Genomic DNA, 57,671 nt, shown 5'->3' with positions numbered 1-57,671 from the left:
TCCGGCGGGGGCCCGGATGTACCGCACGGGTGATCTGGTGCGGTGGCGTGCGGACGGCCGGCTGGACTACCTGGGGCGGGTCGACGACCAGGTCAAGGTGCGTGGTTTCCGGATCGAGCTGGGGGAGGTGGAGTCCGCGCTGCTCGCGCATCCGGGTGTGGAGCGGGCCGTCGCGGCGGTCCGCGAGGACGTGCCGGGTGACCGCAGGCTGGTCGGGTACGTGGTCGTGCGCCCGGGTACCGACCTCGCGGACCTGAGGCCCTTCCTGGCGGGCTCGCTGCCGGACTACATGGTGCCGGGGGTGGTGGTCGGGCTGGAGTCCGTCCCGTTGACGGGCTCGGGGAAGGTCGACCGGCGGGCGCTGCCCGCGCCGGTGGTCGCCGGGGGCGGCGGCCGGGGCCCGCGCACCGAGCGCGAGGAGGTGCTCTGCGGGTTGTTCGCCGAGGTCCTCGGTCTCGAACAGGTCGGCATCGACGACGACTTCTTCGACCTCGGCGGCCACTCCCTGCTCGCCACCGCGCTGGTCAGCCGGATCAGGACCGTCCTCCGCGCCGAGGTCGCCGTCCGGCAGCTGTTCGACGCGCCGACGGTCGCCGGGCTGGCCGCCGCGCTGGAGGGGGCCGGCCGGGCCCGCCCCGCGCTACTGGCGGGCGGACGGCCGGGGCGGATCCCGCTCTCCTACGCCCAGCAGCGGCTCTGGTTCCTCCACCAGCTCGACGGCCCCTCGCCGGTCTACACCATCCCGACCGCGTTGCGGCTCACCGGAGAGGTCGACGTGGCCGCGCTGGACGCCGCCCTCCAGGACCTCGCCGCCCGGCACGAGATCCTGCGCACCGTCATCGTCGCCGACGAGGAGGGCGCCCACCAGGTGGTGCGTCCCGACGCCAGGGTGCCGTTCACCGTGGCGCCCACCGCGGACCTGGGCCGGGACGTCGCCGAAGCGGTGCGGCAGCCCTTCGACCTGGAGGACGAGATCCCGGTCCGCGCCCGGCTCTTCCAGCCGGGCGGCGACGAGCACGTGGTCGTCCTGCTGATCCACCACATCGCCGGGGACGGCTGGTCGCTGCGGCTGGTCGCCCATGACCTGGTCGAGGCCTACCGGGCGCGAACCGCCGGCCGTGCGCCCGGCTGGGTGCCGCTGTCCGTCCAGTACGCAGACTTCACGCTCTGGCAGCGTGACCTGCTCGGCAGCGAGGACGACCCGGACAGCCTGATCAACCAGCAGATCGACTACTGGAGCGCGGCGTTGGCGGACCTCCCGGAGGACCTTCCGCTGCCCGCCCGGCGCCGACGCCCCGAACTCCCCTCGAACCGGGGCGAGACCGTCCCCTTCGACATCCCGGCCGAGCTGCACGCCCGGATCCGCGAGCTTGCCGTCGCCCACCACGCCACCCCGTTCATGGTGATCCAGGCGGCCCTGGCGGTCGTGCTGCGCGCCGCGGGGGCCGGTGACGACATCCCCGTCGGCACCGTGGTCGCCGGGCGGACCGACGAGGCGCTCGCGCCGCTGGTCGGCTTCTTCGTCAACTCCCTGGTCCTGCGCACCGACCTGTCCGGCGCGCCGAGCTTCGCCGAGCTGCTGGAACGGGTGCGCGAGCGCGATCTCGCCGCGTACGAGAACCAGGACCTGCCGTTCGAACGACTGGTCGAGGTGCTCAACCCCACTCGGTCCCGCGCGCGCCACCCGCTCTTCCAGGTCGAGATCGTCTGGGAGGACCAGCGGGCGGACACGGTCGGCACCGGCGCGGTGGACGGCCTGCGGCTCGCCGAGGAGCGCCCGGAGACCGGGACGGCACGGCTCGATCTGTCCTTCTCGCTGTTCGGCCGCCGTGACGCGGACGGTCGGCCCTCCGGCATCGCCGGCCGCCTGCTCCACAGCACCGACGCCTACGACCGGACGGCCGCCCGGCGGATCGTCGGCCAGTTGCTCACCGTCCTCGCCGACGCGGTCGAGCGTCCGGACGTCGTCGTGGACGAGCTGCGCACGGCCGATCCGCAGCAGGAGGCCGCGTCGCTGCTGGCCGGCGGCGGCCCCCGCCGCGTCCTGGCCGACCGCAGCCTCGCCGAGCAGTTCGAGGCGCGGGCCGCAGCCACCCCGGAGGCCGTCGCCGTGCTCGCCGGCCCCACCGCCATGAGCTACCGCGAACTGGACCAGCGCGCCGAGGACCTGGCCGCGCGGCTCCGGGCGGCCGGCGCCGGACCGGAGCGCTACGCGGCCGTCCTGCTGCCGCGCGGGGCGGACCCGGTCGTCGCGCTCGTGGCGATCCTCAAGTCCGGGGCCGCGTACGTGCCGCTGGACACCGCGCTGCCGCCGGAGCGCGTCGCCGTCATGCTGGCGGACCTCGACCCGGCGGTGGTCGTCACCGACGCCACCCTGCGGGCCGGCCTGCCAGCCGGCGCCGTACGGGTGCTCGACGTCGCGCGGCCGGACGAGGCCGAGGCCGCCCCGGTGCCCGAACGGCGGCGCCCCTCGGCACAGCACCCCGCGTACGTCATCTACACCTCGGGCTCCACCGGCCGTCCCAAGGGCATCGTGATGACCACCCTGGCCCTGCGGAACCTCCTGGACTGGCACGGCCGGGCCCTGCCCGCGGCCGGACCGCGCCGGATCGCCCAGTTCTCCGCCGTCGGCTTCGACGTGTCGGTCCAGGAACTGCTGGCGGCCCTGCTGCACGGCGACACCCTGGTGGTCTGCCCGGAGGACGTCCGACGCGATCCGGCCGCGCTCGCCGCCTGGCTGGCCGAGCACCGGATCGAGGAACTGCTCGCCCCGAACCTGGTCCTGGACGCGGTGTTCGAGGCGGCGGCCGAGCAGGGGGACGACCTGTCCGCGCTGCGCACCGTCGCCCAGGCCGGGGAGGCGCTCGACCCGGGCGAGGCCGTCCGGTCCTTCTTCGCCGCTCACCCGCGGGCCCGGTTGCACAACCACTACGGCCCGGCCGAGACCCACGTCGTCTCGGCGTGGACGCTGCCCGAGGCGGTGGACCAGTGGCCGGAGAGCGCGCCGGTCGGCCGTCCGCTCGACAACACGAGCCTGCGCGTGCTGGACGCCCGACTGCGCCCGGTGGCCCCCGGCGACCCGGGCGAGCTGTACGTCGGCGGGGCCGCCCTGGCCCGCGGCTACCACGCCCGGCCCGGCCTGACGGCCGAGCGCTTCGTCGCCGACCCGTACGGTCCGGCCGGTGCCCGGATGTACCGCACCGGGGACCTCGCCCGCTGGAACGGACAGGGCGAGCTGGAGTACCTCGGCCGGGTCGACGACCAGGTGAAGATCCGCGGCCAACGGGTCGAGCTCGGCGAGGTCCGGCACGCGCTGGCGGCCGGCGCCGGCGTGACCGCCACCGCCGCCCTGGTCCGCGAGGACGTACCGGGGGACCGGCGACTGGTCGGCTACGTCGTGGTCGAGCCCGGCGCCGCCCACGACCCGGCCGCCGAGCGTGAACGGCTGCGCCGGACCCTGCCGGACCACCTGGTGCCGTCGGCCGTCGTCCGCCTGGAGCGGCTGCCCCTCACCGGCACCGGCAAGCTGGACCGCCGGGCCCTGCCCGCCCCGGCCCACGACACGGACCGGATCCGCCGGGCGCCGCGCGGCGCGCAGGAGGAGATCCTCTGCGGACTGTTCGCCGAGGTGCTGAAGCTCCCGGCCGTCGGTGCGGACGACGGCTTCTTCGAGTACGGCGGTCATTCGATGCTCGCGGCGGCCCTGGTCGCCCGGGTCCGGGCGGTGCTGGGCGCGCCGATGACGGTGCGGATGCTGTTCGACGCGCCGACCCCGGCCGCGCTCGCGGACCTGCTCGCCGAGCACGCGCGCGGCGGGGAGGCGGCGAACGGGGGCGGCGGCACCATGCGCCACCTGCTGCCGCTGCGCACCCGCGGCACCCGTCCGCCGCTGTTCTGCTTCCACCCGGCCTCCGGCGCCGCCTGGTGCTACGCCGCGCTGCTCAGCCACCTCGACCCCGGTCAGCCGGTCTACGGTCTGCAGGCCCACGGCCTGGCGGACGCGCACGGCCGCCCGGCCGATGTCGAGGAGATGGCGGAGCGGTACGCCCGGACGATCCGCGAGACCCGGCCCGAGGGGCCCTACAGGCTGCTCGGCTGGTCCTTCGGCGGTCACGTCGCGCACGCGGTCGCCGCCCGGCTGGAGCGCGAGGGCGCCACCGTCGAACTGCTGGCCGTCCTGGACGCCCACCCGGAGGCCCCGGACAGCACGCCGCCCACCCGGGAGGAGGTGATCGCGGCGCAGATGCGGTCGGTCGGCTTCGACTTCGACCCTGCGGCGATCGCCCGCGGCGAGTTGCCCGTCGAGCAGTACCTGGCCTTCCTGCGCCGGGAGAACCCCTCGGTGCTGGGCCTCGGGGACGCCGAACTCGTGCGGATGATCGACACCTTCGTGGACAACGTCCGGATGATGCGCGGGCACCACCCGGCGGTCTTCGGCGGCGACCTCCTGTTCGTCTCCTCCGCCGCCAGCACGGCGGCCGGCGTCACTCCCGCGGCGTGGCAGCCGTACGTGCGCGGAGGCATCGCCGAGCACCGGGTGGCCGTGGAGCACGAGCGGATGCTCACCGACCCGGAGGCGGTCGCCCTGATCGGCGAGGTGCTGAGCGCGGCCGACCGGGGTGGGAGGCGATGACGGCGAAGGGGAGCGGCCCGCGGCGGATGAAGGCGAGGCATAGGAATGAGGCATAGGAATGCTGTAGAGCTCCGATCGAGAGTCGACGCATGACGGCGCCCACCGAATCCACCGCGCCGGTGCCGCTGCGCCGCAACCGCGACTTCCTGCTGCTCTGGACCGGGAACTGGCTCCAGTTCTTCGGCTCCCGGCTGAGCGGGGTCTGCTACCCACTGCTCGCGCTGGGCCTCTCCGGGGGCTCGGCGCGGGTGGCGGGCTACGCGGCGACCGCCGCCGTGCTGCCCTACCTGCTGTTCCAGCTGCCGGCCGGGGTTCTGGTCGACGGCTGGGACCGCCGCCGGGTGATGCAGCTCAGCGCGCTCGGCCGGCTCCTGGTGCTCACCACCGTGGGCGTCGCCCTGGTGCTGGACCGGTTGGACGTCCGGGCGCTGGTGGTGCTGATCGGTCTGGACGTGAGCTGCGCGCTCTTCTCCAGCCTGGCCGAGCGCGCCTCGATCCCCGTCATCGTGCCGGCCGGCCAGCTGCGTTCGGCGATGGCCCAGAACGAGGCCCGCGGCCGGGTGGCCGGTCTGGTCGGCGGACCGATCGGCACCGTGCTCTACACCTGGACGAAGTCCGCGCCGTACTTCGCGGCCGCGTTCGGTGCCGCCGTCGCCGCCGTCAACGTCCGGTTCATCCGGAGCGACTGCCGCCCGCCGGGCGCGGGAACCGGGCACCGGGACGTTCGACGGGAGTTGCTCGACGGCCTGGACTGGGTCCGTCGCCACCGCTTCCTGCGTGCGGCGATCCCGTTGGTGTCCGCGAGCAGCGGTCTGCTCCAGGTGGTCTCGCTCGCGTTGGTCGTCGTCCTGGTGAAGGAGCAGGGGCACGACCCCGACACGGTCGGTCTGCTGGTCGGCATCAGCGGCTGCGGCGGCGCGGTCGGGGCGCTCACCGCCCGCTGGTGGATGGGCCTGCTGCCGTTCCCGGTGCTGCTGGTCGGTGGCTTCGCCGTCTGGTCGGCGCTGATCGCGGGCATGGCCTTCGTGACCGGGCCGCTGGCGCTGGGCGTCCTGTTCGGCGCGATGAACCTGGTCGGCGCGGTCTTCGGGGTGGCCACGGCGGTGTACCAGCTGACCGCCACCCCGGCCCGGCTGCAGGGCCGGGTCGCCTCGATCGCCGGACTGCTCACCGCGGGCGGGCCGGCGCTCGGGGCCTTCGCCTCCGGCCATCTGCTGGACCGGTTCGACGGAGCCGGGACGATGCTGATCACCGCCGGTGGCATGGCCCTGGTCGCGCTCTGCGCGGCGGCCGTCCCCGCCGTCCGGCAGGCCCGCCCGGCCGCGCAGGCACCCGAACCCGACCCCGACCCCGACCCCGAACCCGGCCCCGAACCCGGCCCCGAACCCGGCCCCGAACCGGACTCCACGCCGGAACCGGAGCCGCAACCCGGCCCGGAGCCCGAACCCGGTCAGGCCACCGAACCCGGTCAGGCCACCGAACCCACGCGGGTCTGACGACCCGTCATCCCCCTTGCCAGCCCCTCTCGTCCGACCCGAGTGTCTGACCCGAACCGAAGGGACGGTTCATGGAACTGAGCCTGTTCTACTTCGCCCACGACAGCACGGCGCCCGGCCGGTCCGGCCGCTACGAGCTGCTGATCGAGGGCGCCAAGCTCGCCGACCAGGCCGGGCTCGCGGCCGTGTGGACCCCGGAGCGGCACTTCGACCCGTTCGGCGGTGCCTACCCCAACCCGTCCGTGCTCGGCGCGGCACTGGCCACCTGCACCCAGCGGATCGGCATCCGGGCCGGCAGCGTGGTCGCCCCCCTGCACCCGGCGGCGCGCATCGCCGAGGAGTGGTCGGTGGTGGACAACCTGTCGGGCGGCCGGGTCGGGGTCGCCTTCGCCTCCGGCTGGAACGCGGTGGACTTCGCGCTGCGCCCGGAGAGCTACGCCGATCGCCGGGGCCTCGTCCAGGAGACCGCGGAGGAGGTGCGCCGGCTGTGGCGCGGCGAGTCGCTGAGCACGACCGACGGCCTGGGCCGGCCGGTCGAGGTGCGCGCCTACCCGCCCGCCGTCCAGCCGGAGCTGCCGATCTGGATGACCTCCGCGGGCGGCGTGGACACCTTCCGGGCGGCCGGCCGGATGCGCGCCGGTGTGCTGACCCACCTGCTGGGCCAGAACCTGGAGGAGCTCGCCGGGAAGATCGCCGAGTACCGCAGGGTGGCCGCCGCCGAGCACGACGGCTGGAGCGGCCACGTCGTTCTGATGCTGCACACCCTGCTCGGCGACGACCTGGACACGGTCCGCGAGCAGGTCCGCGGGCCGTTCACCGCGTACCTGAAGAGCTCCGCCAACCTGACGGCCAAGAACTTCCTCGGCAAGGACGTCGACCTCTCCACGCTCCAGGCGGCCGACATGGACTACCTCGCGGCGCGGGCCTTCGACCGCTACTTCGACACGGGGGGCTTGTTCGGCGGCGTCGACCGCGCCGCCGAACTCCTGCCGCACATCCGGGCGCTGGGCGTGGACGAGATCGGCTGCCTGGTGGACTTCGGGGTGGAGTCGCGGGCGGTCATGGAAGGCATCGAGAAGCTCGGCAAGCTGAACGAACTCGCCACCCGATGAACCGGATCACCTTCCACCGAGAGGAGTCGCGATGACCACCGAAGTCCGGACCGAGCAGGCATGGGCCCCGCACGAGATCACCACGGAGGCTGCGGGCGCGCGTGACCTGGCCGACTGGCTCACCGACCTGGGTACCGAGGGGCTGACCGCGCTGCTGACCGAGCGGAAGGCGCTGGTGTTCCGCGGCTTCGGCGTCCCGCCGGAGGGCGTCGAGCCGGTGCTCGACCGGCTGCTGCCCAACCGCCTGCCCTACGTGCACGGAAACTCGCCGCGGACCAGGGTGCGCGGCAACCTCTACACCTCCACCGAGTACCCCCAGCGGCTCACCATCTCGATGCACAACGAGCTGAACTACGCCCGCAGCTGGCCCTCGCGGCTGGCGTTCTACTGCCAGACGGCGGCCGAGAGCGGCGGAGCGACCCCGGTGCTGGACGGCGAGCTCTGGCTGGCCTCGCTGGACGCCGAGGTGCGCGAGGCCTTCGCCGGCGGGATCCGCTACGTGCAGAACCTGCACGACGGCTACGGCCTCGGCAAGAGCTGGCAGGACACCTTCGAGACCGACGACCGCGCGGCGGTCGAGGAGTTCCTCGCCCGCTCGGAGGCCGAGTGGGAATGGGGGCCGGACGGCATCCGGGTGAGCCAGCTGCGCCGCGCCACCACCACGCATCCGGTGACCGGCGCCGAGGTCTGGTTCAACCAGGCCGACCAGTGGCACCCGGCGGGACTGGGTGACGACACGGCGGCCGAGCTCTACCAGATCCTGGAGCCGGCCGAGTTCCCGCAGTACGTGACCCTCGCCGACGGCACGCCGATCCCGGACGAGTACATCCTGCAGATCCGGGACCGGGGCCTGGAGCACGCCGTCGACGTGGACTGGCACCCCGGGGACTTCCTGCTGATCGACAACGTGCTGACCGCGCACGGCCGCCGCCCCTTCGAGGGGAGCCGCAGGATCCTGGTCGCCATGTCCGACTGAGCGGGGATCGCCCGTTCGGCGGCGGAACGCGCGCCGGTGCTCCGTCCCCCCGGGGGCGGAGCACCGGCGCGCGGCCGTCAGCAGGACGCGGAAACCGCGCCGCAGAACTCCTCGTCCCGGCCCTCGGGTTCGTCCTCCAGCGGCTCCTCCAGCGGTTCCTCCAGCGGCTCCTTCGACGCCTCCGCCCGGGACAGTTCGGCGGCGATCAGCCGGGTGAGGGAGGCGAAGCGGAACCGCAGCCGGCCCTGGTCGTCGATGGACGACGGGGAGATCAGCCAGGCGTCGGCCAGCTGCTCCAACTGCTGTTCGAGGGCCGGCTCGTCGGCGGCGGTGCGGGCCAGGGTCTCCGCCCCGAACTCGAACCCGGTGATCCGCCCGAGCCGGGGCAGGAGCGAACGCGCGCCCTCCGGAAGCTGGTTGACCGACGACATCAGCGCGGCCCGGATGCTCTGCGGGCCGTACGACAGCTCGTCCAGCCGGCGCCGCGGGTTCGCCAGCCGGGCCGCCAGGTCACCGATGGTCAGCATCGGCCGGGCCGCCAGCCTGGCCCCCATCAGCCGCAGGGCGAGCGGGAGTCCGTCGCAGATCTCCACGACCGCTCTGGCGGCGGACGGGTCCTCCAGCACCTTCCGCTGGCCGCCGATCGCGGCCAGCAGTTCCACCCCGTCCCGCGGCGGGAGCGGGCCGAGCGCGATGGTGTCGGCATGGGTGACGGTCGGCAGCCGGCTGCGGCTGGTCATGACGACCGCCGCGTAGGGGCTGTCCGGGATGACCGGCTGGATGTCCTGCTCGGGGGTGATGCCGTCCAGGACGACCAGCAGCCGGCGCCCGTGGGACAGGACGCGGTAGCGCTGGGCGACCTCCTCGGAACCCTGGACGGACCCGGTCGGTTCGCCCATGGCGTCGAGCAGCCGGGTGAGGACGCTCTCGGTGTCGCGCGGTGTGCCGTCGGGTTCGACAGCCTCGACGAACAGCACGCCGTCGGGGAACAGTTCGGCGCAGTTGTGGGCCGCGCGCACCGCGAGGGCCGTCTTCCCGGAGCCGGTCGGTCCGGTCACCAGCAGCCGGGCCGGAGCGGCCCTTGGTGAGGAAGCGGCCGCGGCGGCGGTCACCCCGCCCTCCACCGCGACGAGTTCGGCCGTACGGCCGACCAGCGGCCGGATGTCGGGTGGCAGGACGACGGTCGGCCGGCCCCGGCGGGGGGGATCCGCCGGAACGGTTCGTGCGGGAAGCACGGTGGAGGGCAGATCACTTGAGAGGACGGCTTGATAGGCCTCGGAGAGTTCCGGTCCCGGATCCACGCCCAGTTGGTCGGCGAGCAGCCGGCGGCCGTCGTGATAGGTCATCAGGGCGTCGGCCTGGCGGTTGCTGCGCCCCAGGGCGGTGACCAGTTGGGCACGGAACAGCTCGCGAAGGGGGTAGCGGCTGACGAGTCCGGTCAACTCGGATATCAGCGCGGCGTGTTGGCCCAGGAGGAGGTCGGCGGCGATGCGCTGTTCGGTAGCCGCGGCGAATGCCTCGTCCAGAGCGGGCCGTTCGATTTCGGCCAGATGCTCGGTGACGTTGACCAGGGCCGGGCCGGACCAGAGTTCCAGTCCGCCCCTGAGGGCGACCGCCGCGGTGTGGTGGTCACCCTCGGCGAGGGCCCGCCGACCGGTCTCGGTGAGCTGTTCGAACTCGGCCAGGTCGAACGGGGAATCGCCGATGTCTAAGCGGTAGCCGCGGTGTTGGCGGGTGAGTTCGACGGCATCCCCCAGCTGCTTTCGAAGCTTGTGGATGTAGGTGTAGATCTGCGCGTGCATCGACGACGGTGGGGACCAGCCCCACAGCCGGGTGCTCAGTTGCTCGTAGGTCACGGACCTGCCGCGGGCGAGGAGAAGCGTGCTGAGCACCGTGTGGATCTTGGAGCCGGAGAGCTTGATGGGGTGGCCGTTCGACAGTACTTCGACCGGACCGAGGACGTGGAACTCCAGTTGCGGTCCTCTTCCGTCGACTGTCTCGGGGATCTGATGGTTCGTCAGAGATGAAGGCGTGGTCAACGCTGGTTTCCTTGCCTGCTTGTGGCATGCGCGGCTTCCGGGCAGCGCAAGGCATGGCTTCGCCCGGGAAGCGGACGGAAGGCCATGGGGAGCGCTGAAGCCGCAGGTGAGGGAGGGACGGGGCGGAGCCCGGGCTCACATTCCTGCGCAGGGCGGATGGAGACGGTGGGCGAACGGCCCGATCTGCTGCTCGGCCGGCGGCTGTGGCCGCGGTGAGCGCAAGAAGGAACAACCGACGGAGCGTGTTCCGAATCGGTTGATCGAGGAGCGAACTGAACAGTTCGTCATCAAATAAACCCCCGTTTGAATGATCTATGGCTAGATCCGGCGATTGCGCGTGCCGTTGGATCCTTTCGAGTGTTGCTGTCGAGCGGTTGGCCGATTCTGACCTCTCGTGGCGGAATCGGTTCTATCGATGGTCACGCCTGGAGGAAACGCAGAACCGCCAGAACGCGGCGGTGTCCATCGACGTCGACCGGCAGATCCAGCTTGGTGAAGATATTACCAATATGCTTGTTGACAGCAGCATCGCTGATGAAAAGCTCTGCGGCAAGACTCGCATTCGACCGGCCCTGCGCCATCAGGCTCAGTACCTCCTTCTCGCGCGCGCTGAGCCGCTCCAGCGGATCCTGACGCAGTCGCACCAGTTGGTGGATCACCTCCGGGTCCACCACGGTGCCGCCGTGCGCCACCCGGTCCAGCGTCGTCATGAAGTCACTGACGGCACCGATCCGCTCCTTCAGCAGATAGCCGACCGAATCGCCGCCGTCCGAGTCCAGCAGACGAATCGCGTACGACTGCTCGACATACTGGCTCAGCACCACCACCGGCAGCCGCGGGTACGCCCGGCGCAGCGTCACGGCCGCGCGCAGCCCGTCGTCGCTGTTCGACGGCGGCATCCGGACGTCCGTGACGATCAGGTCCGGCTGCTCGGTGTGCACGGCCTCGATCAGGGCGTCCGCATCGCCGACGGCGGCGATGGTGGTGTGCCCGAAGCGTTGCAGCAGGCCGACCAGGCCTTCCCGCAGGAGGACGGCGTCCTCGGCGACGATCACCCGAAGTGGCATGGGATCTCCACGTGAAGCAGGGTCGGGCCGCCCACCGGGCTGGAGACGCGCATGCGCCCGTCGACGGCGGTGAGGCGGTCGGCGAGTCCGGTCATGCCGGTGCCGAGGGACGGGTCGGCCCCGCCGCAGCCGTCGTCCGAGATCTCCAGGACCAGCAGGTCGGCGTGGTACCGGCCGGACACGCTGGCGTTCGCGGCACCGCTGTGGCGGGCGATGTTGGTCATGGCCTCGCTGATCAGGTAGTAGACGTTGGTCTCGACGTGCCAGGGAAGCCGCCCGGGCAGGTGCAGGTCCAGCTCGACCGGGATCGGGAAGCGGCTGGCCTGCTCCCGTACGGCCGCGACCAGTCCGTGGTCCGCCAGCACCGGAGGGTTCAGACCGCGCACCAGGCTGCGCAGCTCCTCGTGCGCGGCCGAGAGCTGCTCCTGCGCCTGGGCCAGCTGCGCACTCAGCGACGATCCCGGCGGGACGTCCAACTGCAGCAGGCCGAGCGTCATTCCCAGCGTGATGAGCCGCTGCTGCGCGCCGTCGTGCAGGTCCCGCTCGATCCGCACCCGCTCGGCGTCGAAGGCGTCTATCAGCCGGACCCGGGAGGCGTGCACCTCCTTCAGGGCGATGCCGAGCTCCTCGTCGCGCGGGGCGAGCAGGGTCCGGGCGAGTGCCGCGCGGGCGCCGGCCCAGGAGGTCACCGTGTACGGCGAGGCCAGCAGCACCGAGGTCCCGAAGACGGCCCACGGCCAGGTGACGCCGTCGACCGCCTCGAAACAGAGCGCGGGCACGCCGAAGGAGAAGGCCAGGACCAGCAGGTCCAGCCACCACAGCGCGGCGGCCGAGACCAAGGTGAAGCCCAGCTCGCGCCAGGTCACCGGCTCCTTCAACCGGGTGGCGACCCAGGCGCGCAGGCCCGGAGCGCTCGGTTTCTGGTGCGGGTCCGGGGTGTCGTCGAGGTCGACCAGCCGCAGCCGGCGCCGTTCGATGGCCGCCACCGTCCCGGAGGAGAGGACGACACCCACCAGCGGCGCCACACCGACCACGACCACCAGCAGCAGCAGACCGACCACCAGGCCGGCCGCCAGCACCGCCACCGCGGCGGCGCCCACCACCACGCCGCTCGCGAGGTAGGCCACCGAGCGCCACGGCCAACTCGACGTGAGGAAGCTCAACGGGCGTTGGGCCATCGCCTGCCAGGCCGTTTTGGGACGCATACCAAGAACATTAACCCGGGGGCGCACGGAGCAGGGTAGTGCTGGCAATACCTTTGAAGTAGAGCCCGGATCAATGCCGATGGCGCGCCGAATGGGTGGAATGCTCCATGTGACAACTACGAAGCAGGCGTCCGCCGCGGACGCGGTCCAGCTCTATACCGTTCGCAAGGTCTACGGCTCGGGCGAGCAGGCCGTGATCGCGCTGGACGGTGTGTCGCTCGGCTTTCCGCGCGGAACCCTCACCGCGATCATGGGACCCTCCGGTTCCGGGAAGTCCACCCTCCTCCAGTGCGCCGCCGGTCTCGACGAGCCGACGGACGGCAAGGTGATGGTGGCAGGAGTCGACATCAGCGCGCAGAACGAGCGCGAGCGCACCAAGTTGAGGCGCGACCACATCGGGTTCGTCTTCCAGGCCTTCAACCTGGTCGAGTCGCTGACCGCCGCGCAGAACGTCGAACTGCCCTCCCGCTTCGCCGGCCGCAAGGTCAGCCGCTCCCAGGTCGCCGCCGCACTGAGCGCGGTCGGGCTGGCCGAGCGGGCCGGGCACCGGCCGAGCCAGCTCTCCGGCGGCCAGCAGCAGCGCGTCGCCCTCGCCCGCGCCCTGGTGACCCGCCCCGACGTGCTCTTCGCCGACGAGCCCACCGGCGCGCTGGACACCAAGACCTCCCGCGAGGTGCTCCAGCTGCTGCGCCGGCTGGTCGACCAGGAGGCGCAGACCACGATCATGGTCACCCACGACCCGGTGGCCGCCGCGATCGCCGACACCGTCGTCTTCCTCAAGGACGGCCGGATCGCCGACCGGGTGGTCCTCGGCCGGGAGTCCACCGCAAGCAACGCCGCGGCCATTTCGGCCCACATGACCCGACTGGAGTCCTGATGCTGGTCCTCGCCAACGTGCGCGAGCGCTGGAGCAGCTTCCTCGCCTCGTTCGTGGCGGTCCTGGTCGGCGTCGCGTTGATCTCGACCACCCTCGTCATCTACGACTCCGCCATGCCGACCGTCCAGCCCCGACTGGAGGGCACCGCCGCGCTGGTGCTGCCGCCGCAGGCCAACGACCGCACCGGCAGCCCCGAGGACCGGGTCCCGTGGAACAGGGCCGAGGCGGACGCACTCGTCGCCAAGCTGCGCGCGGTGCCCGGCGTGGACGCCGCCGTGGTCGACCGCACCTTCTACGCCCAGGCGTTCCAGGACGGCCGGCCGGTCACCGACGAAGGCGCGGCCGAGGCCGGCCACGGCTTCTCCAGCACCCGGCTGGCCCCGTACAACCTGGTCTCCGGCCGGGCACCGGGCGCCGCCGACGAGGTCGTCGTCGACCGGTCGCTGGGCGTGGCGGCCGGCCAGCGGCTGACCGTGAACCTCACCGCCGGGCGAACGGAGTTCACGGTGGTCGGCACGGTCGACGGACCGGGCTACTACTTCAGCGACGACTCCGCCGCCCAGCGCGACCCCGGGGCCCGGGTGATCGCCCTGGTGGGTGGCGCCGGCGCCGCCGCCGGAGCGATCGCCGAGGCGGCCCGCACCGCCGTCGGGGACCAGGGCAGCGTGGTGACCGGCACCGGCCGCTCCACGATCCAGGCCCAGTACCTCGACCACAAGCGCTTCCTCGGCACCCAGCTGATCGCCGCCATGGCCACCCTGGGCCTGTTCACCACGTCCTTCGTGGTCGCCTCCATGCTGGTCCTCGCGACCGGCCTGCGGCGCCGCGAGATCGGCCTGCTCCGGACGATCGGCGCCAGTGGCAGGCAGGTGCGCCGGATGGTCCTGGGCGAGGCCGCCACCGTCGGCGTGCTCGGTTCGCTGGCGGGCTGCCTGCTCGGCGTCGCGGCCGCACCGCTGCTTCGCGACATCCTGGTGAACCTGGACGTCGCCCCGTCGGACCTCGCGGTGAAGGTGGACGCGTGGCCGCTGCTCACCGCCACCCTGATCGGCGTCGGCGTCAGCGTGATCGGCGCCTGGGCGGCGAGCCGGCTGGCCGCCAAGGTGGCCCCGCTGGAGGCGCTGCTGGAGAGCCGTTCCGGCAAGCGGTCGATGAGCCGGTCCCGGCTGATCTCCGGCCTGGTGGTGCTCGGCCTCGGGGTGGTGTTCGCGGTGATGACCGCCACCGCCGCCGCGGACAACCGGGTCAACATGGCGATCGCGGCGACCATGGTGCTGATCGTGGCGGCCGCGCTGCTCGCCCCGGTCTTCGTCGGACCGGTGGGCCGGGCGGCGACCAGCCCGTTCAACCGCGGGGGCTCGGCCGGGCCGATGCTCATCCGGGCCGAGATCACGGCGAGTGCGCGCCGCGCCGCGTCCATGGCGGCCCCGGTGATCGCGGCCGTCGGGTTCGCCGTGCTGCTCAGCGGCATGGTCGAGACGATGCGGGTGGCCTATCCCGCGGGCGACGCGCTGAAGCTCGCCGGCCAGGTGATCATCACCAACGACGGGACCCCCGGCAACACCGACGAGGTGGTCGGCGCCAATCCGGTGGGCAAGGCCTCCCTGCCCACCCGTGCCTTCGTCCACAAGGCGGACGGCTCGACCGTGGTGGTCGACGCGCTCGGCTCCCGGGACCCGAAGTGGGACCGCCCGGGTCAGGCGGTGCTCGGCGAGTCCATCGCGACCTGGCTGGGCGTCAAGACCGGGGACCAGTACCCGGTGCGCTTCGCCGACGGTGCGACCGTCCAGCTGCGGATCGCCGAGGTCCTGCCCGACGACCCGGCCCGGGGCGAGTTCGTGATGTCCCGCGGGCTGGTCCGCGGCCACGACCCGGCCGCGCTCAACGACGACATCTTCGTCCCCGAGCAGACGAAGCCGGTCGCGGTTCCCGGCACCGCCGTGCACGACGCGGTCCAGTACGCCCTGGACGACTACAACACCGATGCCCGGCTGACCAACAGCCTGGCCGCGATGCTGATCGTCATCGCCGTCGGCTACAGCGGGATCGCCGTCGCCAACAGCATGGCGATGACCGCGCACGGACGGCGCCGCGACTTCGCGGTGATGAAGTCGGCGGGCGGCACGGTCCGGCAGCTGCTGGCCATCTCCGTCGGGGAGACCACCCTGGTGGTCGGCATCGGCGCGGCGCTCGGCATCCTGGTGACGCTGCCGCCGCTGGCCGGCATGGCCTCCGGGCTCTCCCAGGTCACCAAGGCCGACGTCGGGCTGAACCTGAACTTCTCCATGCTGGCCGCAGTGATCCTCGGATCGCTCGTCCTGGCGATCGCCGCGAGCGCGGCGGTCACCTGGAAGACCCTGCGCCGCGCGGAGATCTGAGGCGGGCGCTGCTCCGGGACACCCCCGACCCGGAGCAGCGTTCTGTGACGGGCGCTGCTCCGGGACACCCCCGACCCGGAGCAGCGCTCCTTCGCGTTCCACCCCGGGACGCCCACCGATCTGTCGCCGCCCTATAGAAGGCCGTCGCGGCTGTTATAGAAGCCTGATAGCGACGCCGATTGTGCTGTGCGGGAGCACCATGGGAGGCGATCACAGTGACTGTTCCCGGCCCGACCCGCACCCGGTGGCTCCGGGCGTGCAACCAGGTCGTCCGGCCGCGCTGCCGCATCGTGTGCGCCCCGCACGCGGGCGGCACCGCCCAGGCCTACCGCGGCTGGCCGCGGGGGCTGCCGCACGATGTCGAGGTCCACGCGGTGCAGTACCCGGGCCGGCAGGACCGGCTGGCGGAGGACCCGGTCGAGAGCATGCCGGAGATCGTCCGGTCGACGGCGGACGCCCTGGAGCCGTTCCTGGGCGAGCCGCTGGTGCTGTTCGGCCACAGCATGGGCGCCGGCGTCGTCTACGAGGTGGCGCTGGAACTGGAGCGCCGCCACGGCCGCCCGGCCGATCTGGTGATCGTCTCCGGCTCCCGGGCCCCGCACCACCGCGACCCGCGCGACCGCGACGACCTCGACGACCGGACGCTGATCGAGGAGGTGCGCCGGCTCAACCGGTCCTTCGAGGAACTGGCGGCCGCACCGGAACTCCTGGAGCTGGTCATGCCCTCGATCCGGGCGGACTTCAAGCTCGCCGCCCGCTACTTCCGCTCCCCGCCGGTCGCGCTCCGCGCGCCGCTGCTGGCCCTGGGCGGAATCGCCGACCCGGACGTCAGCCCGGAGGACCTCGCCGAATGGCGGGCCTGCACCACCGGCCGGTTCGCCGCGCGGACCCTGCCCGGCGACCACTTCTACCTCGTCGACGAGGGGCCGGTGCTCGACACCATCGCACCCTGGCTGCCCGGTACCCGGCGCACGGCCCGCGGCGTCGCCTGAGGGCCGGGCCCGCCGACCGCACCTACCCCGATCTGGAGAACCCGAGCATGGTGGACCTCATCAGCGCGACCAGCGTCAGCGCAGTCTTCACGGAGCGTGCCCGGAAGACCGGCGCCGAACAGGCTGTCGCCATCGTCTCCGACCCCGCGGACCCGGCGTCCGCCGAGTGGCTCACCTTCGCCGAACTCGACCACGCGGCCCGGGTCTTCGCGCAGGAGCTGGGCCGGACCTGTGAGTCGGGCGCCCGGGTGCTGCTGCTCTACCCGACCTCCAAGGAGTTCGTGGCCGCCGTCCTCGGCTGCCTCTACGCGGGCATGGTCGCCGTGCCCTCCTCGATGCCCGGCCGCTACCGGCACGACCAGCGCAGGGTCCTCGGCATCGCCCGGGACGCCGAGGCCGCGTGCGTGCTCACCTCCGCCGGCGACCACGCCGAGGTCGCCGGCTGGGCCGCGCAGGAGGGCTTCGAGGTGCCCGTGCTCTGCCCGGAGATCGACCCGACCCGCGACGTGACCGACGTCCGGGAGCTGCCGGCCGACCGGGACACCCTGGCGCTGCTGCAGTACACCTCGGGTTCCACCTCGGACCCGAAGGGCAGCATGGTCACCCACGGCAACCTGCTGGCCAACGCCGCCACCACCGCCGAGGCCTTCCGCTTCGAGGAGGGCCAGCGCTTCGGCGGCTGGCTGCCGAACTACCACGACATGGGGCTGATGGGGCTGCTGCTCTCGCCGCTGCTCGGCGGCACCAGCACCGTCCTGATGAGCCCGGCCGCCTTCCTGCGGCGCCCGAGCGCCTGGCTCCAGATGTTCGGCAACTTCGGGGTCACCCTCTCGGCGGCGCCCAACTTCGCCTACGAGCTGTGCACCGCGCGGGTGCGTGACGAGGAGCTGGCCGGGCTGGACCTCTCCGGCTGGCGCTACGCCGTCAACGGGTCCGAGCCGGTCAAGTCCCGGGTGCTGGCCGACTTCGCCGAGAGGTTCGCTCCGGCGGGCTTCCGGCCGGACACCTTCGCGCCGTGCTTCGGCATGGCCGAGGCCACCCTGCTGGTCTCCACCACCCCGAGCCGCGAGCCCGTGGTGCTGAGCTGCGACGCGGCCGCCCTGGAGCAGGACGTCGTCCGCCCGGCCGCCGACGGGCCGGTCCGCACCCTGGTCAGCTGCGGCGCTCCCCGTGACCTGGACGTCCGGATCGTCGACCCGGCGACCCAGGACGAGCTGGCGGCCGGGCAGGTCGGCGAGATCTGGCTGAGCGGCCCCTCCGTGGTGCGCGGCTACTGGCGCAACGAGGCGGCCACCCGCGAGACCTTCGGACGGACCGTCGGCACGGTGGGCGGATTCCTGCGCACCGGGGACCTCGGCACGCTCGTCGACGGGGAGCTGTACGTCACCGGCCGGATCAAGGAGATGATGATCATCCGCGGCCGCAACATCTACCCGCACGACATCGAGCACGAACTGCGCCGGCAGCACGAGCAGCTGCGCGACACCGTCGGTGCCGTGGTGACGGTCCCCGGCGAGGGGGAGGGCGAGGACCGCCTGGTGCTGATCCACGAGATCCGCCGGCTCGCCCCGGAGCCGGATCTCGCCGACCTCGTCGGCAAGGTGCGCACCACGGTGTCCAAGGAGTTCGGCCTGCGCGCGCACGCCGTGCTGCTGATGCGCCGGGGCGGTGTCCAGCGCACCACCAGCGGCAAGGTCCGCCGTGCCGAGATGCGCGCCCAGTACCTCGACGGGGAGCTGCGGCCGGTCTTCGCCGACGGCTACCGGGCCCGCGCCGAGGCGGCCGCGGAGGAGTCCCGATGACCCCGGTGGACCACGCGCCCGGCCTGGCGTCCGAGATCGAACGCTGGTCGGAACCGGGCGGCCCCTTCGACCCGGACCTGCTGGCCCGTCACGACGAGGCCGGGTCCTTCCCGGCCGAGGCCTGTGCCGCCCTGGACGGCCGCGGGCTGCCCGCGCAGTACGTCCCGGTCCGCCACGGCGGCCGGCTGGAGCGCCTGGACCGGCTGCAGGCGGAGCTGCGCGAGGTCGCCGCCCGGGACGTCACGGTCGCGGTGGCCCACGGCAAGACCTTCCTCGGCGCCGTCTCGGTGTGGATCGGCGGCGACCCGGCCCAGGCCGGAGGTCTCGCCCGGCACGTCCTCGCGGGCGAGGCCGTCTCCTGGGGCCTCACCGAACCGGACCACGGCAGCGACCTGCTGTCCGGCGAGCTCACGGCCGTCAGGGACGGCGCGGGCTGGCGGCTGAACGGGCGGAAGTGGCCGGTGAACAACGCCACCCGGGGCCGGTTCCTGTGCGTCCTCGCCCGGACCGAGGAGGCCGGTGGCCCGCGGGGCTTCAGCGTCTTCCTGGTGGACAAGCGGGAACTCGCCGGCGGCGCCGTCCTCCCGCTGCCCAAGCTGCCGACCCACGGCATCCGAGGCGCGGACATCAGCGGGGCCGAGTTCGTCGACGCCCTGGTGCCCGGTCACGCGCTGATCGGTGCCGAGGGGCACGGCATCGAACTCTCTCTCAAGTCCCTCCAGTTGACGCGCACCGCGTGCGTGGCCCTGTCGCTCGGCGCGGGTGACCACGGACTGCGGCTCCTGCGCCGCTTCCTGGGCGAGCGGATGCTGCACGGCCGCCAGCTCGCCGACCTCCCGCACGCCAGGGTGGTGGCCGGAAGGGCGGTCGCCCGGCTGATGCTGGCCGAGTCGCTGGCCGCCGCCTCCACCGCCGTCGCGCACGAGGCGCCCGGCGAACTGGCCGCCGTCTCGGCGATCGCCAAGGCGCTCGCCCCCACCCTCGTCCAAGGACAACTCCGCCTCATCGGCGATTTGTTGGGCGCCCGCAGCTTCCTGCGGGACGTCGGGGGCTACGGGGCGTTCGGCAAGCTGGACCGCGACCACCAGATCGTCTCGATCTTCGACGGCAGCACCTGGGTGAACCGCAGCGCACTCGCCGCCCACCTGCCGCTGCTGGCCCGGACCCCGGCGACCGCCCCCGGTTCGGGCCGCGTCGCCGACTGGCTGCGCGCCGACCGCACCCCCGCGCCGCTCGACACGGACGCCCTGCTCTCGCTCAGCCGGGGCGACACCGTGCTCGGCGCCCTGGACGCGCTGGCCGCCGGCGTCGACCCCGAGCGCTCCGGGGGCGCCGACCGGCCGGCACGGGCGCTCGCCGCCGCGAAGCGCGAACTGCTCGACGCGGTGCGCACGCTGCGCCCGGCCGCCGGAGCGCCCGCCACCGCGACCATGCGGCTCGCCGAGACGTACGAGTGGTGCTGGGCCGGCGCCGCCGCCCTGGCCCTCTGGACGGCCAACCCCGACCGCGCCGAGGACGACTGGTGGCGCGGCGGCAGCTGGCTGCGCGGCTGCCTGGCCCTCGTGCTCGAACAGGTCGGGGACGGGACCGGCGAGCGACCGGACGCCGTCTTCGACGAACTCGGGCGCCTCCTGCTCTCCGATGCCGGAGCGCACGCCTCCCTGCTCCGTCAACCGTTGGAGGACCTCCGGTGACCGCCGCCGTCCGCCCCGATCCACGCCCGGTCCCGGCCGCCGACGCCCTCGCCGAGGCCGGCGTCGACGCCCGCATCGCGCTCCTCGAAGACCGGTTCGGCGACCCGTGGGACGCCGACAACCCGGCGGGCTTCGCGGCCGTGGTGGCGGCCGACGAGGCCGAACGCACCCCGGAGGGCGGTGAACGCGCCCTGGACGACTTCGGTGTGCTCGCCGAGTTCGTCCCCGAGCGTCTCGGCGGACGACTGCGCCGCGCCGACCACCTGGTCGACCTCATGCGCTCGGTCTACCGGCGCGACCCGAGCCTGGGCCTCGGCCACTGCGCCAGCTCGCTGCTCGGCGCCGTCAACCTCTGGACGGCGGGCTCCGGGTCCCAGCAGCGGCAGGTGGCCGACCTCCTGCTCGGCGGCGGCAAGCTCTCCTGCGCCTTCCACGAACTCGCCCACGGCAATGACATCGGCTCGATCGACTTCGCCGCCGTCCCGACCGCCGGAGGCCACCGGCTCAACGGCCGCAAGGAGAGCATCTCGAACCTGGACCGGGCCCATGGCGTGGTGTTCCTGGCCCGCACCGACCCGGCCGGAGGCCCTCGGGGCTGCTCCCAGTTCTACCTCCCGGTCACCGCCTTCGATCCCGCCAGGGTGACCCGACTGGCGCGCTTCCGGTCGGTCGGCATGCGCGGGGTCCTCCTCGGCGGCATCCGGGTGGAGGACCTCCCGGTCACCCCCGACGACCTCGTCGGCGCCCCCGGGACAGGCCTGGAGACCGCGGCCCGCGCGTTCCAGCTCACCCGGATCGCACTGCCCGGGATGAGCACCGCGATCCTCGACACCGCCCTGCGCGTCACCCTGCACCACGTCCGCCGCCGCCGGCTGTACGGCCGCACTGCCGCCGACATCCCGATGGTGCGCAGCACCCTCGCCAATGCCTTCGCCGACCTGCTGCTCTGCGAGGCCTTCGCCACGGTGGCCGCCCGGTCGCTGCACGTGCGACCGGAGTCGGGCAGTGCGTACGCGCCGGCGGTGAAGTACCTGCTGGCCGGCCTGCTGCTGGACGCCGTGGAACAGCTGTCGCTGGTGATGGGCTCGGAGTTCTACCGCCGCGACGGCGAGCACGCCGTGTTCCAGAAGATGGCGCGGGACGTCAAGCCGGTCGGCTTCGGGCACATCGCCCGAGCCGCCTGTCTGTCCGCGCTGCTGCCCCAGCTGCCCTCGCTGGCCCGTCGCTCCTGGCGCGAGAGCGCCCCGGCCCCGGCCGAACTGTTCACCGCCGACGGTGAACTCCCGCCGCTCGACCTCCCCGGGCTGCGGGTCTCCGCGGGCGGCCGGGACGTGCTCGCCGCCGCGCTCAACGCCGCCCCCGAGGACGGGTCCCTGCCGGCGGAGCTGCGGCCGCTCGCCGAACGGAGCGCCGCCCGCCTGCGCACCCTGGCGGAGGCCTGCGCGGGGCTGCGGCCCGCGGACCTCTCCATCGCCGCGCCCGTGGCGGTGCGTGAGCTCGGCGCGGAGTACGCGGCGCTGCTCGCGGCCTCCGCCTGTCTGGGAATCCAACGGCACGCGCCGGCCGACACCTTCCTCGCCCGGCCGCCCTGGCTGGTCGCCGCGCTCACCCGACTGGCGCCCGCTGCCTCCGGCCGACCGGCGGACCTGCCCGGCGAGGTCGAGGACGCGTTGATCGAGGAGCTGTTCGAGCGGGACGACGAGGTCCGCGGCTTCGGGCTGTCGGACCGCCGCTATCGATGAGGCCTGCGGCCCGACCGTTCAGGCCCGACCATTCACCGATCAAGGAGGACACTGCAGATGGACAAGCCCGGCACCGCTTCGGCGACCGTCGAGGAACTGGTGGACTGGCTGGTGGCTCGTGTCGGCGAGTACCTGCCGGAACTGGCGGAACCCGTTTCCCCCGACCGTGAGCTCGGCGAGTACGGGTTGGACTCGATCGCCGTGCTGGCGTTCGCCGCCGACGTCGAGGAACGGCTCGCGATCCCGGTCGACCCCACCGTGGTCTGGGACCACCCGACCATCGAGCAGCTCGCCACCTTCCTCGTGGCCGAGACGGAGGGCCGGCACGGGGCGGAGTGACCCAGCCCCCTGGCCGGGCCCGCGCGAGCGGGGCCCGGCCAGGGGGCTTCCGGCTGTGGAAACAGCGCAGAGGCCGCGGGGTCGACCGCGGCCTCTGCGCTGTTCGGTGCTGCCGGTGGTGCCGGTGGTTCGGCGGGTCGGCCTTCGTCAGACCGTGTCGCCCGCCATCTCACGGACCAGGCTCAGCGGGCGCATGTCCGTCCAGTTCTGCTCCACGTACTCCAGGCACGCCGTGCGGGTGTCCTCGCCGTGCGCCACCTGCCAGCCGGCCGGAACCTCGGCGAACGTCGGCCACAACGAGTGCTGGCCCTCGTCGTTGACCAGGACGAAGTACGGCGCATCGTCGTTCTCGAACGGGTTGGCCACGGTGAAACACCTCACTTGTGCGCGCGGAAAGGCTGTCCCCCCGAGCCTGTGGCGCCGCTCTACAGGTTTCCTACGGCCCCCCGCCCGGGCCCGCATAGCCGATCTGTAGGCCCGGGGGCCAGCGTGACGCCGACGGCGCGAGGGCGCCCGACCGGACATCAGCCAGGACACCTGTGGGGGAAGCCTTGAACACGGCGGCGATCGACATTGTCTGCCCGGCCTGGAACCGCTCGCAGGCCATCCGGCCGACGATCGACAGCGTCCTCGCCCAGACGTTCACCGACTGGCGGCTGCTGGTGGTCTCCGACGGCAGCACCGACGACACCGACGACGTCGTCCGCTCCTACGGCGACCCCAGGATCAGCCTCATCCGGACGTCGCACCACGGCCACCCGGGCGGCCCCCGCAACATCGGGCTCGCCGCCTCCACCGCCCCCGCCATCGCGTACCTGGACAGCGACGACCGCTGGCTGCCGGGCCATCTCGCCGCCCTGCAGGGGGCGTTCGCCGACGGCGCCCGCCTGGTGGTGACGGCGAGCAGCGGCTTCAACCAGCAGGACGAGGAGCAGTACCAGTCGGACCTGCTGAACGCGGTGTGGCACCCCGACCTCCAGCTGCTGTGGGCGTTCTTCGAGCCCTCCCGGGTCGGTCACCTGCGGGGTCTGCCGGAGAGCGTCGGCGGCTGGACGGTCGAGCACACGGGCATGGAGGACTGGGACCTCTGGCTGCGTCTCACCGACGCCGGGGAACGGTTCACCACGCTCTCCGCCCGGACCGTGCAGATGTACCTGAGCGACACCTCCCGACGCCGCACCATGGAGCTGCGTCACCGACTGGTCCTGGGTGTCCTGCCCGACCGGGAAGCCTGCGGCGCCCTCCTCGACCGCTGCCGCACTCCGGAGGTCCAGGACGAGATGCGTGCCGCCTTCGCCGAGGAGATGCTGCGCTTCTACCGCACCAAGGCCGAGGCGGGCGAGCTGGTCGTGCCGGCCGGTGTGGGCACCGACGAGGTCGTCGCGAGGGTCGAGCAGTTCGTCACGGACCCGCAGGTCCCGATGCTCCGCGAGCTCTCCTTCGTCCCCCAGGGAGAGGAGTACGCGGTCGTGCTGCCCCTGCAGTGCAGCAGCGAGCAGCATGCGGACCGCCTGCGCGCATTCCTGCTCGCCCATGACTCCGGTCGGCACGCGGTCGTACGCCGGCTGTTGCGCGAGTCCGAGCGCCGGGGATAGGGCGCGGGTCCGCGGTGGTGTCGAGGGGGTTGTCCGGTCCAGGTGGGAATGGGGTGTCGGCGGGTCAATTGGGTGCTGTGGTGAGGTGGTTGTTGAGTCTCCCTTAAGCTTCGCGTTCATAAAGGCGGATCATCGCCTGAACGATGAGAGCGGGAATGACAGCTACAAGTGAAGAGATGAACGGCGCGCCGCGCGGGCCGGGCCGGTGGCGGTCGGTGGGGCGGGCCGTGGTGCTCGCCGTGGGGATCGGCAGTTGTTCGATGCTGGCGGCTCCGGCGGCGTATCCGCAGGTGGAGGACGGGTCGGTGACGGTCCGGGTGGTGCGGGCGGTCGACACCACCGGGGTGTGGACTCCGGTGCTGGAGCCGGGGATCGGCGGTGTCACGGTGACGCTCACCGATGACGGCGGCGTGGCGGTCAGCGGGGTGACGGCCGCGGACGGCACGGTCACGCTGGCTCCGGGGGCGGCGCGGTCCGCCAGTGGCAGGTACCGGGTCCAGGTGGTGAATCCGAAGCCGGGGGTGCTGTTCCCGGCGTTCGCGTCGCGGGAGGGGCTGGACGGCGGGCCGAACCGGCTGAGCAGCAACGAGGAGTTCGTCGACCTCGGCGGCGGCAAGGACGTGGCGTACACCACGGGTCTGTGGAATCCCGGCGACTACTGCCAGAAGAACGCGCCGCTGGTCACGGCCTGCCAGCCCGCGACGAGCGAGCCGAAGAACCCGCGCACGCTGGTGACGTTCCCCTACGGTGCGCGCGGGGACAAGACGGACACGACCGACCTGGCCACGAACGCCGAGACCGGCACCGTCTACGGCATCGGGTGGAGCAAGCCCGGTAAACGGCTGTTCAGTTCGGCGCTGGCCAAACGGGACTCCACGTACGGGCCCGGGGGCGCCGGCGCGATCTACGTCACCGACGTGGCGAACCGGACGACGTCGCTGTTCACCACCGTCCCGGACGCCGGAGCGTCGGTGCACGGGGTCGGCGCCGCCGACGACGCCTTCCTCTCGGCGGCGGGCAAGGAGAGCCTGGGCGCCCTGAAGGTCTCCGAGGACGGCCGCGACCTGTTCGTCGTCAACCTCGGCAACCGCAGGCTGTACCGCTACGACGCCACCCGGGCGACCGCGGCGGCGCCGGAGGCCTCCTACGCCGTTCCGGACCCGGGCTGCCCGTCGTCGGGGGACTGGCGCCCGTTCGGGCTGGGCCTGCAGGACGGCGTCGGGTACCTCGGCGGTGTCTGTTCGGGCGAGTCGACCGGGAAGGTCTCGGACCTGCGCGCGGTCGTCCTGCCCTTCGACCCGGCGACGGGGGCCTTCGGCAAGGCGGTGCTGGACCAGCCCCTGGACTACCCGCGGGCGATCACGGCCAAGGGGCTCTGCCCCGGGGCCGGCTGGTTCCCGTGGACGGACACGATCCCCGCGGAGCAGAACGGCAAGGCGTGCACCGGCACCGGCTTCTACGCCAACCCCGAGCCGGAGCTGGCCGAGATCGCCTTCGAGACCGACGGCTCGATGCTGCTGGCGTTCCGCGACCGGCACACCGACAAGGCGACGGCGTTCCAGCGGTCCGGGGACCCCGCGACGTACCACAGCTTCGCTTCCGGCGGCGACCTGAACAAGGCGTGCCTGTCGGGCGGCGTGTACGTGATGGACGTGAACCTCGGTTGCGGGACGACGGTGCGGGGGACCAGGTTCTTCAGCGTGGGCACCTTCCAGGGCAACCATCCGAACGCGGCCTACGCCGGCATGGCGCTGTCGAAGGTGGAGGACTCCATCGCGATCTCGGCCGTGGACCCCACCGACGTCATGTGGACCGTCGGCACGATGTTCACCGGGCGCGACGGGACGCGGACCCCGGGCTCCGGCCTGGGCCTGAACCCCTCGACCGCCAGGCCCGCCTTCGGGAAGGGTGCTTCGATGGGCGACCTGGAGGTGCTCTGCGACCAGGCGCCGCTGCAGATCGGCAACCGGGTCTGGTACGACGCCGAGCGCAAGGGCGTCCAGAGCCCGAGCCAGCGCCCGGTCCCCGGTGCCACCGTCAACCTCTACGACGAGTCGGGCAAGCCGGTCGCGTCGACGACGACGTCGCCGCGCGGCGAGTACTACTTCGACGACGCGAACGTGCCCGGCGGTCTGAAGCCGAGGACCACGTACACGATCAGGATGGACAATCCGGCGGACTACGCGCCGGGCGGGCCGCTGTACCGGTGGGTGCCGACCGAGGCGGGCGTCGGCGACAACCGCTTCGTCGACTCCAAGGGCACCGTCCCGGAGGGCGCCCGCTACCCGGAGCGGAGGCTGACCACCGGCGGGCCGGGCCAGAACGACCACACCTTCGACCTCGGCTTCCGCCGGCAGGAGGGCGCGGTGCGCCTGGTCAAGCACGACCAGGACGGCAAGCCGCTGGCGGGGGCGACGTTCGCGCTGTGGCGGGAGAGCAATGGCACCGGCGGGCCGCAGACCTCCGGGGCGGCGCCGGACACACGGGTCGGCGAGCCCTGTACCACCGGGGCCGACGGAGTCTGCACGTCCACGGCCGAACCGGGGACCTACTACTGGCAGGAGGTCGACCCGCCCCGGGGCTACGCGGCGCCGGACGACCCGGTGTCCGGCCCGCTGGTGCTGGACTCCGAGAACCTCGATGACGGCGTCTCCGCGACCGTGGTCAACCGCCTGCTGCCCGCTCCCACACCGAGCACGCCGACCGCGTCGGGCACGGGCACGCCGACCACCCCGGCGCCGGTGGCGCCGGTGAGTCCGGTGGTGGCGGCGACACCGACAGCGGCGGTGACACCGGCAACGCCGCGCACACCAGGTGCGCCGAGTCCGGCACCCGGGTCACAGCTGGCGAGCACCGGCCAGGACCGGGTCGTACCGATGGCCGTCGCGGCCGCGGCGTTCACCGCCCTCGGCGGGGCGCTCGTGGAGCTCCGGAGGCGCAGGGCCCGGCGCCCGTAGCGCGCGCCCGATCCGGACGACCGCAGGCCGTGGGCCGCTTCCGCTTCCGGCGGGAGCGGCCTTCCTGCGCTGCGGCCGCCGGGCTCAGGGCTTGAGGAGTCGGTCGAACTCCGTCACCTGCGTGCCGTGGCGCGTTCTCGTGTTCTCCAGGACGGCGGCTCTCAGGACGTCGGTGTGCACGTCGGCGAGGGTGCGGGGGGAGGGGAGGTCGGGTGTGTGCTCGTAGTTCCAGACGACGGCGTCGAGGAAGACCGGTGCCGTGAAGCGCCAGCCCTGTAGCAGGATCGCCTGGGAGATCGCCGGGTAGGGGGTGTGGACCGGGTTGCCGAGCCAGCTGAGCAGGGCGGGGCGGGGGACGCTGAAGTCCACGCCGGCCCTGGCGAGTGCCCGCAGGACGGCGGGGGCGAGGGACGGGGCGTTGCGGTCGGGGGCCAGGGCGATGAGGTCGGACCACAGCCGTACCGCGTCCGCGACGGCCGCCCGGGCTTCCTGCGGCCGGTCCTCCTGGTCGAAGGCCTCGGCGGCGGCGAAGAGCTCCCGTGCGCGGTCGACCGAGGTCGGCGGGGTGCTGTCGGCCGTGTGCCGGTCGCACGTGTCCCGCCCGAGGACGTGGGCCGACGCCGCCGCCGCGGGGAGCAGCACCGCGGCCAGGACGGCCAGCAGGGCGCGTCGGTGGGGCGTTCGCGCGCGCTTCCGGCTCGACGGCGTGTCGGTGGGGGCGGTCGGCGTGCCGACGGGGGCGGCCGGTGCCTCGGGCGGCGGCGGTGTCGCCGTGGAGTCGGCCGCCGGGGGAGGCGGGGGCGCGGTGCGGTGCGGGGAAGGGCGGGGCCTGACGGCGCGCGGTGCCGGCTCGGCCTCTCCCGATGGGGGCGGATCCCCGATCAGGACGGTCCGGTAGAGGGTCTGGAGCTCCTTGCCGGGGCCGGCGCCCAGTTCTTCGGCCAGCCGTCGCCGGACGGCGCCGTAGCGGTCGAGGGCCTCCGCTCCCCGCCCGGCCGCGTGCAGCGCCTGGATCAGGACGTACTCCAGGGGTTCGGCCAGCGGGTACTCGGCGGTGAGGTCGGGCACCGCGGAGACGACCGCCGTGGGACGGCCGAGCCGGAGCTCCGCCTGCGCCCACCGCACGGCCGCGTCCGACCGCCGCTGGTGCCAGCTCGCCCGGACCCGCGCGGCCCACTCGCCGGAGAGACCGGCCAGGGGCTCGCCGCGCCACAGCTCCAGGGCCTCGGCGAGGGCCGCGGCCCGGGCCTCGTCGTCACGCTGCCGGTCGTCGCTCCGCTCGACCAGCCGGCGGAACCGGTGGAGGTCCACCAGTTCGGGGTCGATGTCCAGCACGTAGCCGGCGTGACGGCGCTCGATGCGCGCCGGGGTCCGGTCCCCGGGGGCGGCCGCCTGTCGCAGCAGCCCCCGGATCCTGCTCAGGTGCGCGTACAGCACGGGCCGGGGGTTGGCGGGCGGGGCGTGGCCCCAGACCCGGTCGACGAGTGCCTCGATCGTGATCGGTCGTCGGGCGTCGACGAGCAGCGCGGCCAGGACCACCTGCTGCCGCGGCGTCCCCACGTCGAGGAGCCGGCCCGCCGACCGCATCTCGACCTCGCCCAACAGCCGGAAGTCCACATGTCCCCCCATGTGATCAACAGCGCATGCGAAACGTCCCGGCCCCCCATGCTGGCTGGCCCGCAAGGCGGCCGCAAGGTCGGTGCACAGGCCGCGGCGCCAGGGTGGGGGGCGTCCCGGGCCGGCCGGCCCGGGCACGCGAACCCGCGGAGGGAAGACAGCATGCGGATACCCCTGCCCCGACGGCCCGACCGCCCCGGCGCGACCACGGCACCGGCCGTTCCGCCGGCGCCGGCCGGGCGCGGACGGTCCCGACTCACTCCGGCGGCCCTGGTGGCGGCCCTGGCGTTCGCGGTCTTCGCGGCACTCGGCTCCACGCCCGCCCAGGCGGCGGGGCCCGCCCGCTACGAGATCGTGAACGTCCGGACCGGGCTGCGCGCCGACGTCATGTGGGCGTCGACCGCCGCGTACACCGGCGTCTTCCTGTGGCCGAACAACGCCAGCGCCTCCCAGGAGTTCGAGCTGCTCGACAGCGGGAACGGGTACTTCCGGATCAAGGCCCGGCACTCCGGCCAGTGCCTCATGCTCGACTGGCGTTCGGGGACCTACTCGAACGGCACCGGCGTCCTCCAGTACCCGTACTGCGACGCCGGCTACGCGCCGGCCGAATGGACCACGGCCTGGGTGGGGCACACCTGTATGTGCTTCCCCACGACGATGATCCTGAGGAACCGGGCCACCGGTCGGTGCCTGGACTCGGAGGCCCCGTCCGGCACGCCCGGCGAGCAGGCCCGCTTGCAGCAGTGGGACTGCATCACCACCGACGAGGCGTGGAACACGGGGAACCAGAGCTGGAACCTCCTCCAGCTCGGCTGAACGGCTGAACGGCTGAACGGCTGAACGGCTGAGCGGCGCAGGACCGGGGCCGCGGCCCGGATCGGGACCCCTGTCCCGGCCCGGGCCGCGGTGCTCGGCTACGCCGTCCCGGTGTCCGTGCGGACCTCCGGGCGGCCGGGCTCGGCCCAGCGCGTGTGGTAGCTGCCCTCGCGGTCGGTGCGGTGGTAGGTGTGGGCGCCGAAGAAGTCGCGCTGCCCCTGGATCAGCGCGGCGGGCAGGTGCTCGCCGCGCAGCGTGTCGTAGTACGCCAGCGCGGCGGAGAAGGCCGGCACCGGGATCCCGCGCAGGGCGGCCGTGGCCACGACCGAGCGCCAGGACGGCAGCGCGTCGGCGATCTCGGCGGCGAACCGCTCCTCGGCGAGCAGGCTGACCAGGCTGGGGTCGGCGGCGTGGGCGGCGCGGATCCGGTCGAGGAACGCGGCCCGGATGATGCAGCCGCCGCGCCAGATCTTCGCCACCGCCCCGAGGTCGATGTCCCAGCCGTACTCGGCCGCCGCGTCGCGGATCATGGTCCACCCCTGGTCGTAGGCGATGACCTTCGAGGCGTAGAGGGCCCGTTCGATGTCGAGGACGCCGTGCCCCAGCTCGTGCGGGATCACCTCCGGGCTCTCGGCGGCCAGCGGCCGGTAGACCGCCCGCAGCTCGGACCGGGAGGAGGCGACCCGGGCGAAGGTGGCCTGGGCGATGGCGGTGACCGGGGAGCCGAGGTCGAGCGCGGTCTGCACGGTCCAGCGCCCCGTGCCCTTCTGTTCGGCGGCGTCCCGGACGATGTCGACGAAGGGCCGGCCGGTGGCGGCGTCGGTGTGGGAGAGCACCTCGGCGGTGATCTCGATCAGGTAGGAGTCGAGCCGCCCCTTGTTCCACGTCCGGAAGACCTCGGCGATCTCGGCCGGGGTGTACCCCCCGACCTCCCGCAGCAGCTGGTAGGCCTCGGCGATGAGCTGCATGTCGGCGTACTCGATGCCGTTGTGCACCATCTTCACGAAGTGGCCGGCCCCGTCGGTGCCGATGTGGGTGCAGCACGGCTCGCCGTCCACATGGGCGCTGATCTTCTCCAGCACGGGGCCGAGCACGGCGTAGGACTCGGGGGAGCCGCCGGGCATGACCGAGGGGCCGTGCAGCGCGCCCTCCTCCCCGCCGGAGACGCCCGTCCCGACGAAGTGGAGGCCGCGTTCGCGCAGCGCCCGCTCGCGGCGGCGGGTGTCGGCGAAGTGCGCGTTGCCGCCGTCGACGATCATGTCGCCCGCCTCCAGCAGCGGGGCGAACTCCTCGATGACCTCGTCGGTGGCCTGCCCGGCCTTCACCATGATCAGGATCCTGCGGGGCCGTTCCAGCACGGCCACCAGCTCCTGCGGCGAGTGCGCCGGGACGAACGCGCCCTCGTGGCCGAACTCCTCGACCAGCGCCCGGGTCCGCCCCGGCGTGCGGTTGTGCACCGCGACCGTGTAGCCGTTGCGGGCGAGGTTCCGGGCGAGGTTGCGGCCCATCACCGCGAGCCCCGTCACGCCGATCTGTGCGGACGCCTCCATGACGGCTGCTCCTCTCTCGAAGGGCCGCAGGTGCCCGGCGGGCGCCTCGGGCAGCCGGAACCAGGATTGCCACCGGAGGGCGGGGGTGCGCGGGGGGTTAGCCCGCCCGGGCGTTTCCGCCGCACACCCGGCGCTCACCGGGGCGGCGTCGAAGACGGTTTCGAGGAACCGGAGAGCCCTGCGGGCTGACGCCCGGCCGAAGCGGCGGTTCACGTCGCTTCGGCCGGCCTCCTCCCGCTGTCCGTCGTCAGAGGCGGGACCGCAGGTGGGTGGTGACGGCGGTGGCCACGGATGCTTCGGTCGGCCGGTCCGAGAGGTAGAAGTGACCGCCCGGGAAGACCTGGAGGTCGAAGCCGGCCGAGGTGTGCTCGCTCCACGCGGCGCTCTCCTCGACGTCGACCCGGGGGTCGGAGCCGCCGATCAGGGCGACGATCGGGGTACTGAGGGGAGTCGCGTCGGGCGACAGGCGGTAGGTCTCGATCGCGCGGTAGTCGCTGCGGATGGCCGGGAGGACCATGCGCACCAGTTCGTCGTCCAGGAGGAGGTCGGCGGACGTGCCGCTGAGGGCCTGGATCTCGGCGACGACCTGGTCGTCGTCGAGGAGGTGGACCTGCTCGCCGCCGGCCCGGGAGGGCGCCCGGCGCGCGGAGGCGAAGAGCACCACCGGCGTGCGCTCCCCGTCGCGCTCCAGCCGCCGCGCCACCTCGAAGGCCACCACCGCCCCCAGGCTGTGCCCGAAGAAGGCATAGGGCAGCCCCTCCGGCGGCCGGAAGGCCTCGTGGATCCGGTCCGCCAGGAGGCCGATGTCCTCCAGGGCCGGTTCCGCCCGGCGGTCCTGGCGCCCCGGGTACTGGACGGCCTGCACGTCGACGTCGGCGTCGAACCGGCCCGCCAGCGGCCGGAAGAAGCTGGCCGAGCCGCCCGCGTGCGGAAAGCACAGGAGTCGGACCCGGGCGTTCGCCGGGTTCGGCGCCGGCCGCAGGGGCCGGAGCCAGAGGCTGCTGTCGATCGTCAGTTCTGCCATCTGATGGTCTCTCTTCCATGGTGTGCACCGGGCGCCGGGCGGGGGAGCGACCCCCGCCCGGCACCCGGACGGCCGGTCGGTGCTGGTCAGCCGGCGCCGAGTTCGTTGTCGATGAAGGCGAAGATCTCGTCGTCGGACGCGCTGCCGATCTGGTCGAGGACGCCGTCCCCGCCCCCGGTGCCGTTCAGCGACGCGAGCAGGGCCTGGAGCCGCACCGACAGCCCCGCGCGGACCTCGTCCGCGGACTGCTTCTGCGCGAAGGCCGCCTCGAACCGGTCGAGTTCCGCCAGCAGCGCGTCGGCCGGATCCGGCACCGCCTGCGCCAGCAGGTAGGACGCCAGGGCGGCGGGAGTCGGGTGGTCGAACACCAGCGTCGCCCCCAGCCGCAGCCCGGTGGTGCTGATGAGCAGGTTGCGCAGCTCGACCGCGGTGAGCGAGTCGAAGCCCATGTCGAGGAAGCCGCGATCGAGGTCCAGGCCGCCGACGTTCGAGTGCCCCAGCACCGTGCCCACGCACTGGCCCACGAGATCGAAGACGATCCGCCGCTGCTCCTCCTCGCCGAGACCGGCGAGCCTGGCGGTGAGGGGTGTCCCGCCCGCGCCGGTCCTCGCGGCCCTGGTGCCGCCGGCCGCCGCGGCCCCTGCCGACGGACGTCGGCGCCGGGCCGGGGCCAGGCCGTGCAGGACGGGCGAGGCGTTGTCGTCGATCGCGCTCAGGTCGAGGTGGACGGGGGCGAGGGTGGGGTGGTTGGTGGTGAGGGCGGTGTCGAAGAGGTGGAGTCCTTGGTGGGTGGTGAGGGGGGCGATGCCGGAGCGGGCGATGCGGGCGAGGTCGGCGGTGGAGAGTTCGTCGGCCATGCCGCTGGTGTCGCCGCCCCAGAGGCCCCAGGCGAGGGAGGTGGCGGGGAGGTGGTGGGTGTGGCGGTGGTGGGCGAGGGCGTCGAGGTAGGTGTTGGCGGCGGCGTAGTTGGCTTGGCCGGCGTTGCCGATGATGCCGGTGATGGAGGAGAAGAGGACGAAGGCGGAGAGGTCGAGGTGCTGGGTGAGGTGGTGGAGGTTCCAGGCGGCGTCGACCTTGGGGCGCAGGACGTCGGCGAGGCGTTCGGGGGTGAGGCCGGTGAGGAGGGTGTCGGCGAGGACGCCGGCGGTGTGGATGACGGCGGTGAGGGGGTGTTCGGCGGGCACCGTGTCGAGGAGTCGCTCCACGGCCTCGCGGTCTGCGGTGTCGCAGGCGGCGAGGGTGATGTCGGCGCCGAGGGCGGTGAGTTCGGCGGCGAGGTCGGCGGCGCCGGGGGCGTCGGCTCCGCGTCGGCTGACGAGGAGGAGGTGCTTCGCCCCGTACGCGGTGACCAGGTGGCGGGCGAAGAGGGTGCCGAGGGTGCCGGTGGCGCCGGTGATGAGGACGGTGCCGTCCGGGTTGAGGACGGTGGTGGTGCTGTCTCCGGTGGTGGGGGTGAGGTGGGGGGTGTGGGGGGTGTTGTTGCGGTGGGCGGTCTGGTCGTGCCCACTGCCCAGGGTGTCGGCCGCGAGGGGCTGGTCGTCGAGGTCGAGGAGGGAGATGCGGTGGGGGTGTTCGGTCTGGGCGGTGCGGGCCAGGCCCCAGATCGCGGCGGCGGTCAGGTCCGGTGCCGGGTCACCCGGGCCGGTGGTGACCGCGTGGCGGGTCACGATGGTCAGATGGCCGTCGGTGTGGTCGGGGTGGGCCAGCCACGCTTGGAGGGTGGTGAGGGTTCGGGTGAGGACGTGGTGGGTGTGGGCGGGGTCGGTGGTAGTGGAGGGTTCGATGGTGAGCAGCACATGGGCGTGTGCGGGCACGGTGTCGAGTTCGGTGTGGACGGGGGCGTCGAGGCCGAAGGTCTCGGTGCCGAGGACGACCGGATCACCAGCGAGGGTGGACTCGGTGGCCTTGGCGGTCGGCGTCCAGGTGAGCTGGTAGAGATCGTTGGCGGTCGGGGTTGAGATGGCGAGCTGGTCCGGGCTGAGTTCGCGGACGGTCAGCGCCTCCACACCGATCACCGGGGTGTCGGCGGGGTCGGTGGCGGTGAGGGCGTAGGTGTTCTCACCGGTCGACTTCCAGTGGACGCGCAGGGCGGTGGCGCCCGTCGCGTGCAGGGACACGCCGCTCCACGCGAACGGCAGCACCACGCGGTCCTCCGACTGCTCCACCAGGAGGGTGTGGAGGGCGGCGTCGAGGAGGGCCGGGTGGAGGCCGAAGCCGTCGGTGTCGTCCTGCGGAAGGGTGATCTCCGCGAACAGGTCACCGTCCTGGCGCCAGGCGGTGTGCAGGCCCTGGAACAGCGGGCCGTAGGCGTAACCACGGTCGGCGAGACGCTCGTAGAGCCCGTCCAGGTCGATCCGCTCGGCGCTGGCCGGCGGCCAGACTGCGGCCGCTATGGAGGGTTCGGTGATGTCGGAGGTGAGACGGCCGCTGGCGTGGCGGGTCCAGACGCCTTCGCCGTTCTCGGGGCGGGAGTGGACCACGAGGGTGTAGCCGTCGTTGTCGTCGGGGGTGAGGGTGATCTGGAGGTGGACACCCTCGCCTTCTCCGATGGTCAGCGGTGCGTGGAGGGTGAGGTCTTCGAGGTGTCCGGCGCCGAGGTGGTCTCCGGCGGCGATGGCGAGGTCCACGAACGCGGTGCCCGGGAGGAGGACGCTGCCCAGAACGGCATGCTCGGCGAGCCACGGATGCGTGGCGTGGGAGAGGCGTCCGGTGAAGACGGCGCCGCCCTCGCCTGCGAGGTCGACAGCGGCCGCGAGCAGGGCGTGCGAGGTGATGCTCTGCCCCAGACCCGACGCGTCCCCCGCGACAGCAGGCGCGTCGAGCCAGTACCGCTCACGCTGGAAGGCGTAGGTCGGCAGCTCGACCGTGCGGCCCCCGGCCAGGGTTGAGACCTTCTCCCAGGCGATCGGGGTGCCGGTGGTCCAGAGGTGGGCGAGGGCGGTGAGGAAGGTCTCGTCCTCCGCCTTGTCCTTGCGCAGGACCGCGACCGCGATGGTGTCGGTCTCCGCGAGGGTGGTGCGGGTCATCGCCGTCAGGACGGGGTCGGGGCCCAGTTCCAGGAACGCGGTGATGCCCTGGTCGGTGTGGAGGTGCTGGACGCCCTGGTGGAAGCGGACGGTGCCGCGGATGTGTGCGGCCCAGTAGGCGGGCGACGTCAACTGCTCGGTCGTGGCCAGGGTTCCGGTGACGTTGGAGAGCACCGGGATCGTGGGTGCGTTGAACGTCAACGCGGCGATCTCGCTCGTGAACTCCTCCAGCACGCCCTCCATGTGGGGGGAGTGGAAGGCGTGGGAGACGCTGAGGCGGCGGGTGCGCCGGCCCAGGGCGCTGAAGTGCGCGGCGACCTCCTCGGCGAGAACCGTGTCGCCGGAGATCACGACGGAGGCGGGGCCGTTGACGGCGGCGATCGACACCTCGCTGTCCCGGCCGTCGAGGAGCGGCAGGACCTCGTCCTCGGTGGCCTCGACGGCGATCATCGCGCCGTCCGCCCGGGCGGCCTGCATCAGCCGGCCCCGCGCGGTCACCAGACGCGCCGCGTCCGCCAGGGACAGGACACCGGCGACGTGGGCGGCGGTGACCTCGCCGATCGAGTGCCCGCCCACCACCTGCGGCTCCACGCCGTGGGCCTTCGCAAGGTGGAACAGCGCGGTCTCGACGGCGAACAGCGCCGCCTGCGTGTACAGCGTCTGGTCGAGGTCGGCGTCGCCCTCCGCGAACACCACGTCCTTCAACGCGCGCGGCAGGAACACGTCCAACGCGGCAGCGGCCTCGTCGAACGCCGCCCGGAACACCGGCTGCGTCTCGTACAGCTCGGCGCCCATGCGAGCACGCTGCGAGCCCTGCCCGGTGAACAGCACCGCCACCCGGCCACCCGGGACAGCGCGACCCCGCACCACACCCGGAGCCTCAACACCCTCCGCCAGCGCGGCGAGTGCGGCGGATCCGCCCAGCACCACAGCGCGGTCCTCGAACACCGCCCGCGACGACACCAACGACACAGCGACGTCAGCGGACGACAAGCCGTCCACGGTCGTCAGCAGTCGTGCGGCCTGGCCCTCCAGGGCGTTCGTGCCGCGACCCGACAGGATCCACGGCACCACACCCGGAACCGGAGGCACCTCCGCAGGAACGTCCTCGACAACCGGCGCCTGCTCAAGGATTACGTGCGCGTTCGTCCCACTGATGCCGAACGAGGAGACGGCACTACGGCGCGGGCGGCCGGTGTCCGCCCACTCGCGGGCCTCGGTGAGCAGTTCGACGGCGCCCGAGTCCCATTCGACATACGGCGACGCGTCATTGGCGTGGAGGGTCTGCGGCAGAACTCCGTGGCGCATGGCCATCACCATCTTGATGATGCCCGCGACGCCGGCGGCGGCCTGGGTGTGGCCGATGTTGGACTTGATGGAGCCGAGCCGGAGCGGCTGGTCGGCGTCGCGCCCCTGGCCGTACGTGGCGAGCAGCGCCTGCGCCTCGATCGGATCACCCAGACGCGTGCCGGTCCCGTGGGCCTCCACCACGTCCACGTCCGCCGTCGACAGACCGGCGTTCGCCAGCGCCTGCCGGATGACGCGCTCCTGCGACGGACCGTTGGGAGCGGTGAGGCCGTTGGAGGCGCCGTCCTGGTTCACCGCCGAACCACGGACCACCGCGAGCACCGGGTGCCCCAGTCGCTGCGCGTCCGACAGCCGCTCGACGAGCAGCACGCCGACGCCCTCGCCCCAGCCGGTGCCGTCGGCGTCGGCCGAGAAGGCCTTGCAGCGACCGTCCGCCGACAGGCCGCGCTGGCGGCTGAACTCCACAAAGGTGGTCGGCGTCGACATCACGGTGACGCCGCCGACGACGGCGAGGGTGCACTCGCCCTGGCGCAGCGACTGCGCGGCCAGGTGGAGCGCGACCAGCGAGGAGGAGCACGCCGTGTCCACCGTCACCGCCGGGCCCTCCAGCCCGAAGGTGTAGGCGAGTCGGCCGGAGATGACGCTGGACGCGTTGCCCGTCAGCAGGAAGCCCTCGAAGTTCTCGGGAGCCTTCGGCAGGCGGGAGCTGTAGTCGTTGTACATGACGCCCGCGAAGACACCGCCCCGCGAGCCGCGCACGGTGGCGGGGTCGATGCCGGCCCGCTCGAACGCCTCCCAGGCCGTCTCCAGCAGCAGCCGCTGCTGCGGATCGCTGGCGGTGGCTTCGCGGGGGCTGATGCCGAAGAACTCGGCGTCGAAGAGATCGGCGTCGTGGAGGAATCCGCCGTGGCGGGTGTAGGAGGTGCCGATGCGGAGCGGGTCGGGGTCGTAGAGGGCGTCCGTGTCCCAGCCCCGATTGGTCGGGAAGAGGGAGATGGCGTCGGATCCCTCGGCCACCAGCTTCCACAGGTCCTCGGGGGAGGAAACGTCGCCGGGGTAGCGGCAGGCCATGCCGACGATGGCGAGTGGTTCGTCCGCCGCGGCCGGTCCGGTGGCCACCTCGACGGCGGTGGGCTGCTGGGCACCGGAGATCTCGGCCAGCAGGTACGCCGCCACCGCATCCGGCGTCGGATAGTCGAACGCGATGGTCGTCGGCAGACGCAGGCCGGTGACCGCCTTGAGACGGTTGCGGAACTCGACACCCGTCAGGGAGTCGAAGCCGAGCTCCTTGAACGCGTGGCTCGTGTCGATGCCCGTGGTCTCCGAGTAGCCGAGGACAACGGCCGCCGTTGAGCGGACCAACTCCGAGAGCCGGAGCAGGCGTTCGGCTTCGCCGAGACCCGCCATCTCCAGTTCCCAGGTCGAGCCGGACCCGGCCGTGGAACGCTGGGCGCGGGCGACGCTCCGCTTGGGGCGGTTGCTGACAAGGCGGCTGTAGAGGTCGGGGAGCAGCCCGGCGGCCTGGAGGTCTTCGAGCGCGGGGACGTTCACCCGGGCCGGCACCAGGACCGGACGGTCGCTGAGGAGAGCGGCGTCGAACAGTTCCAGGCCCTGCTGCGTGGTCAGCGCCGGGAGGCCGTTGCGGTCCCAGCGCGCGAGGTCCGCCTCGCTGAGGCCGCCTGCCATGCCACCGGTCTCCGTGCCCCAGAGGCCCCAGGCGAGGGAGGTGGCGGGGAGGTGGTGAGAACGGCGGTGGTGGGCGAGGGCGTCGAGGTAGGTGTTGGCGGCGGCGTAGTTGGCCTGGCCGGCGTTGCCGATGATGCCGGTGATGGAGGAGAAGAGGACGAAGGCGGACAGGTCCCGGCCCTCGGTGAGCTTGTGCAGGTTCCACGCCGCGTCGACCTTCGGCCGCAGGACGTCCGCCAGTTGCTCGGGGGTGAGGCCTTCGATGAGGGTGTCGGCGAGGACGCCGGCGGTGTGGATGACGGCGGTGAGGGGGTGCTCGGCGGGGACGCCTGCCAGGAGGTCGGCGGTGGCGTCCCGGTCGGCCAGGTCGCGGGCGGCGAAGGCCACTTGGGCGCCGAGGGCGGTGAGTTCGGCGGCGAGGTCGGCGGCGCCGGGGGCGTCGGCGCCGCGTCGGCTGACGAGGAGCAGGTGCTTCGCCCCGTACGCGGTGACGAGGTGGCGGGCGAACAGCGTGCCGAGCGTGCCGGTCGCGCCGGTGATGAGGACGGTGCCGTCCGGGTCGAGGGCGGTGCCGCTGGTGCCGTTGTCGGTGGTGGCGGGGGTGAGGTGGGGGGTGTGGGGGGTGTTGTTGCGGTGGGCGGTCTGGGGGTGTCCGTTGCTCAGGGTGTCGGGGGTGAGGGGTTGGTCGTCGAGGTCGAGGAGGGTGATGCGGTGGGGGTGTTCGGTCTGGGCGGTGCGGGCGAGGCCCCAGATGGCGGCGGCGGTGAGGTCCGGTGCCGGGTCGGCGGGGTGGGTGGTGACGGCGTGGCGGGTGACGAGGGTGAGGTGGCCGTCGGTGTGGTCGGGGTGGGCGAGCCAGGCTTGGAGGGTGGTGAGGGTTCGGGTCAGGACGTCGTGGGTGTGGGCGGGGTCGGTGGTGGTGGAGGGTTCGACGGTGAGGACGACGTGGGCGTGCGCGGGCACGGTGTCCAGCTCGGTGTGGAGCGGTGCGTCGAGGCCGAAGGTCTCGGTGCCGAGGATCACCAGGTCACCGGTGATGGTGAGCGCGCTGGCCTTGGTGGTCGGGGTCCACGTCAGCTGGTAGAGGTCGTTGGTGGTGGGGGTGGTGAGTTGGGTGGTGGTTGTGGGCAGGAGGGTGAGGGCGTCGATGGTGACGACGGGGGTGCCGGTGGGGTCGGTGGCGGTGAGGGTGTAGGTGTTGTCGCCGGTCGACTTCCAGTGGACGCGCAGGGCGGTGGCGCCGGTCGCGTGGAGGGTGACGCCGCTCCAGGCGAACGGGAGCACCACGAGGTCGTCTGTCTGGTCTGCCAGGAGAACGTGGAGGGCGGCGTCGAGGAGGGCCGGGTGGAGGCCGAAGCCGGTGGTGTCGGTGTCGTCCTGCGGGAGGGTGATCTCCGCGAACAGGTCTCCGTCGGTGTGGCGCCAGGCGGTGTGCAGGCCCTGGAACAGCGGGCCGTAGGCGTAGCCGCGGTCGGCGAGACGCTCGTAGAGGCCGTCCAGGTCGATGCGCTCGGTGCCGGCCGGAGGCCAGGCGCCCTCGGCAGTGGCGGGGTTGATGACCTCGGCGGTGAGCCGGCCACTGGCGTGCTGGGTCCACCCTGAGTTGCCGTTCTCGGGGCGGGAGTGGACCGCGAGCGTGTAGCCGTCGTTGTCGTCGGGGGTGAGGGTGATCTGGAGGTGGACGCCCCCGGTGATGGTCAGGGGTGCGTGGAGGGTGAGGTCTTCGAGGTGTCCGGCGCCGAGGTGGTCGCCGGCGGCGATGGCGAGGTCGACGAACGCGGTGCCCGGGAGGAGGACGCTGCCCAGGACGGTGTGGCCGCTGAGCCAGGGCTGCGCGGTGAGGGAGAGGCGTCCGGTGAAGACGGCGCCGCCTTCGCCGGCGAGGTCGACGGTCGCGCCCAGCAGTTCGTGACCGGCCACCCGCAGGCCCAGACCCGACGCGTCCCCCGCGACAGCAGGCGCGTCGAGCCAGTACCGCTCGCGCTGGAAGGCGTAGGTGGGCAGGTCGACGGTGCGGCCGCCGGCCAGGGTGGTGGTCTGGTTCCAGGTGATGGGGGTGCCGGTGGTCCAGAGGTGGGCGAGGGCGGTGAGGAAGGTTTCGTCCTCGGCCTTGTCCTTGCGCAGGGCCGCCACCGCGATGGTGTCGGTCTCCACGAGGGTGGTGCGGGTCATCGCCGTCAGGACCGGATCGGGGCCCAACTCCAGGAACGCGGTGATGCCCTGCTCCGTGTGGAGGTGCTGGACGCCCTGGTGGAAGCGGACGGTGCCGCGGATGTGTGCGGCCCAGTAGGCGGGTGAGGTGAGCTGCTCGGTCGTGGCCAGGGTTCCGGTGACGTTGGAGAGCACCGGGATCGTGGGCGCGTTGAACGTCAGCCCGGCGATCTCGCTCGTGAACTCCTCCAGCACGCCTTCCATGTGGGGGGAGTGGAAGGCGTGGGAGACGCTGAGGCGGCGGGTGCGCCGGCCGAGGGCGCTGAAGTGCGCGGCGACCTCCTCGGCGAGGACGGTGTCACCGGAGATGACGACGGAGGTGGGGCCGTTGACGGCGGCGATCGACACCGTGTCCTGGTGGCCGTCGAGGAGCGGCAGGACCTCGTCCTCGGTGGCTTCGACGGCGATCATCGCGCCATCGGCCCGGGCGGCCTGCATCAGCCGGCCCCGCGCGGTCACCAGACGCGCCGCGTCCGCCAGGGACAGGACACCGGCGACGTGGGCGGCGGTGACCTCGCCGATCGAGTGCCCGCCCACCACCTGCGGCTCCACGCCATGGGCCTTGGTGAGGTGGAACAGGGCGGTTTCGACGGCGAACAGCGCCGCCTGCGTGTAGAGGGTCTGGTCGAGGTCGGTGTCGTTGTCGGCGAACACCACGTCCTTCAGCGCGCGCGGCAGGAAGGCGTCCAGCGCGGTGGCGGCCTCGTCGAACGCCGCCCGGAACACCGGCTGCGTCTCGTAGAGTTCGGCGCCCATGCGGGCGCGCTGCGAACCCTGGCCGGTGAACAGCACCGCCACCCGGCCACCCGGGACAGCGCGACCCCGCACCACACCCGGAGCCTCAACACCCTCGGCGAGTGCGGCGAGTGCGGCGGACCCGCCCAGCACCACAGCGCGGTCCTCGAACACCGCCCGCGACGACACCAACGACACAGCGACGTCAGCGGAAGACAAGCCGTCCACGGCTGTCAACAGCCGCGCCGCCTGGCCTTCCAGGGCGTTCGTGCCGCGACCTGACAGGATCCACGGCACTACGCCCGGAACCGGTGGCACCTCCGCAGGAACGTCCTCGACAACCGGCGCCTGCTCAAGGATCACGTGCGCGTTCGTCCCACTGATGCCGAACGAGGAGACGGCACTACGGCGCGGGCGCCCGGTGTCCTCCCACTCGCGGGCCTCGGAGAGCAGTTCGACGGCACCCGATTCCCATTCCACATACGGCGAAGCCTCATCCGCGTGCAGCGTGCGCGGCATGATGCCGTGGCGCATGGCCATCACCATCTTGATGATGCCCGCGACACCCGCCGCCGCCTGGGTGTGGCCGATGTTGGACTTGATGGAGCCGAGCCGGAGCGGCTGGTCCGCCGGCCGGTCCTGCCCGTACGTGGCCAGCAGCGCCTGCGCCTCGATCGGGTCACCCAGCCGCGTGCCCGTCCCGTGCGCCTCGACCACGTCCACGTCCGCCGTCGTGAGACGGGCGTTCGCCAGCGCCTGCCGGATCATGCTCTCCTGGGCGAGGCCGTTGGGAGCGGTCAGGCCGTTGGAGGCGCCGTCCTGGTTGACGGCGGAGCCCCGGAAGACCGCGAGCACGGGGTGGCCGAGCCGCTGCGCGTCCGAGAGCCGTTCGACGAGCAGTACGCCGACGCCCTCGCCCCAGCCGGTGCCGTCGGCGTCGGCGGAGAAGGCCTTGCAGCGGCCGTCGGCCGACAGGCCGCGCTGGCGGCTGAACTCCAGGAACATCCCGGGGCTGGACATCACGGTGACGCCACCGGCCACGGCGAGGGTGCACTCGCCCTGGCGCAGCGACTGCGCGGCCAGGTGGAGCGCGACCAGTGAGGAGGAGCACGCCGTGTCCACCGTCACCGCCGGGCCCTCCAGCCCGAAGGTGTACGCGATGCGGCCGGAGGCGATGCTCGTCGTGCTACCGGTCAGCAGGAACCCGCTGAGACCTTCGGGAGCCTGGTGCAGGGGCGGGCCGTAGTCGAGGGACGTGGCGCCGACGAAGACGCCGGTGCGGCTGCCGCGCACGGTGGCGGGGTCGATGCCGGCCCGCTCGAACGCCTCCCACGTGGTCTCCAGGAGGAGGCGTTGCTGCGGGTCGCTGGCGGTGGCTTCGCGGGGGCTGATGCCGAAGAACTCGGCGTCGAAGAGGTCGGCGTCGTGGAGGAATCCGCCGTGGCGGGTGTAGGAGGTGCCGATGCGGTGGGGGTCGGGGTCGTAGAGGGCGTCGGTGTCCCAGCCTCGGTTGGTGGGGAAGGTGGAGATGGCGTCGGAGCCTTCGGCCACCAGCTTCCACAGGTCCTCGGGGGAGGAGACATCGCCGGGGTAGCGGCAGGCCATGCCGACGATGGCGAGTGGTTCGTCCGCCGCGGCCGGTCCGGTGGCCACCTCGACGGCGGTGGGCTGCTGGGCACCGGAGATCTCGGCCAGCAGGTACGCCGCCACCGCATCCGGCGTGGGATGCGCGAAGGTCAGGGTGGTGGGGATCGACAGGCCGGTCGCGGAGACGAGCCTGTTGCGGAACTCGACGGCCCCGAGGGAATCGAAGCCGAGCGCGGAGAAGGCGCGCGTGCCGTCGACCGTCTCCGAGGTGACGTGGCCGAGCACGATCGCCACATTGGTGCGGACGAGTTCGAACAGAGCCTGTTCCCGTTCGGCGGCCGGGAGCTGGGCGAGGCGGCTCGCGAAGCTGTCGGCCGGCGTGATCGCCTCGGTGGGCTCCTCGTCTCCGGGAAGGAAGGTCGCCGGGATCGGCTGCTTCACACGGTTCGTGACGTCCGGCCAGTAGCGGTCGCGCTGGAAGGCGTAGGTCGGCAGGTCAACCGTGCGGCCCCCGGCCAGGGTGGTGGTCTGGTTCCAGGTGATGGGGGTGCCGGTGGTCCAGAGGTGGGCGAGGGCGGTGAGGAAGGTCTCGTCCTCGGCCTTGTCCTTGCGCAGGGCCGCGACCGCGATGGTGTCGGTCTCCGCGAGGGTGGTGCGGGTCATCGCCGTCAGGACGGGGTCGGGGCCCAGTTCCAGGAACGCGGTGATGCCCTGGTCGGTGTGGAGGTGCTGGACGCCCTGGTGGAAGCGGACGGTGCCGCGGATGTGTGCGGCCCAGTAGGCGGGCGACGTCAACTGCTCGGTCGTCGCCAGGGTTCCGGTGACGTTGGACAGCACCGGGATCGTGGGCGCGTTGAACGTCAGCCCGGCGATCTCGCTCGTGAACTCCTCCAGCACGCCCTCCATGTGGGGGGAGTGGAAGGCGTGGGAGACGCTGAGGCGCCGGGTGCGCCGGCCCAGGGCGCTGAAGTGCGCGGCGACCTCCTCGGCGAGGACGGTGTCACCGGAGATGACGACGGAGGCGGGGCCGTTGACCGCGGCGATCGACACCTCGCTGTCCCGGCCGTCCAGGAGCGGCAGGACCTCGTCCTCGGTGGCTTCGACGGCGATCATCGCGCCATCGGCCCGGGCGGCCTGCATCAGCCGGCCGCGCGCGGTCACCAGACGCGCCGCGTCCGTCAGGGAGAGGACACCGGCGACGTGGGCGGCGGTGACCTCGCCGATCGAGTGCCCGCCGACGACGTGTGGCTCCACGCCGTGGGCCTTGGCGAGGTGGAACAGCGCGGTTTCGACGGCGAACAGCGCCGCCTGCGTGTAGAGGGTCTGGTCGAGGTCGGTGTCGTTGTCGGCGAACACCACGTCCTTCAGCGCGCGCGGCAGGAAGGCGTCCAGCGCGTCGGCGGCCTCGTCGAACGCCGCCCGGAACACCGGCTGCGTCGCATACAGCTCCGCGCCCATCCGGGCCCGCTGCGAACCCTGCCCGGTGAACAGCACCGCCACCCGGCCACCCGCAACAGCCCGACCCCGCACCACACCCGGAGCCTCAACACCCTCCGCCAGCGAAGCCAGCGCGACCGACCCGCCCAGCACCACCGCACGGTCCTCGAACACCGCCCGCGACGACACCAACGACACACCCACGTCAGCAGGCGACAAACCGTCCACAGCCGTCAACAGCCGCGCCGCCTGACCCTCCAGGGCGTTCGCACCACGACCCGACAACACCCACGGCACCACACCCGGCACCTCCACCGCCGGCGGAGCCGCCTCCACAACCGGCGCCTCCGCCAGCACCACGTGGCAGTTCGTCCCGCCCATGCCGAACGAGCTGACACCGGCGACCAGCCGCCGTTCGGGCTCCGGCCAGTCGGACAGCTCCTGCTGCACCGCCAGCCGGAGTTCGTCCAGCGGGATGTCGGGGTTGGGGCTCTCGTAGTTCAGGCTGGCGGGCAGCTCGCGGTGGCCGATGCTCAGGACCGTCTTGATCAGGCCGACGATGCCCGCCGCGCCCTCCAGGTGACCGACGTTCGTCTTGGCGGAGCCGACCCGCAGCGGCCGGTCCGCCGCGCGGGCGGATCCGAGCGCGGCGCCGAGGGCGCGCGCCTCCAGCGGGTCGCCGATCCTGGTGCCGGTGCCGTGCAGTTCGACGTACTGGACGGTCTCGGGGCCGATGCCGGCGTGCTCGTAGGCGAGCCGGATGACCTGCTCCTGGGCGCGGGAGCTCGGGACGGTCAGGCCGGGCGTGGTGCCGTCGTTGTTGACGGCGCTGCCCTGGATGACGCAGTGGACGCGGTCGCCGTCGGCGAGCGCGCGGGAGAGCGGCTTGAGGACGACGGCGCCGCCGCCCTCGCCGCGCACGTAGCCGTTGGCCCGCGCGTCGAAGGTGTAGCAGCGGCCGTCGGGGGAGAGGCCGCCGAACTTGGTGACGGCGACGGTGCTTTCGGGGATGAGGTTGAGGTTGACGCCGCCGGCGATGGCGAGCGTGGACTCGCCCTTGCGCAGGCTCTCGCAGGCCAGGTGCACGGCGACGAGCGCCGAGGACTGCGCGGAGTCGACGACGAGGCTGGGGCCGTGGATGCCGAGGAGGTAGGAGAGGCGGTTGGCGATGATGCCGCGCTCGGTGCCGGTGAGGGAGTGCCGGGTGATGCCGGACGCGCCCCCGTACTGCTGGAGCAGGGTGGCGTAGTCGTCCATGATGGCGCCGACGAAGACGCCGGTGCGGGTGCCGGCGATGCCGTCGGGCGCGATGCGCGCGTTCTCCAGGGCCTCCCAGCCCAGTTCCAGCATGAGCCGCTGCTGCGGGTCCGTCGCGACGGCCTCCTTGGGCGAGATGCCGAAGAAGTCCGCGTCGAAGCCGTCGACCTGGTCGAGGTAGGCGCCGAGCCTGGTGACGGCCTTGCCCGGGGCGTCACGGTCGGGGTGGTAGAGCTCGTCCGCGTCCCAGCGCCCGGCGGGGGTCTCCGTGACGGCGTGCTCGCCGGTGCGCAGCAGCCGCCAGAAGGCGTCGGGGTCGGCGGCGCCGGGGAGCCGGCAGGCCAGGCCGATGACGGCGATGGCCTCGGTGGTCGGCGTCGCCGTCGACGCGGTGCCGGTCGGGGTGCGGTCAGTGCTCATGGTGCTGCTTACCTCTCGTCGTCATCAGCGCCCGTCGGCGTCAGCGCTCGTTCCTCGTCCGCGGGCCGTCGGCGCCCGGGGTCGTCGCGTTCGGGGGTCGTCGCGCCCGTGTCGTTGTGCGTGGCCCCCGTGCGCGGTCGTCAGGTGCGTCCGCCGACGTCGGCGCGGGCCGGCTGTCCGTGGCCGGCCCGCGCCGCTGTCGGGGCGATCGGGTGATCAGGAGGCCGCCGACCTCCGCGCGGGGGCCAGGACGTCGCCGAGACTCCGCTGCAGGAGGTCCAGGAACTCCGTGGTGGAGTCGCGGGTGAAGAAGTGGCCGCCGGGGAGTCGGTGGACCCGGAAGCCGGCCCGCGTGTGGTCGAGCCAGCGTTCCGGTTCGGCGCCCTGCATCAGCGGGTCGGAGCGCCCGGTGAAGACCTCGATCGGGAACGGGAGGCGGGGCAGGAAGCCGCGGTCGTGGCTGCGGCAGACCCGCAGGTCGTCGCGGACCATGTCGAGCGCCGCGGTGAGCCACTCCGGGTAGGCCAGGATGCTCTCGGACATGCCGCCCAGGTCGAGCAGGACCCGGGTGAGCTCGTCGTCGGGCAGCTCCGGCAGCTCGCCGAGCGCCGGCGGGCGGTGCGGTGCGGGGTAGGCGCCGACGAGCAGGGCCTCCGGGAGCGGGCCGCCGGTCCGGTAGAGCCGCCGGGCGAGGTTGTACGCGACCAGCGCGCCCATGCTGTGCCCGTAGAAGGCGAACGGCTGGTCGAGGACGCCGTCGAGCTCCGCGACGAGTTCGTCGATCAGTGGTTCCATCGTCCGGAACCGCGGTTCGCCGTTGCGGGTCTCCCGGCCGGGGAGCTGGACCGGTACCACCGCGACGTCGCCGCCGAGCCCCTGGTGCCAGCCGGCGTACGCGGAGGCGCCGCCGCCCGCGTGGTGGAAGCAGAAGAGGCGGATCCGGGCGTGCCGGGCGGGTTCCCGGGCCAGGTAGCGCGAGTGCAGCGGGAGCGGGGTGCTCACGGCAGCGTCACCAGGTCGAAGACCCGCTGCAGGCTGGGGGCCTCCAGGAGGTCGGGCAGCGAGACGCGGCGCGCGGTCTCGCGCTCCAGGACGACCACCAGGGACAGCATGTGCACCGAGTCCCAGCCCGGCACCCGGTCGAAGGGCAGTCCGACGTTCTCCGTCGTCACGTCGAGGCCGAGCTCGTCCTGGAGGAGGGTCACGAAGTCGTCGAGGGTGTTCAAGAGGGCTCTCCATGAAGGGCTCCGGCGCCGTCGGGGCTGCCGGACGAGTGGTCGGACGTGGGGTCGGAGGAGCGGTCGTCCGGGGCGGACCGGGCGGACCGGTCGGACCCGCCGGGGAGTTCGGCGTGCAGGAGGACGTACGGCGGCGGCGCCGGGATCTCGGCGAGGTCGTGGCGGAACACCGCGGTGGTGCCGTCGTCCGAGACCTCGGTGAAGCCGACCAGCGGGTAGAGACCGCGCACCTTGCCGTTCTTGGCGGTGCGCCGGTAGGTGCCGAGGACCTCCGCGGCCCCGGCGTCCTTGAAGTGCCGGAGCAGGGCGCTCAGGCAGGCCTGCTCGATGCCCCGGGAGAACACCCGGCAGCTGAGCAGGAAGTTGTCGATCGTCGCCGTGCCGCCCTCCTGCCGGGCGAGGACCGCCCCGACCAGGCCGTTCTCGCCGAAGCGGTCGCGGGAGTGGACGGTCAGGACGAGCGCGTCGGGGTCGGCGCGCAGCGCCTGGACGTCGGACTGCTGGAGCCGCTCGGTGGTGAGGTTGAACTGGTTGGTCCGCTGGGTGATCTGCGCCAGGCGGGGGACGTCCCGGTCCTCGGCGGCGGCGAAGCGGACGGTCACGTCGAGCTCGCGCAGGTAGTCGTCCAGCGAGTCGAAGGTGTCCAGGAAGTCCTTGCGCTCCAGCTCCTCCCGGTAGGTGGTGGCGCGGGAGCGGTCCTCGGCGGTGAGCTCCAGGACGTCGAACCAGCCGTCGCGCAGCAGCTTCTCGATGTGCAGGGCCGGCTCGGAGTCCAGCCGGAGGACGGCGACGCCCGGCAGCTCGCGGCGCACCAGCCCGCACTCGTACGGGCTGTCGTCCGCGAAGACGAAGGAGTCGACGCCGAGGTTGAGGTCGGCGGCGAGTTCCCCGAGGTTCTCGTGCTTGGGGCGCCAGTTGGCGACGACCCGCACGAAGTCGCCCTCCCGCAGCACCATCTGCGGGTGGGTGCCGAGGACCTCGCGGACCGGGTCGAGGTCGTTCTTGCTGACGGCGGCCAGCAGGACGCCCTGCGAGGTGACCTGCTTGACGACCTTCTGGAAGGCGCGGAACGCCTCGCCCCGGTAGGTCTCGGCGACCTCGATGCCGTCGAAGCCGTCCTCACCGAGGATCCCGCCCCACACCGTCTCGTCCAGGTCGAGGACCAGGGCCTTCTTGGTGCGGCCGACCAGCGTGCGGGCCAGGTGCCCGATCTCGCGGGCGTAGCGGGCGAGCAGGGGCGAGGAGAGGTGGGCCTTGGTGTAGAGGCTCAGCCGCGGGTCGGCGACGGTGATGCCCTCGGCCACCAGCGGGTCCAGGTCCACCACCACGACCCCCGGCCGGCTCGCGCCGAGGCGCAGCAGGCGGGCGTTGGCCTCGCGCCAGAGCGCCCCGACCAGGGCGCGGGAGCGGTGGTCGACGACCTGGGCGGTCAGGGCGCGGGTCAGCGGCAGGGTGTTGAGGACGAGGGTGCCGCGTCCCGTGGCGGTGAAGCGCTCGGCCAGCCGCTCGATCAGCCCGGTCTTCTCGGCGAGCACCCGCTCGACGTCCGCCGGGCCCCAGGGGCTCGGCAGCTCGTCGAGGACGATCCTCGGGTCGAGGACGCACAGGACGAGGTCGGGCTCGGCCGCGTACAGGTCGCTGCCGGGGTCGGTCAGGTCGAAGACGTAGCTGTCGAAGTCCGACACGGCCGCGTCCAGCAGGACGCCGTGCCGGGCCAGTTCGGCGGTCAGCGGCGGCACCAGGGCGGACAGCGTGCCGTGCCCGGTGACGGCGACGCGGAGGACGGGGACGCCCGGGTGGGCCTTGCGCACCTCGTCGGGGGCGAGCCGGGCCAGGTGGTTGCCGGCGCGCAGGAGGTCGGCGTCCTCCAGGTCGGTGAGCAGCTCCCGGACCTGCGGGTAGTCCTCGGCCAGCCGGCCGGCGCGCTGCAGGGTCTGGAACCGGGTGATCGGGTCCGGCTGGTCGGCGGTGGCCGGGGCGCTGTCCGCGAGGGCGGGCGCCTGGGCGGGAGGGGAGGCGGTCGGCTGCGACATGGCGGATCAGACCTTCTCCAGCGCGAAGCCGGCCTTGATCCACTTGCTCGACTCGACGGCCACGCACAGCGCGCGGTCGCCGTCGGTCATCTGCGGCAGCGCCCGCTCCAACTGGAGGAACGGCACCGCGTTGCCGGTGTTGGCGGTCTCGCGGACGCAGGTGATCTCCTCGGCGCCCGGCATGCCCAGCTCCGCGACGATCCGGGCGGTCATCTTGCCGGACAGCTGCGGCGGCAGCAGGTAGTCGACGTCGGTGTCCTGCCAGCCGAGGTCCTCCAGGATCTCCTTGGCGATCTCGGCCGACATCGTCGGCACGGACTCCTCGATCGCCTTGTAGTCCTCGTTGACGGCCTGCTTGTCGGAGTGGCGGTCGGTCCGGCCGAACCACTCGACGCTCTGGCCGGGCGGCCGGTTCAGGCCGGTGAGCCGGGTGTAGATGCGCCGGATCGACGCGGTGCCGGGCACCGGGTCGGTGGTGAGGACGGCCGCGCCGGCACCGTCCCCGAACAGCACGACGTTGACGAGCTCGGAGGGGTGGAGCGTGCGCAGGTCCAGCGTGACGTCCAGGTGCTTGGCGCAGACGTCGCCGCCGAGGACCAGCACGTTCCGGTGCTCCCCGGTCAGCAGCATCTGGCGGCCGAGCTCCAGTGCCTGGACGGCGCCGGAGCAGCCCGACTGGAGCTGGTAGGTCGGCACGTTGTTGATGCCGAGCCGGTCGGCGATCAGGTTGACGGTCGCGGGCATCAGCTGGTCGGGCGTCGCCGTGCCCAGCACGATGCCCGTGATGTCGTCCGGGCCGAGGCCGGCGGACTCCAGCGCGCGCCGCGCGGCGGTCTCGCCCAGCTCGGCGAGCGACGAGCGGATCTCGCCGCTCTCCAGGTCGACGGCCAGATGGCGCGTGTCGGTGCCGACGAACGCGTCGATCCATTGCTCCCACAATGCGTCCATCTGGAACCGGCGGGCGAGGGCGGCGTTGTCCAGAGCAGGGCCCGGGAGGGCTGTTCCTACCGACAGGATGCGGACGTCAGGGGTGTCCATCCTGGTCCTTTCCGAGTGAATCGAGCCTGGGATGAAGGCCGACGAGCAGCCTGTGGAACTCATGGCCATGCTCGGAACCCCCGCTAAAGCCGCTCTAACCCACTGCTTGGTCTTGTCGCGGGCCGCGCGGCCCGGGGGGCGGACCGCTTTAGGGGCGGCAAAGGGCCCCGTTAGTCGGGTCGGCGAGTTTGCTGAAACGTGTGGCGTACGGCCGGGCGCCGGCCCCACGAATCGAAGGTGACGGCCCCGCGAGGAGAGGGTGGATAACGCATGTCGTCGAACGAGGACAAGCTCCGCGACTATCTCAAGCGGGTTACTGCGGATCTCCATGTGTCACGGCAACGTGTCCAGCAATTGGAGAGCGAGAATCAGCAGCCGATCGCGATTGTGGGTATGGCCTGCCGATACCCCGGCGATGTCCGCTCACCCGAGGATTTGTGGGACGCGGTGATCGGGGAAACCGATGCCATTTCCGCATTTCCGGCAAATCGCGGATGGGATCTCGACGCCCTCTACCATCCCGACCCCGACCAGCAGGGGACGGTGTACTCGCGCGGCAGTGGATTCCTGCACGACGCGGACCTGTTCGACGCCGACTTCTTCGGCATCAGCCCGCGTGAGTCGCTCGCGACCGACCCGCAGCAGCGCCTGCTGCTGGAGACGGCCTGGGAGGCGTTCGAGCGGGCCGGAATCGACCCCGCCACGGTGCGCGGCAGCCGCACCGGCGTCTTCGCGGGCGTCATGTACAACGACTACAGCTCCCGCATGACCCGCATGCCCGACGGCCTGGAGGGCTACGTCGTCAGCGGCAGCGCCGGCAGCGTCGCCTCCGGCCGGGTGGCGTACACCTTCGGGCTGGAGGGCCCGGCGGTGACGGTGGACACGGCGTGCTCGTCCTCGCTGGTTGCCCTCCACCTGGCCGCGCAGTCGCTGCGCCAGGGCGAGTGCAACCTCGCCGTCGTCGGCGGCGCCACCGTGATGGCCTCGCCCAACGCCCTCCTGGAGTTCAGCCGCCAGCGCGGCCTCGCGCCCGACGGCCGCTGCAAGGCCTTCGGCGCCGGTGCCGACGGCACCGCGCTCAGCGAGGGCGTCGGCGTACTGCTCGTCGAGCGGCTCTCGGACGCGCAGCGGCTGGGGCACCCGGTGCTCGCGGTGGTCCGTGGTTCGGCGGTGAACCAGGACGGCAAGAGCAGCCAGATGACGGCGCCGAACGGTCCGGCCCAGGAGCGGGTCATCCGGCAGGCACTGGCGAGCGCCGGCCTGTCGGCGGCGGACGTGGACGTGGTGGAGGCGCACGGTACGGGCACGCGTCTGGGTGACCCGATCGAGGCGCAGGCGCTGCTGGCCACGTACGGCCAGGGGCGTGAGGCGGAGCGTCCGCTGTGGCTGGGGTCGGTCAAGTCGAACATCGGTCACACGCAGGCGGCGGCGGGTGTGGCGGGCGTCATCAAGATGGTGATGGCCATGCGGAACGGTGTGCTGCCGCGCACGCTGCACGCGGATGAGGCTTCGCCGTACGTGGAGTGGGAGAGCGGTGCGGTCGAGCTGCTCACGCGGACGCGCGAGTGGGCGGAGGCCGGGCGTCCGCGCCGTAGCGCGGTCTCGTCGTTCGGCATCAGTGGGACGAACGCGCACGTGATCCTTGAGCAGGCGCCGGTTGTGGAGGATGCTCCGGGCGGCGCGGACGTTCTGCCGGTTCCGGGTGTGGTGCCGTGGGTGTTGTCGGGTCGTGGTGAGCGGGCTGTTGAGGGTCAGGCGGCGCGGCTGTTGACGGCTGTGGAGGGTCTGTCGCCTGCTGATGTGGGTGTGTCGTTGGTGTCGTCGCGGGCGGTGTTCGAGGACCGTGCGGTGGTGCTGGGCGGATCCGCCGCACTCGCCGCACTCGCCGAGGGTGTTGAGGCTCCGGGTGTGGTGCGGGGTCGCGCTGTCCCGGGTGGCCGGGTGGCGGTGCTGTTCACCGGCCAGGGCTCCCAGCGCGCCCGCATGGGCGCCGAACTCTACGAGACGCAGCCGGTGTTCCGTGCGGCGTTCGACGAGGCCGCCACCGCACTGGACGCCTTCCTGCCGCGCGCGCTGAAGGACGTGGTGTTCGCCGACAACGACACCGACCTCGACCAGACCCTCTACACGCAGGCGGCGCTGTTCGCCGTTGAAACCGCGCTGTTCCACCTTGCGAAGGCCCACGGTGTGGAGCCGCAGGTGGTGGGTGGGCATTCGATCGGCGAGGTCACGGCCGCCCATGTCGCGGGTGTGTTGTCGCTGGGCGATGCGGCGCGTCTGGTGACCGCGCGGGGCCGGCTGATGCAGGCCGCGCGCAGTGACGGCGCGATGATCGCCGTCGAGGCCACCGAGGACGAGGTCCTGCCGCTGCTGGACGGCCGGGACGGCGCGGTGTCGATCGCCGCCGTCAACGGCCCCGCCTCCGTCGTGATCTCCGGTGACACCGTCCTCGCCGAGGAGGTCGCCGCGCACTTCGGCGCCCTGGGCCGGCGTACCCGGCGTCTGAGCGTCTCCCATGCCTTCCACTCGCCCCACATGGAGGGCGTGTTGGAGGAGTTCACGAGCGAGATCGCCGGGCTGACGTTCAACGCACCCACGATCCCGGTGCTCTCCAACGTCACCGGAACCCTGGCCACGACCGAGCAGCTCACCTCGTCCGCCTACTGGGCCGGGCACATCCGTGGCACGGTGCGCTTCCACCAGGGCGTCCAGCACCTCCACACGGAGCAGGGCATCACCGCGTTCCTGGAGTTGGGCCCCGATCCGGTCCTGACGGCGATGACCCGCACCACCCTCGCGGACACCGACACCATCGCGGTGGCAGCCCTGCGCAAGGACAAGGCCGAGGACGAGACCTTCCTCACCGCCCTCGCCCACCTCTGGACCACCGGCACCCCGATCGCCTGGGAGAAGGTCTCAACCCTGGCCGGGGGCCGCACGGTCGAGCTGCCGACCTACGCCTTCCAGCGTGAGCGGTACTGGCTCGACGCGCCTGCTGTCACGGGGGACGCGTCGGGTCTGGGGCAGAGCATCACCTCGCACGCCCTGCTCGCGGCCGCTGTCGACCTCGCCGGCGAGGGTGGCGCGGTGTTCACGGGGCGCCTGTCCCTGGCCGGGCAGCCCTGGCTCGCCGAGCATGCCGTTCTGGGCAGCGTCCTCCTCCCGGGCACCGCGTTCGTGGACCTCGCCATCGCCGCCGGAGACCACCTCGGCGCCGGACACCTCGAAGACCTCACCCTCCACGCACCCCTGACCGTCGGAGAGGGCGAGGGCGTTCACCTCCAGGTGACGGTGAGTCCCGATGAGAACGAGGGCTTCGCGCTCGCGGTCCACTCGCGGGCCGAGAACGGTGAGGGCATCTGGGTTCGCCACGCGACCGGTCGCTTGACGTCCGAGAGCGTCGCCCCTGTGCTCATCGAGGGTGCCTGGCCGCCGGCGGGTGCCGAGCGGATCGACCTCGACGGCCTCTACGACCGTCTCGCCGACCGTGGTTACGCCTACGGTCCGCTGTTCCAGGGCCTGCACACCGCCTGGCGCCACACCGACGGCGACCTGTTCGCGGAGATCACCCTCCCCCAGGATGACACCGACGGCTTCGGCCTCCACCCGGCCCTCCTCGACGCCGCCCTCCACACCCTCCTGGTGGAGCAGGCAGAGGACCGCGTGGTGCTCCCGTTCGCGTGGAGCGGCGTCACCCTGCACGCGACCGGCGCCACCGCCCTGCGCGTCCACTGGAAGTCGACCGGCGACAACACCTACACCCTCACCGCCACCGACCCCGCCGGCACCCCGGTGATCGGTGTGGAGGCGCTGACCGTCCGCGAGACCACCGCGGACCAGCTCGCCACCGCGACTCCCACCAACGACCTCTACCAGCTGACGTGGAACCCGGCCATCAAGGCCACCGACCCCGTCGCCATCACCGGCGACCTGGTGGTCCTCGGCACCGAAACCTTCGGCCTCGACGCACCGCTCCACACCGACCTGGACACCGTGCCCCCGCACGCCCATGTGCTGCTCACCGCCGAACCGTCCACCACCACCGAGCCCGCCCACACCCACGAGGTCCTGACCCGCACCCTCGCCACCCTCCAAGCCTGGCTGGCCCACCCCGACCACACCGACGGCCACCTCACCATCGTGACGCGCCACGCGGTCACCACCGGCCCGGGTGACCCGGCACCGGACCTGACCGCCGCCGCGATCTGGGGCCTGGCCCGCACCGCCCAGACCGAACACCCCCAGCGCATCACCCTCCTCGACCTCGACGACCAACCCCTCACCCCCGACACCCTGAGCAACGAACACCCCCAGACCGCCCACCGCAACAACACCCCCCACACCCCCCACCTCACCCCCACCACCGGAGACAGCACCACCACCGTCCTCAACCCGGACGGCACCGTCCTCATCACCGGCGCCACCGGCACCCTCGGCACCCTCTTCGCCCGCCACCTCGTCACCGCGTACGGGGCGAAGCACCTGCTGCTGGTGAGCCGTCGTGGCGCCGATGCCCCCGGCGCCGCCGACCTCGCGGCCGAACTCACCGCCCTCGGTGCGGAAGTGACCTTCGCCGCCCGCGACCTGGCCGACCGGGACGCAACCGCCGGCCTCCTGGCCGGCGTCCCCGCCGAGCACCCCCTCACCGCCGTCATCCACACCGCCGGCGTCCTCGCCGACACCCTCATCGAAGGCCTCACGCCCGAGCAGTTGGCGGACGTCCTGCGGCCGAAGGTCGACGCGGCGTGGAACCTGCACGAGCTCACCGAGGGCTTGGACCTGTCCGCCTTCGTCCTCTTCTCCTCCATCACCGGCATCATCGGCAACGCCGGCCAGGCCAACTACGCCGCGGCCAACACCTACCTCGACGCCCTCGCCCACCACCGCCACACCCACCACCTCCCCGCCACCTCCCTCGCCTGGGGCCTCTGGGGCGGCGACACCAGCGGCATGGCCGACGAACTCTCCACCGCCGACCTCGCCCGCATCGCCCGTTCCGGCATCGCGCCCCTCACCACCCACCAAGGACTCCACCTCTTCGACACCGCCCTCACCATCAACCACCCCACCCTCGCCCCCGTCCACCTCGACCTGAGCGCGATCGACGAGAGCAGTGCGCTGGTTCTTCGTGGTCTGGCGCCGGTGCGTCGTCGTCGGGCGGTGGCCGGTGGTGGGTCCGCGGGTGCGGGTTCGTTCGGGGACCGGCTGGTGGGTCTGGGGGAGGCCGAGCGGCGGCATGTGGTGCTGGAGACGGTGCGGTCGGCGGTCGCGGGTGTGCTGGGCTACGCGGGGGCGGAGGCTGTTGATCCCGAGCGGGCCTTCAAGGAGTTGGGTTTCGACTCGTTGATGGCGGTGGATCTGCGGAACCGTCTTCAGGGGGTGACGGGTCTGCGGTTGCCGGCGACGCTGGTGTTCGACTACCCGTCGTCCTCGTTGCTGGCGGGCTTCCTGCTGACGGAGGCGTCCGGGGTCGAGCGGTCGGCCGCGGTCGCGGCGGCGGTTCCGTCCCGTGCGGACGGGGCCGAGGACCCGGTGGTGATCGTCGGGATGGCCTGCCGGTTCCCGGGCGGGGTGGACTCGCCCGAAGGGCTCTGGGGCCTGGTCTCCGAGGGTGTCGACGCGATCTCGGGCTTCCCGACGGATCGCGGCTGGGACCTGGAGAAGCTGTACAGCCCGGACCCGGACACGCCCGGCACGTCGTACACGCGGGAGGGCGGGTTCCTCTACGAGGCGGACCGGTTCGATCCGGAGTTCTTCGGGATGAGCCCGCGTGAGGCGGTGGCGACCGACCCGCAGCAGCGTCTGCTGCTGGAGACGGCGTGGGAGGCCTTCGAGCGGGCGGGTATCGACCCGGCGGGCCTGCGGGGGTCGGACACCGGCGTGTTCGCCGGCGTGATGTACAACGACTACGGCTCGCGCATGCAGCAGGCCTCGGAGGGCTTCGACGGGTTCTTCGCCACGGGCACCGCCGGGAGTGTCGCCTCCGGCCGGGTGGCCTACACGTTCGGGCTCGAAGGCCCGGCCGTCTCGGTGGACACGGCGTGCTCGTCCTCGCTGGTCGCGCTGCACCTGGCCGCGCAGTCGCTGCGCCAGGGCGAGTGCAGCCTGGCGCTGGCCGGTGGTGTCGCGCTGATGTCGACGCCGACCACGTTTGTGGAGTTCAGCCACCAGCGCGGCCTGGCACCCGACGGCCGCTGCAAGCCCTTCTCGGCCGACGCCGACGGCACCGCGTGGGGCGAGGGCGCCGGCCTGGTCCTGCTGGAGCGGCTCTCGGACGCTCAGCGGCTCGGTCACCCCGTGCTGGCGGTGGTGCGTGGCAGTGCGGTGAACCAGGACGGTGCGTCGAACGGTCTGACCGCGCCGAACGGTCCGTCGCAGGAGCGGGTGATCCGTCAGGCGCTGGCGAACGCAGGTCTCACCACGTCCGATGTGGACGTGGTGGAGGCGCACGGTACGGGAACGCGTCTGGGTGACCCGATCGAGGCGCAGGCGCTGCTGGCCACCTACGGCCAGGGCCGTGACGCCGATCAGCCGCTCTGGCTCGGCTCGATCAAGTCCAACATCGGCCACACGCAGGCCGCCGCCGGCGTCGCGGGCATCATCAAGATGGTGATGGCGATGCGGCACGGTCTGCTGCCGCAGACCCTCCACGCCGACGAGGCGTCCCCGCACGTCGAGTGGGAGGCCGGCAGCGTCGAACTGCTCAGCCAGGCCCGCGAGTGGCAGGACGCCGGGCGTCCGCGCCGCAGCGCCGTCTCCTCCTTCGGCCTGAGCGGCACCAACGCCCACGTGATCCTGGAGCAGCCGCTTGCAGCGCAGGACGACCGGGCGGACGCGGCCGAGGTCGGGACCACCGAGGTCTTGGGTGTGGTGCCGTGGGTGTTGTCAGGTCGTGGTGCGCGGGCCGTGGAGGGCCAGGCGGCACGGTTGCTGACGGCCGTGGACGGTTTGTCTTCGGCTGATATCGGTGTGTCGTTGGTGTCGTCGCGGTCGGTGTTCGAGGACCGTGCGGTGGTGCTGGGCGGATCCGCCGCACTCGCCGCGCTGGCGGAGGGTGTTGAGGCTCCGGGTGTGGTGCGGGGTCGTGCTGTTGCGGGTGGGCGGACGGTGTTCGTGTTCCCGGGGCAGGGTTCGCAGTGGGTGGGCATGGCGGTGGAGTTGTTGGACTCCTCCGAGGTGTTCGCGGCGCGGATCGGCGAGTGCGCGCAGGCGCTTGCGGAGTTCGTGGACTGGTCGCTGGTCGATGTGCTGCGGGGTGTGGAGGGGTCGCCGTCGCTGGAGCGGGTGGATGTGGTCCAGCCGGTGCTGTGGGCGGTGATGGTGTCGCTGGCGGAGGTGTGGCGCTCGTTGGGTGTCGTGCCGGACGCGGTCGTCGGCCATTCGCAGGGGGAGATTGCCGCGGCGTGTGTGGCGGGTGGTCTGTCGTTGGCGGATGGTGCGCGGGTGGTGGCGTTGCGTTCGCGGGCGTTGACGCGGCTGGCCGGCACGGGCGGGATGGTGTCGGTTCCGCTGGGCGCGGAGGCGGTGCGCGAGCGCTTGGCCGACGTGTCCGGTGTGAGCGTCGCGGCGGTCAACGGCGCGGCGTCGACCGTGGTCGCGGGTGAGGTGGGGGCGCTGGAGGCGTTCTTCGCGGCCGCGGAGGCGGACGGGGTGCGGGTGCGTCGGATCCCGGTGGACTACGCCTCGCATTCGGCGCAGGTGGAGCTGATCGAGGAGGAGTTGGCGGAGTTGCTGGCGCCGGTGGCGCCGCGTTCGGGGGAGGTGGCGTTCTACTCGACGGTGAC

The 57,671-nt window shown here is 72.8% G+C and carries 27 protein-coding genes and 1 pseudogene (1 of these 28 running past the window's edge); 16 read left to right on the top strand and 12 right to left on the bottom strand.

The window, feature by feature from the left end; translation table 11 throughout:
- From ACFC0B_RS38500 to ACFC0B_RS38485, 4 genes are all read left to right on the top strand, one after another.
- On the top strand, window positions 1–4,633 hold the 3' portion of the coding sequence (locus ACFC0B_RS38500; RefSeq protein ID WP_376097415.1) for an amino acid adenylation domain-containing protein. The gene continues 905 nt to the left of window position 1, outside the view; only the last 4,633 of its 5,538 coding nucleotides appear in the window; the start codon falls outside the window, past its left edge; its stop codon occupies window positions 4,631–4,633.
- Between the two features lie 89 nt (window positions 4,634–4,722).
- The gene (locus ACFC0B_RS38495; protein WP_376097412.1) at window positions 4,723–6,129 is read left to right on the top strand and encodes an MFS transporter; all 1,407 of its coding nucleotides are present in this window, start codon (window positions 4,723–4,725) and stop codon (window positions 6,127–6,129) included.
- Window positions 6,130–6,200: 71 nt separating this feature from the next.
- On the top strand, window positions 6,201–7,241 hold the full coding sequence (locus ACFC0B_RS38490; RefSeq protein WP_376097409.1) for a MupA/Atu3671 family FMN-dependent luciferase-like monooxygenase: 1,041 nt from the start codon (window positions 6,201–6,203) through the stop codon (window positions 7,239–7,241).
- Window positions 7,242–7,272: 31 nt separating this feature from the next.
- The gene (locus ACFC0B_RS38485) at window positions 7,273–8,217 is read left to right on the top strand and encodes a TauD/TfdA family dioxygenase (RefSeq protein WP_376097406.1); all 945 of its coding nucleotides are present in this window, start codon (window positions 7,273–7,275) and stop codon (window positions 8,215–8,217) included.
- A gap of 77 nt (window positions 8,218–8,294) precedes the next feature.
- Here the strand turns inward: ACFC0B_RS38485 and ACFC0B_RS38480 are convergent, their stop codons facing one another.
- The 3 genes from ACFC0B_RS38480 to ACFC0B_RS38470 form a co-directional block, all read right to left on the bottom strand.
- Window positions 8,295–10,256, bottom strand: a complete 1,962-nt coding sequence (locus ACFC0B_RS38480; protein ID WP_376097403.1) for a BTAD domain-containing putative transcriptional regulator — start codon at window positions 10,254–10,256, stop codon at window positions 8,295–8,297.
- Window positions 10,257–10,675: 419 nt separating this feature from the next.
- Window positions 10,676–11,323: a response regulator gene (locus ACFC0B_RS38475; RefSeq protein WP_376097400.1), complete on the bottom strand. Its 648-nt coding sequence runs from the start codon at window positions 11,321–11,323 to the stop codon at window positions 10,676–10,678.
- Complete coding sequence (locus ACFC0B_RS38470; RefSeq protein WP_376097397.1) at window positions 11,308–12,528, bottom strand: sensor histidine kinase; 1,221 nt, start codon at window positions 12,526–12,528, stop codon at window positions 11,308–11,310. The genes ACFC0B_RS38475 and ACFC0B_RS38470 overlap by 16 nt, the downstream gene beginning before the upstream one ends.
- 109 nt (window positions 12,529–12,637) lie before the next feature.
- Here ACFC0B_RS38470 and ACFC0B_RS38465 point away from each other — a divergent pair, with 109 nt between their 5' ends.
- The 7 genes from ACFC0B_RS38465 to ACFC0B_RS38435 all read left to right on the top strand — a co-directional run bounded on the left by ACFC0B_RS38465 (window position 12,638) and on the right by ACFC0B_RS38435 (window position 22,352).
- Window positions 12,638–13,405 carry an ABC transporter ATP-binding protein gene (locus tag ACFC0B_RS38465; protein ID WP_376097393.1) on the top strand — a complete coding sequence of 256 codons (768 nt, stop codon included), beginning with the start codon at window positions 12,638–12,640 and terminating at the stop codon, window positions 13,403–13,405.
- Window positions 13,405–15,783, top strand: coding sequence for an ABC transporter permease (locus ACFC0B_RS38460; RefSeq protein WP_376097390.1), 2,379 nt, complete (start codon window positions 13,405–13,407; stop codon window positions 15,781–15,783). The genes ACFC0B_RS38465 and ACFC0B_RS38460 overlap by 1 nt, the downstream gene beginning before the upstream one ends.
- A 215-nt stretch (window positions 15,784–15,998) precedes the next feature.
- Complete coding sequence (locus tag ACFC0B_RS38455; protein WP_376097388.1) at window positions 15,999–16,775, top strand: thioesterase II family protein; 777 nt, start codon at window positions 15,999–16,001, stop codon at window positions 16,773–16,775.
- 47 nt (window positions 16,776–16,822) lie between these two features.
- On the top strand, window positions 16,823–18,577 hold the full coding sequence (locus ACFC0B_RS38450; protein ID WP_376097385.1) for a fatty acyl-AMP ligase: 1,755 nt from the start codon (window positions 16,823–16,825) through the stop codon (window positions 18,575–18,577).
- Complete coding sequence (locus ACFC0B_RS38445) at window positions 18,574–20,271, top strand: acyl-CoA dehydrogenase family protein (RefSeq protein WP_376097382.1); 1,698 nt, start codon at window positions 18,574–18,576, stop codon at window positions 20,269–20,271. The genes ACFC0B_RS38450 and ACFC0B_RS38445 overlap by 4 nt, the downstream gene beginning before the upstream one ends.
- Window positions 20,268–22,013 carry an acyl-CoA dehydrogenase family protein gene (locus tag ACFC0B_RS38440; RefSeq protein WP_376097379.1) on the top strand — a complete coding sequence of 582 codons (1,746 nt, stop codon included), beginning with the start codon at window positions 20,268–20,270 and terminating at the stop codon, window positions 22,011–22,013. The genes ACFC0B_RS38445 and ACFC0B_RS38440 overlap by 4 nt, the downstream gene beginning before the upstream one ends.
- A 57-nt stretch (window positions 22,014–22,070) precedes the next feature.
- Window positions 22,071–22,352 carry an acyl carrier protein gene (locus tag ACFC0B_RS38435; RefSeq protein WP_376097376.1) on the top strand — a complete coding sequence of 94 codons (282 nt, stop codon included), beginning with the start codon at window positions 22,071–22,073 and terminating at the stop codon, window positions 22,350–22,352.
- A 147-nt stretch (window positions 22,353–22,499) separates the two neighbouring features.
- Here the strand turns inward: ACFC0B_RS38435 and ACFC0B_RS38430 are convergent, their stop codons facing one another.
- Window positions 22,500–22,718 carry an MbtH family protein gene (locus tag ACFC0B_RS38430; protein ID WP_376097373.1) on the bottom strand — a complete coding sequence of 73 codons (219 nt, stop codon included), beginning with the start codon at window positions 22,716–22,718 and terminating at the stop codon, window positions 22,500–22,502.
- A 173-nt stretch (window positions 22,719–22,891) separates the two neighbouring features.
- Between ACFC0B_RS38430 and ACFC0B_RS38425 the strand changes: the two genes are divergently transcribed.
- Both ACFC0B_RS38425 and ACFC0B_RS38420 read left to right on the top strand, forming a co-directional pair.
- Entirely contained in the window at window positions 22,892–23,947 is a 1,056-nt protein-coding gene (locus ACFC0B_RS38425) for a glycosyltransferase family 2 protein (RefSeq protein WP_376097371.1), read from the top strand.
- Between the two features lie 176 nt (window positions 23,948–24,123).
- The gene (locus ACFC0B_RS38420) at window positions 24,124–26,904 is read left to right on the top strand and encodes an SdrD B-like domain-containing protein (RefSeq protein ID WP_376097368.1); all 2,781 of its coding nucleotides are present in this window, start codon (window positions 24,124–24,126) and stop codon (window positions 26,902–26,904) included.
- 84 nt (window positions 26,905–26,988) lie between these two features.
- Here ACFC0B_RS38420 and ACFC0B_RS38415 read toward each other — a convergent pair whose 3' ends face one another.
- Window positions 26,989–28,533: a BTAD domain-containing putative transcriptional regulator gene (locus ACFC0B_RS38415; RefSeq protein WP_376097365.1), complete on the bottom strand. Its 1,545-nt coding sequence runs from the start codon at window positions 28,531–28,533 to the stop codon at window positions 26,989–26,991.
- A gap of 150 nt (window positions 28,534–28,683) precedes the next feature.
- Between ACFC0B_RS38415 and ACFC0B_RS38410 the strand changes: the two genes are divergently transcribed.
- Complete coding sequence (locus ACFC0B_RS38410) at window positions 28,684–29,337, top strand: RICIN domain-containing protein (RefSeq protein WP_376097362.1); 654 nt, start codon at window positions 28,684–28,686, stop codon at window positions 29,335–29,337.
- Window positions 29,338–29,435: 98 nt separating this feature from the next.
- Here ACFC0B_RS38410 and gndA read toward each other — a convergent pair whose 3' ends face one another.
- The 7 genes from gndA to ACFC0B_RS38375 form a co-directional block, all read right to left on the bottom strand.
- On the bottom strand, window positions 29,436–30,887 hold the full coding sequence (gene gndA / locus ACFC0B_RS38405; protein WP_376097359.1) for an NADP-dependent phosphogluconate dehydrogenase: 1,452 nt from the start codon (window positions 30,885–30,887) through the stop codon (window positions 29,436–29,438).
- Window positions 30,888–31,134: 247 nt separating this feature from the next.
- A complete protein-coding gene (locus ACFC0B_RS38400) occupies window positions 31,135–31,911 on the bottom strand; it encodes a thioesterase II family protein (protein WP_376097356.1) in 777 nt (258 codons plus the stop codon).
- Window positions 31,912–31,997: 86 nt separating this feature from the next.
- The gene (locus tag ACFC0B_RS38395) at window positions 31,998–45,578 is read right to left on the bottom strand and encodes an SDR family NAD(P)-dependent oxidoreductase (RefSeq protein ID WP_376097353.1); all 13,581 of its coding nucleotides are present in this window, start codon (window positions 45,576–45,578) and stop codon (window positions 31,998–32,000) included.
- A gap of 216 nt (window positions 45,579–45,794) precedes the next feature.
- Window positions 45,795–46,580, bottom strand: coding sequence for a thioesterase II family protein (locus ACFC0B_RS38390; RefSeq protein ID WP_376097350.1), 786 nt, complete (start codon window positions 46,578–46,580; stop codon window positions 45,795–45,797).
- The gene (locus ACFC0B_RS38385; RefSeq protein WP_376097347.1) at window positions 46,577–46,804 is read right to left on the bottom strand and encodes an acyl carrier protein; all 228 of its coding nucleotides are present in this window, start codon (window positions 46,802–46,804) and stop codon (window positions 46,577–46,579) included. The genes ACFC0B_RS38390 and ACFC0B_RS38385 overlap by 4 nt, the downstream gene beginning before the upstream one ends.
- The gene (locus ACFC0B_RS38380) at window positions 46,801–48,849 is read right to left on the bottom strand and encodes an HAD-IIIC family phosphatase (RefSeq protein WP_376097344.1); all 2,049 of its coding nucleotides are present in this window, start codon (window positions 48,847–48,849) and stop codon (window positions 46,801–46,803) included. Before ACFC0B_RS38380 ends, ACFC0B_RS38385 begins: the two co-directional genes overlap by 4 nt.
- Before the next feature lie 6 nt (window positions 48,850–48,855).
- Complete coding sequence (locus tag ACFC0B_RS38375; RefSeq protein ID WP_376097341.1) at window positions 48,856–49,887, bottom strand: 3-oxoacyl-ACP synthase III family protein; 1,032 nt, start codon at window positions 49,885–49,887, stop codon at window positions 48,856–48,858.
- 270 nt (window positions 49,888–50,157) lie between these two features.
- On the opposite strand from ACFC0B_RS38375, the pseudogene ACFC0B_RS38370 reads away from it, so the two are divergent.
- A pseudogene (locus ACFC0B_RS38370) lies at window positions 50,158–53,670 on the top strand (type I polyketide synthase); the annotation flags it as partial.
- A 9-nt stretch (window positions 53,671–53,679) separates the two neighbouring features.
- Window positions 53,680–57,671: type I polyketide synthase (locus tag ACFC0B_RS38365; protein WP_376097418.1), on the top strand; the 3,992-nt coding region annotated here is incomplete at its 3' end.

Source organism: Kitasatospora sp. NPDC056184 (genome assembly GCF_042268405.1).
GTDB lineage: Bacteria > Actinomycetota > Actinomycetes > Streptomycetales > Streptomycetaceae > Kitasatospora.
The sequence above is the reverse complement of the archived record's forward strand: the minus strand, read 5'-3'. Positions and strand labels throughout refer to the sequence as shown.

What these genes read in the sequence shown, in the direction of transcription:
- ACFC0B_RS38475 (WP_376097400.1), bottom strand. Translation starts at nt 11,323, where the DNA reads ATGCCACTTCGGGTGATCGTCGCCGAGGACGCCGTCCTCCTGCGGGAA.
- ACFC0B_RS38395 (WP_376097353.1), bottom strand. Translation starts at nt 45,578, where the DNA reads ATGAGCACTGACCGCACCCCGACCGGCACCGCGTCGACGGCGACGCCG.
- ACFC0B_RS38380 (WP_376097344.1), bottom strand. Translation starts at nt 48,849, where the DNA reads ATGTCGCAGCCGACCGCCTCCCCTCCCGCCCAGGCGCCCGCCCTCGCG.
- ACFC0B_RS38470 (WP_376097397.1), bottom strand. Translation starts at nt 12,528, where the DNA reads ATGCGTCCCAAAACGGCCTGGCAGGCGATGGCCCAACGCCCGTTGAGC.
- ACFC0B_RS38485 (WP_376097406.1), top strand. Translation starts at nt 7,273, where the DNA reads ATGACCACCGAAGTCCGGACCGAGCAGGCATGGGCCCCGCACGAGATC.
- ACFC0B_RS38435 (WP_376097376.1), top strand. Translation starts at nt 22,071, where the DNA reads ATGGACAAGCCCGGCACCGCTTCGGCGACCGTCGAGGAACTGGTGGAC.
- ACFC0B_RS38410 (WP_376097362.1), top strand. Translation starts at nt 28,684, where the DNA reads ATGCGGATACCCCTGCCCCGACGGCCCGACCGCCCCGGCGCGACCACG.
- ACFC0B_RS38445 (WP_376097382.1), top strand. Translation starts at nt 18,574, where the DNA reads ATGACCCCGGTGGACCACGCGCCCGGCCTGGCGTCCGAGATCGAACGC.
- gndA (WP_376097359.1), bottom strand. Translation starts at nt 30,887, where the DNA reads ATGGAGGCGTCCGCACAGATCGGCGTGACGGGGCTCGCGGTGATGGGC.
- ACFC0B_RS38415 (WP_376097365.1), bottom strand. Translation starts at nt 28,533, where the DNA reads ATGGGGGGACATGTGGACTTCCGGCTGTTGGGCGAGGTCGAGATGCGG.
- ACFC0B_RS38450 (WP_376097385.1), top strand. Translation starts at nt 16,823, where the DNA reads ATGGTGGACCTCATCAGCGCGACCAGCGTCAGCGCAGTCTTCACGGAG.
- ACFC0B_RS38460 (WP_376097390.1), top strand. Translation starts at nt 13,405, where the DNA reads ATGCTGGTCCTCGCCAACGTGCGCGAGCGCTGGAGCAGCTTCCTCGCC.
- ACFC0B_RS38420 (WP_376097368.1), top strand. Translation starts at nt 24,124, where the DNA reads ATGAACGGCGCGCCGCGCGGGCCGGGCCGGTGGCGGTCGGTGGGGCGG.
- ACFC0B_RS38495 (WP_376097412.1), top strand. Translation starts at nt 4,723, where the DNA reads ATGACGGCGCCCACCGAATCCACCGCGCCGGTGCCGCTGCGCCGCAAC.
- ACFC0B_RS38400 (WP_376097356.1), bottom strand. Translation starts at nt 31,911, where the DNA reads ATGGCAGAACTGACGATCGACAGCAGCCTCTGGCTCCGGCCCCTGCGG.
- ACFC0B_RS38375 (WP_376097341.1), bottom strand. Translation starts at nt 49,887, where the DNA reads ATGGACACCCCTGACGTCCGCATCCTGTCGGTAGGAACAGCCCTCCCG.
- ACFC0B_RS38490 (WP_376097409.1), top strand. Translation starts at nt 6,201, where the DNA reads ATGGAACTGAGCCTGTTCTACTTCGCCCACGACAGCACGGCGCCCGGC.